The organism is Alteromonas sp. ABH2_165, from assembly GCF_056159945.1.
In genome coordinates this window covers 230,685-288,355 of record NZ_JBSWWF010000007.1, presented here as the reverse complement: position 1 = coordinate 288,355, position 57,671 = coordinate 230,685, and the positions used below count along the sequence as shown (strand labels likewise).

55 protein-coding genes and 1 tRNA gene (2 of these 56 cut by a window edge) are annotated in these 57,671 nt (G+C 48.4%); 35 read left to right on the top strand and 21 right to left on the bottom strand.

Annotation, left to right across the window (positions count from 1 at the left end; all coding sequences use genetic code 11):
- The 5 genes from ACXAFQ_RS15315 to mutM form a co-directional block, all read left to right on the top strand.
- Positions 1 to 639, top strand: the 3' end of a protein-coding gene (locus ACXAFQ_RS15315) for a YjbH domain-containing protein (RefSeq protein WP_474824145.1). It extends 1,467 nt beyond the left edge of the window; 639 of the gene's 2,106 nt are visible here — the last part of the coding sequence; its start codon lies off the left edge, out of view; it ends in the stop codon at positions 637 to 639.
- A gap of 297 nt (positions 640 to 936) precedes the next feature.
- On the top strand, positions 937 to 1,173 hold the full coding sequence (gene rpmB, locus ACXAFQ_RS15310) for a 50S ribosomal protein L28 (RefSeq protein WP_070126092.1): 237 nt from the start codon (positions 937 to 939) through the stop codon (positions 1,171 to 1,173).
- A gap of 11 nt (positions 1,174 to 1,184) precedes the next feature.
- Complete coding sequence (gene rpmG / locus ACXAFQ_RS15305) at positions 1,185 to 1,340, top strand: 50S ribosomal protein L33 (RefSeq protein ID WP_012516577.1); 156 nt, start codon at positions 1,185 to 1,187, stop codon at positions 1,338 to 1,340.
- Between the two features lie 428 nt (positions 1,341 to 1,768).
- A complete protein-coding gene (locus ACXAFQ_RS15300) occupies positions 1,769 to 2,251 on the top strand; it encodes a hypothetical protein (protein ID WP_474824142.1) in 483 nt (160 codons plus the stop codon).
- A 3-nt stretch (positions 2,252 to 2,254) separates the two neighbouring features.
- Positions 2,255 to 3,064 (top strand): bifunctional DNA-formamidopyrimidine glycosylase/DNA-(apurinic or apyrimidinic site) lyase, encoded by an 810-nt coding sequence (gene mutM, locus ACXAFQ_RS15295; RefSeq protein WP_474824140.1) that lies wholly within the window; start codon positions 2,255 to 2,257, stop codon positions 3,062 to 3,064.
- Between the two features lie 171 nt (positions 3,065 to 3,235).
- Here mutM and coaD read toward each other — a convergent pair whose 3' ends face one another.
- The gene (gene coaD, locus ACXAFQ_RS15290; protein ID WP_474824138.1) at positions 3,236 to 3,721 is read right to left on the bottom strand and encodes a pantetheine-phosphate adenylyltransferase; all 486 of its coding nucleotides are present in this window, start codon (positions 3,719 to 3,721) and stop codon (positions 3,236 to 3,238) included.
- 60 nt (positions 3,722 to 3,781) lie between these two features.
- Positions 3,782 to 4,495, bottom strand: a complete 714-nt coding sequence (locus tag ACXAFQ_RS15285) for a 3-deoxy-D-manno-octulosonic acid kinase (protein WP_474824136.1) — start codon at positions 4,493 to 4,495, stop codon at positions 3,782 to 3,784.
- A 93-nt stretch (positions 4,496 to 4,588) separates the two neighbouring features.
- On the opposite strand from ACXAFQ_RS15285, the gene ACXAFQ_RS15280 reads away from it, so the two are divergent.
- From ACXAFQ_RS15280 to glpG, 8 genes are all read left to right on the top strand, one after another.
- Entirely contained in the window at positions 4,589 to 5,602 is a 1,014-nt protein-coding gene (locus ACXAFQ_RS15280) for a glycosyltransferase family 9 protein (RefSeq protein ID WP_474824180.1), read from the top strand.
- A 104-nt stretch (positions 5,603 to 5,706) separates the two neighbouring features.
- Positions 5,707 to 6,171 carry a type 2 periplasmic-binding domain-containing protein gene (locus ACXAFQ_RS15275; RefSeq protein ID WP_474824134.1) on the top strand — a complete coding sequence of 155 codons (465 nt, stop codon included), beginning with the start codon at positions 5,707 to 5,709 and terminating at the stop codon, positions 6,169 to 6,171.
- Positions 6,168 to 7,355, top strand: coding sequence for a TonB-dependent receptor (locus ACXAFQ_RS15270; protein ID WP_474824132.1), 1,188 nt, complete (start codon positions 6,168 to 6,170; stop codon positions 7,353 to 7,355). Before ACXAFQ_RS15275 ends, ACXAFQ_RS15270 begins: the two co-directional genes overlap by 4 nt.
- Positions 7,325 to 9,838 carry a putative bifunctional diguanylate cyclase/phosphodiesterase gene (locus tag ACXAFQ_RS15265; protein ID WP_474824130.1) on the top strand — a complete coding sequence of 838 codons (2,514 nt, stop codon included), beginning with the start codon at positions 7,325 to 7,327 and terminating at the stop codon, positions 9,836 to 9,838. Before ACXAFQ_RS15270 ends, ACXAFQ_RS15265 begins: the two co-directional genes overlap by 31 nt.
- A gap of 144 nt (positions 9,839 to 9,982) precedes the next feature.
- A complete protein-coding gene (locus tag ACXAFQ_RS15260; protein WP_474824128.1) occupies positions 9,983 to 11,176 on the top strand; it encodes a glycine C-acetyltransferase in 1,194 nt (397 codons plus the stop codon).
- The gene (gene tdh / locus ACXAFQ_RS15255; protein ID WP_474824126.1) at positions 11,177 to 12,199 is read left to right on the top strand and encodes an L-threonine 3-dehydrogenase; all 1,023 of its coding nucleotides are present in this window, start codon (positions 11,177 to 11,179) and stop codon (positions 12,197 to 12,199) included.
- Positions 12,200 to 12,204: 5 nt separating this feature from the next.
- A complete protein-coding gene (gene glpE / locus ACXAFQ_RS15250; protein ID WP_474824124.1) occupies positions 12,205 to 12,516 on the top strand; it encodes a thiosulfate sulfurtransferase GlpE in 312 nt (103 codons plus the stop codon).
- 2 nt (positions 12,517 to 12,518) lie between these two features.
- Positions 12,519 to 13,382 carry a rhomboid family intramembrane serine protease GlpG gene (gene glpG, locus ACXAFQ_RS15245; RefSeq protein WP_474824122.1) on the top strand — a complete coding sequence of 288 codons (864 nt, stop codon included), beginning with the start codon at positions 12,519 to 12,521 and terminating at the stop codon, positions 13,380 to 13,382.
- Between the two features lie 19 nt (positions 13,383 to 13,401).
- On the opposite strand, the gene ACXAFQ_RS15240 is transcribed toward glpG, so the two are convergent.
- Positions 13,402 to 13,815 (bottom strand): flagellar basal body-associated protein FliL, encoded by a 414-nt coding sequence (locus tag ACXAFQ_RS15240; protein WP_474824120.1) that lies wholly within the window; start codon positions 13,813 to 13,815, stop codon positions 13,402 to 13,404.
- Positions 13,816 to 13,988: 173 nt separating this feature from the next.
- Between ACXAFQ_RS15240 and ACXAFQ_RS15235 the strand changes: the two genes are divergently transcribed.
- Together ACXAFQ_RS15235 and ubiA are read left to right on the top strand one after the other, a co-directional pair.
- Complete coding sequence (locus tag ACXAFQ_RS15235) at positions 13,989 to 14,528, top strand: chorismate--pyruvate lyase family protein (protein WP_474824118.1); 540 nt, start codon at positions 13,989 to 13,991, stop codon at positions 14,526 to 14,528.
- A 2-nt stretch (positions 14,529 to 14,530) separates the two neighbouring features.
- Positions 14,531 to 15,412: a 4-hydroxybenzoate octaprenyltransferase gene (gene ubiA, locus ACXAFQ_RS15230; protein WP_474824116.1), complete on the top strand. Its 882-nt coding sequence runs from the start codon at positions 14,531 to 14,533 to the stop codon at positions 15,410 to 15,412.
- 69 nt (positions 15,413 to 15,481) lie between these two features.
- On the opposite strand, the gene ubiK is transcribed toward ubiA, so the two are convergent.
- Positions 15,482 to 15,742, bottom strand: coding sequence for a ubiquinone biosynthesis accessory factor UbiK (gene ubiK, locus ACXAFQ_RS15225; RefSeq protein WP_070126080.1), 261 nt, complete (start codon positions 15,740 to 15,742; stop codon positions 15,482 to 15,484).
- 119 nt (positions 15,743 to 15,861) lie between these two features.
- Here ubiK and rep point away from each other — a divergent pair, with 119 nt between their 5' ends.
- On the top strand, positions 15,862 to 17,877 hold the full coding sequence (gene rep, locus ACXAFQ_RS15220) for a DNA helicase Rep (protein WP_474824113.1): 2,016 nt from the start codon (positions 15,862 to 15,864) through the stop codon (positions 17,875 to 17,877).
- Between the two features lie 13 nt (positions 17,878 to 17,890).
- Here the strand turns inward: rep and ACXAFQ_RS15215 are convergent, their stop codons facing one another.
- Entirely contained in the window at positions 17,891 to 20,488 is a 2,598-nt protein-coding gene (locus ACXAFQ_RS15215; protein WP_474824111.1) for a sensor domain-containing phosphodiesterase, read from the bottom strand.
- 177 nt (positions 20,489 to 20,665) lie between these two features.
- Complete coding sequence (locus ACXAFQ_RS15210) at positions 20,666 to 21,064, bottom strand: c-type cytochrome (RefSeq protein ID WP_474824109.1); 399 nt, start codon at positions 21,062 to 21,064, stop codon at positions 20,666 to 20,668.
- 355 nt (positions 21,065 to 21,419) lie between these two features.
- On the opposite strand from ACXAFQ_RS15210, the gene ACXAFQ_RS15205 reads away from it, so the two are divergent.
- Genes ACXAFQ_RS15205 through ACXAFQ_RS15180 form a run of 6 tightly spaced genes read left to right on the top strand, consistent with a single transcriptional unit; the run spans position 21,420 to position 28,006 of the window.
- On the top strand, positions 21,420 to 22,784 hold the full coding sequence (locus ACXAFQ_RS15205) for an O-antigen ligase family protein (protein ID WP_474824107.1): 1,365 nt from the start codon (positions 21,420 to 21,422) through the stop codon (positions 22,782 to 22,784).
- 13 nt (positions 22,785 to 22,797) lie between these two features.
- Complete coding sequence (locus ACXAFQ_RS15200; protein ID WP_474824105.1) at positions 22,798 to 23,727, top strand: glycosyltransferase family 2 protein; 930 nt, start codon at positions 22,798 to 22,800, stop codon at positions 23,725 to 23,727.
- Positions 23,728 to 24,678 (top strand): sulfotransferase family protein, encoded by a 951-nt coding sequence (locus ACXAFQ_RS15195; protein ID WP_474824103.1) that lies wholly within the window; start codon positions 23,728 to 23,730, stop codon positions 24,676 to 24,678. It abuts the gene before it with no gap.
- Positions 24,679 to 24,685: 7 nt separating this feature from the next.
- The gene (locus tag ACXAFQ_RS15190; protein WP_474824101.1) at positions 24,686 to 25,612 is read left to right on the top strand and encodes a glycosyltransferase family 2 protein; all 927 of its coding nucleotides are present in this window, start codon (positions 24,686 to 24,688) and stop codon (positions 25,610 to 25,612) included.
- A 53-nt stretch (positions 25,613 to 25,665) separates the two neighbouring features.
- Positions 25,666 to 26,511 carry a sulfotransferase family protein gene (locus ACXAFQ_RS15185; protein ID WP_474824099.1) on the top strand — a complete coding sequence of 282 codons (846 nt, stop codon included), beginning with the start codon at positions 25,666 to 25,668 and terminating at the stop codon, positions 26,509 to 26,511.
- Between the two features lie 19 nt (positions 26,512 to 26,530).
- Positions 26,531 to 28,006 carry a lipopolysaccharide biosynthesis protein gene (locus ACXAFQ_RS15180; RefSeq protein ID WP_474824097.1) on the top strand — a complete coding sequence of 492 codons (1,476 nt, stop codon included), beginning with the start codon at positions 26,531 to 26,533 and terminating at the stop codon, positions 28,004 to 28,006.
- Positions 28,007 to 28,014: 8 nt separating this feature from the next.
- On the opposite strand, the gene ACXAFQ_RS15175 is transcribed toward ACXAFQ_RS15180, so the two are convergent.
- From ACXAFQ_RS15175 to ACXAFQ_RS15160, 4 genes are all read right to left on the bottom strand, one after another.
- A complete protein-coding gene (locus tag ACXAFQ_RS15175; RefSeq protein ID WP_474824095.1) occupies positions 28,015 to 28,806 on the bottom strand; it encodes a hypothetical protein in 792 nt (263 codons plus the stop codon).
- Positions 28,803 to 29,765: a hypothetical protein gene (locus ACXAFQ_RS15170; RefSeq protein WP_474824093.1), complete on the bottom strand. Its 963-nt coding sequence runs from the start codon at positions 29,763 to 29,765 to the stop codon at positions 28,803 to 28,805. Before ACXAFQ_RS15170 ends, ACXAFQ_RS15175 begins: the two co-directional genes overlap by 4 nt.
- Before the next feature lie 104 nt (positions 29,766 to 29,869).
- The gene (locus tag ACXAFQ_RS15165; protein ID WP_474824091.1) at positions 29,870 to 31,483 is read right to left on the bottom strand and encodes a right-handed parallel beta-helix repeat-containing protein; all 1,614 of its coding nucleotides are present in this window, start codon (positions 31,481 to 31,483) and stop codon (positions 29,870 to 29,872) included.
- Positions 31,484 to 31,561: 78 nt separating this feature from the next.
- Positions 31,562 to 32,098 carry an acyltransferase gene (locus ACXAFQ_RS15160; RefSeq protein ID WP_070126067.1) on the bottom strand — a complete coding sequence of 179 codons (537 nt, stop codon included), beginning with the start codon at positions 32,096 to 32,098 and terminating at the stop codon, positions 31,562 to 31,564.
- Between the two features lie 237 nt (positions 32,099 to 32,335).
- On the opposite strand from ACXAFQ_RS15160, the gene ACXAFQ_RS15155 reads away from it, so the two are divergent.
- Positions 32,336 to 32,412, top strand: a tRNA-Arg gene (locus ACXAFQ_RS15155).
- Positions 32,413 to 32,532: 120 nt separating this feature from the next.
- On the opposite strand, the gene ACXAFQ_RS15150 is transcribed toward ACXAFQ_RS15155, so the two are convergent.
- The 4 genes from ACXAFQ_RS15150 to ACXAFQ_RS15135 form a co-directional block, all read right to left on the bottom strand.
- On the bottom strand, positions 32,533 to 33,519 hold the full coding sequence (locus tag ACXAFQ_RS15150) for a GTP pyrophosphokinase (RefSeq protein WP_474824088.1): 987 nt from the start codon (positions 33,517 to 33,519) through the stop codon (positions 32,533 to 32,535).
- The gene (locus ACXAFQ_RS15145; protein ID WP_474824086.1) at positions 33,516 to 34,604 is read right to left on the bottom strand and encodes a nucleoid-associated protein; all 1,089 of its coding nucleotides are present in this window, start codon (positions 34,602 to 34,604) and stop codon (positions 33,516 to 33,518) included. The genes ACXAFQ_RS15150 and ACXAFQ_RS15145 overlap by 4 nt, the downstream gene beginning before the upstream one ends.
- Position 34,605: 1 nt before the next feature.
- The gene (locus ACXAFQ_RS15140) at positions 34,606 to 35,064 is read right to left on the bottom strand and encodes an SLATT domain-containing protein (RefSeq protein WP_474824084.1); all 459 of its coding nucleotides are present in this window, start codon (positions 35,062 to 35,064) and stop codon (positions 34,606 to 34,608) included.
- 113 nt (positions 35,065 to 35,177) lie between these two features.
- The gene (locus tag ACXAFQ_RS15135) at positions 35,178 to 35,384 is read right to left on the bottom strand and encodes a hypothetical protein (RefSeq protein WP_474824081.1); all 207 of its coding nucleotides are present in this window, start codon (positions 35,382 to 35,384) and stop codon (positions 35,178 to 35,180) included.
- A gap of 199 nt (positions 35,385 to 35,583) precedes the next feature.
- Between ACXAFQ_RS15135 and ACXAFQ_RS15130 the strand changes: the two genes are divergently transcribed.
- Entirely contained in the window at positions 35,584 to 36,714 is a 1,131-nt protein-coding gene (locus ACXAFQ_RS15130; protein WP_474824079.1) for an HNH endonuclease, read from the top strand.
- Here the strand turns inward: ACXAFQ_RS15130 and ACXAFQ_RS15125 are convergent, their stop codons facing one another.
- Positions 36,715 to 37,320: a class I SAM-dependent methyltransferase gene (locus ACXAFQ_RS15125; RefSeq protein WP_474824077.1), complete on the bottom strand. Its 606-nt coding sequence runs from the start codon at positions 37,318 to 37,320 to the stop codon at positions 36,715 to 36,717.
- Positions 37,321 to 37,518: 198 nt separating this feature from the next.
- On the opposite strand from ACXAFQ_RS15125, the gene ACXAFQ_RS15120 reads away from it, so the two are divergent.
- Together ACXAFQ_RS15120 and ACXAFQ_RS15115 are read left to right on the top strand one after the other, a co-directional pair.
- Positions 37,519 to 37,947 (top strand): DUF3010 family protein, encoded by a 429-nt coding sequence (locus tag ACXAFQ_RS15120; protein ID WP_070126060.1) that lies wholly within the window; start codon positions 37,519 to 37,521, stop codon positions 37,945 to 37,947.
- Positions 37,948 to 38,145: 198 nt separating this feature from the next.
- The gene (locus tag ACXAFQ_RS15115) at positions 38,146 to 39,009 is read left to right on the top strand and encodes a DNA ligase (RefSeq protein WP_474824075.1); all 864 of its coding nucleotides are present in this window, start codon (positions 38,146 to 38,148) and stop codon (positions 39,007 to 39,009) included.
- A 21-nt stretch (positions 39,010 to 39,030) separates the two neighbouring features.
- Here ACXAFQ_RS15115 and ACXAFQ_RS15110 read toward each other — a convergent pair whose 3' ends face one another.
- Positions 39,031 to 40,746 carry a SulP family inorganic anion transporter gene (locus ACXAFQ_RS15110; RefSeq protein WP_474824072.1) on the bottom strand — a complete coding sequence of 572 codons (1,716 nt, stop codon included), beginning with the start codon at positions 40,744 to 40,746 and terminating at the stop codon, positions 39,031 to 39,033.
- A gap of 244 nt (positions 40,747 to 40,990) precedes the next feature.
- Here ACXAFQ_RS15110 and ACXAFQ_RS15105 point away from each other — a divergent pair, with 244 nt between their 5' ends.
- The 7 genes from ACXAFQ_RS15105 to ACXAFQ_RS15075 all read left to right on the top strand — a co-directional run bounded on the left by ACXAFQ_RS15105 (position 40,991) and on the right by ACXAFQ_RS15075 (position 47,850).
- A complete protein-coding gene (locus ACXAFQ_RS15105) occupies positions 40,991 to 41,890 on the top strand; it encodes a LysR family transcriptional regulator (RefSeq protein ID WP_474824070.1) in 900 nt (299 codons plus the stop codon).
- Positions 41,891 to 41,981: 91 nt separating this feature from the next.
- Complete coding sequence (locus ACXAFQ_RS15100; protein ID WP_474824068.1) at positions 41,982 to 43,211, top strand: amidohydrolase family protein; 1,230 nt, start codon at positions 41,982 to 41,984, stop codon at positions 43,209 to 43,211.
- Positions 43,212 to 43,233: 22 nt separating this feature from the next.
- A complete protein-coding gene (mhpA, locus tag ACXAFQ_RS15095; RefSeq protein WP_474824066.1) occupies positions 43,234 to 44,811 on the top strand; it encodes a bifunctional 3-(3-hydroxy-phenyl)propionate/3-hydroxycinnamic acid hydroxylase MhpA in 1,578 nt (525 codons plus the stop codon).
- On the top strand, positions 44,808 to 45,236 hold the full coding sequence (locus ACXAFQ_RS15090; protein WP_474824064.1) for a GlcG/HbpS family heme-binding protein: 429 nt from the start codon (positions 44,808 to 44,810) through the stop codon (positions 45,234 to 45,236). The genes mhpA and ACXAFQ_RS15090 overlap by 4 nt, the downstream gene beginning before the upstream one ends.
- Positions 45,237 to 46,124, top strand: coding sequence for a VOC family protein (locus ACXAFQ_RS15085; protein ID WP_474824062.1), 888 nt, complete (start codon positions 45,237 to 45,239; stop codon positions 46,122 to 46,124).
- Between the two features lie 22 nt (positions 46,125 to 46,146).
- Entirely contained in the window at positions 46,147 to 46,971 is an 825-nt protein-coding gene (locus tag ACXAFQ_RS15080; protein WP_474824060.1) for a fumarylacetoacetate hydrolase family protein, read from the top strand.
- Positions 46,972 to 46,989: 18 nt separating this feature from the next.
- Entirely contained in the window at positions 46,990 to 47,850 is an 861-nt protein-coding gene (locus ACXAFQ_RS15075) for an alpha/beta hydrolase (RefSeq protein ID WP_474824059.1), read from the top strand.
- 108 nt (positions 47,851 to 47,958) lie between these two features.
- Here ACXAFQ_RS15075 and ACXAFQ_RS15070 read toward each other — a convergent pair whose 3' ends face one another.
- Both ACXAFQ_RS15070 and ACXAFQ_RS15065 read right to left on the bottom strand, forming a co-directional pair.
- Positions 47,959 to 48,573 (bottom strand): glutathione S-transferase family protein, encoded by a 615-nt coding sequence (locus tag ACXAFQ_RS15070; RefSeq protein ID WP_474824057.1) that lies wholly within the window; start codon positions 48,571 to 48,573, stop codon positions 47,959 to 47,961.
- Between the two features lie 6 nt (positions 48,574 to 48,579).
- Positions 48,580 to 49,896 carry a glycoside hydrolase family 1 protein gene (locus ACXAFQ_RS15065; RefSeq protein WP_474824055.1) on the bottom strand — a complete coding sequence of 439 codons (1,317 nt, stop codon included), beginning with the start codon at positions 49,894 to 49,896 and terminating at the stop codon, positions 48,580 to 48,582.
- Positions 49,897 to 50,155: 259 nt separating this feature from the next.
- Here ACXAFQ_RS15065 and ACXAFQ_RS15060 point away from each other — a divergent pair, with 259 nt between their 5' ends.
- A complete protein-coding gene (locus tag ACXAFQ_RS15060; protein ID WP_474824052.1) occupies positions 50,156 to 50,656 on the top strand; it encodes a hypothetical protein in 501 nt (166 codons plus the stop codon).
- A 172-nt stretch (positions 50,657 to 50,828) separates the two neighbouring features.
- The gene (locus tag ACXAFQ_RS15055) at positions 50,829 to 51,080 is read left to right on the top strand and encodes an Lrp/AsnC ligand binding domain-containing protein (RefSeq protein ID WP_474824050.1); all 252 of its coding nucleotides are present in this window, start codon (positions 50,829 to 50,831) and stop codon (positions 51,078 to 51,080) included.
- 67 nt (positions 51,081 to 51,147) lie between these two features.
- Here ACXAFQ_RS15055 and ACXAFQ_RS15050 read toward each other — a convergent pair whose 3' ends face one another.
- The 3 genes from ACXAFQ_RS15050 to ACXAFQ_RS15040 all read right to left on the bottom strand — a co-directional run.
- Positions 51,148 to 52,767: an alpha-N-arabinofuranosidase gene (locus ACXAFQ_RS15050; RefSeq protein ID WP_474824048.1), complete on the bottom strand. Its 1,620-nt coding sequence runs from the start codon at positions 52,765 to 52,767 to the stop codon at positions 51,148 to 51,150.
- A gap of 73 nt (positions 52,768 to 52,840) precedes the next feature.
- On the bottom strand, positions 52,841 to 56,179 hold the full coding sequence (locus ACXAFQ_RS15045; protein ID WP_474824046.1) for a glycosyl hydrolase: 3,339 nt from the start codon (positions 56,177 to 56,179) through the stop codon (positions 52,841 to 52,843).
- Positions 56,180 to 56,248: 69 nt separating this feature from the next.
- A protein-coding gene (locus ACXAFQ_RS15040; RefSeq protein WP_474824044.1) for a TonB-dependent receptor plug domain-containing protein crosses the window boundary here: on the bottom strand, positions 56,249 to 57,671 show its 3' portion. The gene runs 1,199 nt beyond the window's last position; the window shows 1,423 of its 2,622 coding nt (coding positions 1,200–2,622); its start codon lies off the right edge, out of view; it ends in the stop codon at positions 56,249 to 56,251.

The following is a 57,671-nucleotide window of genomic DNA, read 5'->3' as shown; positions in this document are numbered from 1 at the left end:
GACACCTCCACATTGCCTCGAGTGCGCACCATGGTGCGGGAATACGTGAGCAACGACTTATGGCTAGATACTGCTATTCTGCAGTGGAACGACCGCTTAAGCGATAATGTGTTCGCACAGGCTTATGGCGGCTATCTGGAAACCATGTTCGGTGGTATTGGTGGCGAAGTGTTGTGGCAGCCAGTAGACAGCCGCATTGCGTTTGGGGTTGACGTGAACTACGCCAAGCAGCGTGACTACGATGAACCGTTTGATTTCTTCGATTATGATGTCATTACCGGTCATGTCAGCGCGTATTGGCAGCCTGAGTTCCTGCCTGACACCATGCTCACCGTGAGCGCGGGTCAATTCCTGGCAAAAGATAAGGGTGTGAACATCGATTTCGCGAAGCGTTTCGACAGTGGCATCATTGTAGGCGCTTATGCGGCAATCACAAATGTGTCATCAGAAGAGTATGGTGAAGGTAGCTTTACCAAAGGCTTCTATATTTCAGTGCCCCTCGATCTCTTCACGCTGATGCCGTCGAAAGGACGTGGCTCGTTCCCATGGGTACCAATCTCACGAGATGGTGGGCAGATGCTTAAACGTCCTGGCAGATTGATTGATTTCACCGGGCCGCGATCATCATTCTTTGATTGATCTGATCATTGTTTGAAAGATCTACGATCAGATCGTTACAGGATCGTTTTTAGGTGGTATGATGCGCCCCCAATTGTGCACGATGGATGAGAAATCATGGTGTGTGCACAGCCTGAGAAGGCGAAAAAGTAAAAATATGTGCCGATTGGAAGGTTTTTAGCCTTTTTTATTGAAATGCACATATTTTTGCTGTATAAAATGCGCCCTCTTATTTATCGTAATATCGTCAACTGACCCAGAAGACTTTTAGGTGGGATCGATTGGCGCGACAGTTTTGTAGTTCTGGAGACAAATACAATGTCAAGAGTATGCCAAGTTACTGGTAAGCGTCCAGCGGTTGGTAATAACCGTTCGCACGCACGCAATGCGACTCGTCGTCGCTTTTTGCCAAATCTTCAAACTCACCGTTTTTGGGTTGAGAGCGAAAATCGTTTTGTTAAACTGCGTCTGTCTGCTAAAGGCATGCGTATCATCGATAAAAAGGGTATCGATTCAGTTCTGACTGACATGCGTGCCCGTGGTGAGAAAATCTAAGGAAGCCGACAATGCGTGATAAAATTAAATTAGTTTCTTCAGCAGGTACAGGTTTCTTCTACACCACTGACAAGAACAAGCGTAACATGCCAGGCAAAATGGAGATCAAAAAATACGATCCCGTTGTGCGTAAGCACGTTATGTTCAAAGAGGCAAAAATCAAGTAATAAAACTTGCTTTTGTCTCCACGAAAACCCGGCTCTTGCCGGGTTTTTTGCGTTTGGAGACCAGTCAGTTTATCTTAGGCGGCATAGGTGTTGGACCTACTGAATATGTTTAAGCGGATTGAATTCAGTTTCAGTGTTGTGTGGATGTTCAGAAACGAAATGGCGGTACACAAGAGTTGAAGGGCTTCAGAAACGAAAATGGCGGGACACCGGAGTCAGTGGGTGTTCATAAACCGTCTGCCGCAGGGAAGCGGCAGCCGAGGCCCCATGGATGGGTTTACGCCGTGTTTATGAACACCCGCTGACACAGGTAGCCATTTTCGTTTCTGAACCCCGCTAATGTAGCTTCAGCGTCATTTCGTTTCTGAATAGGCCCTGACAGTTGGTTTGGAATTCTCTTAAGCTAAAACATACAACAGAGTTAAAATATGGCCTTTCTGTCACAGCGCGGTATGAACAATGTGGTGATTTTTGCCATGCTGATTATGATCGCACTGTTTAATTTAGACACGTTTCTACCGTCAGCGAAAGCGCCTGCGGCTATGCCTCTGATCCCGGAAGAGGCTTATGTGCTGAAAATTGAGCAGGGAATGAATCAACTGGTGCGTAACGGCCAGGGCTGGCGACAGATCACTGAAGGTCCTGCGCCGTCTGTGTCGCCGGAGCAGCAAATTTCCGCCTGGCGTGAGGCGATGATGCACAGTCAGGCTGATCCTGTGGATATTGCCGGTGAACCGATAATTGCGGTTGTGTGGCTGGCAGGGCAATCCGATGGTCTGGTTTTCGCGTTTTATCCTGGTGAACTTTCTGCTGATGGAGACGGGGCATTGCTGAAATATCAGAATCAGTGGTTTCGTCTTACCAATGCCTCATTGAACGCTTTGCTACCCTGGCAACAACCGGAGCTGTAACTCATGCCTGAATTACCTGAAGTTGAGGTAAGCCGTCTCGGTATCTCGCCCTGGCTACTTAACCAAACAATCGCCAAAATCATTGTGCGCGACAAACGTCTGCGCTGGCCAGTGCCCGATGAAATCCGTTTGGCAGAGGGCAAAACCATTGTGAACATCCGCCGCCGGGCAAAATATTTGCTCATCGATGTGGGCGACGGTGAAATCATTCTGCATTTGGGCATGTCTGGAAAATTGCGTGTTATCGATGCTGACTTTCCAACTATCAAACATGACCATATTGATATTGTACTCGGTAGCGGTAAATGCCTACGTTTTAACGACCCACGACGCTTTGGCGCGTGTCTGTGGCAGCCGAAGGGGGCAACGCACACGCTACTTAGCAAATTGGGGCCAGAGCCGCTCACAGACGATTTTGATACAGAGAGGCTGGTGGCATTATCGAAAGGCAGAAAAAGCCCGGTTAAAACGTTCATCATGGATAATGATGTGGTGGTTGGTGTCGGGAATATCTATGCGAATGAAGCTTTGTTTATGTCCGGCATCGATCCACGCCGCGCGGCTGGAAGAGTCAGTGCAAAACGTTACGCGATTCTCACCGCCGCGATTAAGGAAGTGCTGGCAAAAGCCATCGAGCAGGGCGGCACCACGCTGAAAGACTTCGCCCAGAGTGATGGCAATCCGGGCTACTTTGCCCAGCACTTAAGAGTATATGGCCGGGCCGGGCAGGAATGCGAAATCTGTAGTACAGAAATTAAAAGCGTGGTGATAGGTCAACGTAACACCTTCTTCTGTCCTAACTGCCAGAAGTAAAACTTCCAAGTTGAGTTTCATCGAGCCGCAATACCTGGTTGAGGTGAGGGAGTGCGTGATAAACCGTCTGCCGCAGGGATGCGGCAGCCGAGGCCCCATGGATGGGTTTACGCCGTGTTTATCACGCTCTTCCTCACCCAACGAAGTTTTGGCGCCCCGATAGCTCTGCCATCACTGACCGTGAAAACGTTCCTGCAGGGCTTTTACTACAACCGGGTGGCAGAAGTCGTCGACTTTCCCCTTGTGTAGCGCGACTTCTTTTACCAGCGTTGATGAGATAAACGAATTTTCTTCTGCCGGGGTAAGAAAGACACTTTCCAACTTGGGATTCAGGCGACGATTCATATTGGCTAACTGAAATTCGTATTCAAAGTCGGAAACCGCGCGTAGTCCACGGATCAAAATGGTGGCATTAATTTCATCGGCAAAACCTGCCAGCAGGCCGGTAAAACCTCTGACTTCCACATTGGGTAAGTCTTTGGTGACTTCTTTAATCATTTCCACCCGTTCTTCCAGCGTGAATAACGGCTTTTTGCTCGGGTTCGAGGCTATCCCTACGATAACGCGGGAAAACATTTGTGATGCACGCTCTATAAGGTCGGCGTGTCCGTTTGTGATCGGATCAAAAGTACCCGGATAAATGGCTCGTGTGTGCATAGTAATTAACTTTTATGTTGTCCCGTTTGAAACATTACCGATTAACGCAAAGACATGCAATCAGGCCGACATCAGGCCATCAATAAACGCATCCCAATCGGTTTTTTGCCAATGAAACTGCTTGTTCTTGTTTTTCTCTTTTTCCAGCGAGCGCAGGAATCGAGCAATATTTTGCGATTTCCAGCTGTCGCCGTCACGACATTCACAGCGGTCAAAATCGATGATCCATACCGTATCAGAGCTATCTACCATCACGTTGCGAACATTCAAGTCGTGATGATACACCCCGGCGCGATGCATCTTGGCTACCGCAACACCGATGTCACGCCATAAATCTTCAGCTATCGGCGCATTGCACAGCATGGCATGTAAATCATTGCTGCCGGGGATCATGGCGGTAATGAGATCGCCGCGATAGACGAGTCCGCTTTGCACCGTTCTAGCGGCAATCGGCTGGGGTACATTTAGCCCCATCTCTCGCATGGCAAAGAGTAATCTGAATTCACAAAATGGCCGGGATTTCTCGACACCGGAAAAGAAATACTGATCCGACAATATTTTGCCTGGCAAGCCGCCTCGTCGGTAATGGCGTAACACCCAATTCTGTTCGTCGGCTTTCAAAAATAACGTGGTACCGCGGCCTTTAGCCTGACCTGTAATGGCATTTCGCTGGCGCCAGAAATCAGCCTCAAAGCTGTCGAAGCTGAGGGCACCTTCATACTGACTGTCGACCAGCATGTGCTGGTGGCCGCTGGAAACGTGTTTTATCGCCATGCTTTATTATTAATATGGTAAATTGGCCATTGTAATGAAAATTCCGCAGTTTTCAGCTGTAGAGGTGATTCCTTGAAGAAAAAGATTTGTTTGATGAGGTTGTCGGCCATTGGAGATGTTTGTCATGCCGCGGCGTTAGTTCATCGGATAAAAACACACTGGCCCGAAGCAGAGCTCACCTGGGTCATTGGGAAAATTGAATACCAGTTGATGAAAACCCTACCCGACGTGCGCTTTATTGTGTTCGATAAAAAGCAGGGCAAGCAGGCGGTGGCTGATCTAAAAGCGGCGGTACAAGGAGAGCAATTCGATGCGCTGCTAATGATGCAGGTGGCGATGCGGGCAAACCTTGCATCGCGGGTGATTAAAGCAAAGCAGCGGATAGGTTTCGACTGGGCCAGAAGTAAAGAGCTGCACTGGCTATTTGCAAATAAGAGGGTCAAAGCGCACGAGCACGCCCATGTGCTAGACGGCTTTATGGATTTCGGTGATGCACTGGGGCTGCCTGAAGCTTCAAAACCCCAGTGGAACATTCCTGTACCTGATTCCTCTCAGCGCTACGCCAGTGCATTGGCTGAAGAAATGGGGCGCTTTGCGGTTATCAGCCCGGCGGCAAGCAAGCAAGAGCGTAACTGGCTGCCAGAGCGCTACGCCGAGGCTGCCGAATATCTTGTAAGCAAAGGCCTGGCGGTGGTGCTTTGCGGTGGACCGGGTCCGGTAGACCGTAAACTGGCAGATGCCATCAAATCGCATACTGATGCCATTAGCAAAGATATCGTGGGTGAAACCTCGCTCCACGATATGCTCATGGTAATCAAGCAGGCTGAACTGGTTATCGCCCCTGATACTGGCCCGGCACACATGGCAACCACGGTGGGCACGCCGGTCATTGGTTTGTATGCACACTCTAACCCTCGCCGCACAGGCCCGTATAACAGCTTAGAGCTTGTGGTGTCGGTATACGACGAGTGCATCAAAGAGCAAACCGGCAAGTCCTGGAAGCAACTTCCTTGGGGCAAAAGGGCAAAAGGAACGTCGCTGATGAGCAGAATCAACACTGATGCGGTAACAGAAATGATTAATCGGGTGCTTACCGCCGCTAAATAACTGCCTTCAGTCAATTAATTCAGTCACGTACGGGCAATCTGGCTAAAACCCTCTACACTTTAAAATAACGTCTGAAGACGTTTTCTTTAAGGATGAGGTGCCAATTGTCCGCGCTTTCCAAAATAGGGTTTCGCTTTTGTAATAAGTGCTTTTCTATACGGGTTATTGCCGTATGCCTTTTGCTGTGTGTTTGTTTACCCGTCAAAGCCATTGGATCGACTGTCATCATCAATAACGGTGTGGAAAAACGGCAATTTTCACGCACCGATATCCGCAATATCTTCTCCGCTCGAACCCAATACTGGTCTGATGGCGCAAAAATAACAGTTTATGTGCTTGATGCGCAGACTGAGGCACATAAAGATTTCTGCAGAGAAATGCTGAAGATGTTCCCGTATCAGCTTGAACGTATGTGGAACCAGATCACTTACTCCGGTCAGGGCGAACGTCCGCAAACGGTAGCAACCGAGGCCGAACTTATTGAGGCGGTAAAGAATACTCCTGGAGCAATTGGGTATGCCTACCACACCTCAGCATTGGAAAATGTCACGGAGGTAGCCATTCCATGAAATTCCATACACGGCGGTTGCTCGGGATATCGCTGTTAGGGGGGCTTCAGGGTTTCCCGGCTTCGGCTGAGTCAGCCTTTAGCTGGCATGGGTTTTTATCTCAAGGGGTGAGCCAGTCGGTGCACAGTGATTTTGTTTCCGATAACGAAGACGTGAGTTTTAGTCTCACCGAGTTGGGTATCAACATGCGTTACGATGTGAATGCGTCTTTGGCGTTTGTGGGCCAGGCGGTGTATCTCGACGGCGGTAATCGGTACGAACAGGGTGGCAGACTCGACTATCTATATCTTGACTGGCGTTTGCCAGAGTTCAGCAATGCTACGCTTAATGTCAATGTGGGTAGATTCAAAAATCCACACTGGCTCTATTCTGCAACCCGCGATGTGCCACAAACCCGCGCTACCATCATACTTCCGCAATCTTTGTACTTCGATAATTTTCGCGACGTGGCGTTAGGTAGCGATGGCGTGCTGCTGCGCTATTACCACGCGGCTGAAGAAGGCAGTTTCAGAGTGAACTGGAGCTATGGAAAGTCACCATTGAGTACTTTTCAGACCAAAGCGTTGCTCGGTGAATTTGCTCAAGGTGAACTGGAGCAAGATTTTGCCCATCAATTCAGTGCTTATTGGCAGTCTGCCTCTCTCAGTTGGCAGATTGGGGCGAGCTATCTCGACTCCGATTTTACTTACAACCCCGCAGCCGTTGACTTTTACGTAGCCGCTGAAAGGGAAGTGCAGCTTTACACAATTTCCGTTGCGTACTTTGCTGAGAATTGGGAGTTTGCGACGGAACTGCAACGCAACCATAGAATAGACCAAGGCGGATACGCACCTGACTACATGGTGAACCAGCAGGGAGAAGGCGGTTATGTACAACTGCGTTACCGGATTGCGCCTTCGTACACCGTAACAACCAGCTACGACATGTATATCTCTGACCGGGAAGACCGGGATGGTGAAGTCCTCGAGGCGATGACAGGAGGCATGGTACCCGCGTACTACGGGTTTGAAAAAACCATCGCGGTTGGACTTCAGTGGGACCCAGCACCACATTGGCGAGTTCAGGCTGAGCATCATTGGGTGCACGGCGCCGGGCGACTTACCAGCCTGCCATCGTCGCAGAATACCCCTGAAACCAAAGAGCATTGGCGTATGTGGGCAATGCAAGTGATGTACTGGTTCTGAATATGAAGGTACGCGTTTCCGTTACAACGAAGTTGCTGAGCATCGTCGTGGCGATGATGCTTACTGTACTGGTTTCCATTTCAGCGATGCTCATTGCTCAGTCTCATGCCGAGGTTGAACAGCAGCACCGGGCTTTTCAGCTGAAAAACCAGAAACAACTGGCGCTGATTGACGAGCTGTTCGCTTTGCGCCTACTCGTTTGGATCGAAACCTTCTCGCAATGGGGGCAAACAGAAACGTTACTCGAAGACCAATTGGCGAAAGTGCTGGCCGATTCCTCCGATGCGCTTAGTGTCAGTTTGCACGTTAATGAACTATGGCTGTTTAATCCGCAAAATACCCTCTTACTCGGCAATGAAGCGATGATGCCTGTGAGTATATTCACCATGGTCCGCAACACCCGCGACCAGATGCGACCTCAGAATGCCTTTCTCTGCCGTGAATCCTGCTACCGGTTTGTCTCAGCACCCATAATGATTAAGAACGAACAAGTGGCGGTTATCGTTATGAATGCCAGTTTCAGTGAAATGCTGGCCACGCTATCGCAGTTCACCAGCGCATATAAAATTGCAGTAGTGAAACAGGCCAACCAGGAAAATGATTCGTCCTCGCTTTTAAATCCGGTAAGTCGCCTTTCTGCGTTTAACTTGAAGGTCATTCAGGATGTTATTAGCACCCTTCCAGCAGACACTACAATTCAAAACATGGAAGAGAGCGGGGTGATGGTAACCGCGGATAACAAACGCTTACTGGTGTCTCTGCTACCGCTTACTGACTCCGACTATTTCATTTTGTTTGTGCGCGATATATCGGCCATGATCAGCGCAGTAAACGACTACCAGAACCGGGTTATTGGCACCGCCGTGTTGTTGTTTTTCGTGTTCACCGCCATTTTGCTGATGATGATTCAGCAGTACCGGATTAAATTGCTCAAACTGGCAGACCGGCTACCACTGCTAGCAGATCGTCGGTACCAAGAGTTTGCGATACGCAGCAGTCACCAAAAGCAATGGGAAAAAAAAATACTTCCTGATGAACTGGATTTACTGGAAGCCACGGCAAGTAATCTCGCCAGGCAGCTTGAAGAACAAGAGTCTAAGCTCGCGGCGTCATCCCAACAGCTGGAAAATATGGCTATGTTCGATAGCCTCACCGGCTTGCCTAACCGCACAATGATGACCTTTCAGATTGAAAAGCAGATTGTTACCGCGACTCGCGAACTCAAAATGGCAGTCTTGCTGTTTCTTGATTTGGACGACTTCAAAAAAGTAAATGATAGCCACGGTCACAATGTGGGTGATCAGTTAATTATTGCTGCTGCTGAAAGGATTGTGGAGGCAGTAGACGATGCGGGCTTTGTCGGACGGTTCGGCGGTGACGAATTTGTTATTTTGTTAAACGGCGTTACCGCAAAGTCGAAGGTGGAATCTTTCGCGCATACGGTGCTGGAAAAATTCGAGACGCCTATTCAGGTAAACGAGCTACAGTTCTATGTTTCCGCTAGTATTGGTGCTGCTACTACCACGCAGTCAGACATGTCGGCGATGGAATTATTCCGGCACGCAGACATTGCCATGTATGAAGCGAAGGCAAAGAATGGTGGTGGCTTTAAGCTTTATGATTCGTCGATGAACGCTAAAGTCATGCGCAAAGTCGAACTGGAACGGGAAGCCCGGGAGGCTCTGCGAGAGCATCATTTCAGTTTGGCTTTACAGCCAAAAATCGACATCGAAACCCATCGGCTGAGAGGATTTGAAGCACTGATCCGCTGGTCTCACCCCATTAAAGGTGCCATTTCTCCTGGCGAATTTATTCCGATGCTGGAGAGTACGCCGTTTATGCTGGAACTCGATTATTGGGTGCTCAACCGTTCTTTGCGTATTCTAAGTGAGTTGCGTATGGCGGGATATCCCGACCTTAAAATAGCCATCAATATGTCTGCGGCCCAGTTTACCGATAACTCCTTGCCAGCGTATCTCAAAGAACAATTAGACACCTTCGAGATCCCACCAGATATGGTGGAATTGGAACTCACAGAAACAGCGTTAGTCTCCGATATGGACCTAGCGGTTAACGTGTGCCAGGCGCTGCAGGAAATGGGCTGTCTTGTGGCCATGGATGATTTTGGTACCGGCTACTCCTCACTGAGCTACCTCAAAGAACTGCCTGTGAATGTGGTAAAAATTGACCAGGGTTTCATACGTGGCATGTTGGATAACCCCGAAGATGCCAATATCGTCGAATCGACTATTGCATTAGTGCGAAGTTTAGGTAGAACGGTCATCGCTGAAGGGGTGGAAACACATGAGCAGTTTTCCATGCTTGGGCAGTTCCGGTGTCATCAGGCGCAAGGTTACCTGATTAGCCGACCCATTCCCGAAAATCAGCTGTGGGAACGGTTGAATGAAGCTGTAAGCGATGGGGTTTGGATTGGCGCATTAGATAGCCAAACACTGACGCCACAGCATCAGTTTGTGTTTTGATATTCAGCAGATAAATTTCATTCCCGCCTAGGTGTGGCGATATCTTTACATTGCCAAGTAAAGCCGGTGAACCCCTATAAACCAAAGGCTGTACCCAACATATCCCATTCATTAGAATACGTGTTTTCGACGACGGAGAGAAACATGACACAGGCGTTTATCACGCATTTGCAACAGCAGATCGAAGAAGTAAAACAAGAAGGTTTGTATAAAAGTGAGCGAGTAATCACTTCGCAGCAACAGGCCGATATTGCTGTAGATGATGGCAGTGAAGTTATCAACTTCTGTGCGAACAATTACCTCGGACTGGCGAATCATGACGACCTGATCGCAGCGGCGAAAGAAGGCCTAGACAGTCACGGTTTTGGCATGGCCTCAGTGCGCTTTATCTGTGGTACCCAAGATATTCACAAACAACTTGAAACTAAAATCAGTGATTTTCTCGGTACCGAAGACACTATTTTGTATCCGTCGTGCTTCGACGCCAATGGCGGTTTGTTTGAAACCTTATTAGGCCCGGAAGATGCCATCATTTCTGATGCATTGAACCATGCCAGCATCATCGACGGTGTTCGACTGTCAAAAGCGAAGCGCTATCGGTATGCCAATAACGACATGGAAGCGCTGGAAGAACAGCTTAAGCAAGCCGTAGCCGATGGTGCACGATTCAAAATTATCGCCACCGACGGTGTGTTTTCCATGGATGGCGTAATCGCAAACCTCAAAGATGTGTGTGATCTGGCTGACAAATATGACGCCATGGTGATGGTGGATGACTGCCACGCCACCGGCTTCCTGGGTGAAAATGGCCGTGGTAGTCATGAGTACTGCGATGTAATGGGTCGTGTAGACATCATCACTGGTACTTTAGGTAAAGCCCTGGGCGGTGCTTCAGGCGGCTACACCTCAGGTAAAAAAGAAATTGTTGAGTGGCTGCGTCAGCGTTCGCGCCCTTATCTGTTCTCTAATTCCGTTGCGCCACCCATTGTGTCTGCCTCGCTGAAAGTGTTCGACATGATGGCCGATGGTCACGCGTTACGTGAACAACTGTGGAAAAACGCCGTACATTTCCGCACTCGCATGGAAGAAGCCGGATTTACCCTGGCAGGGAAAGATCACGCGATTATTCCTGTGATGCTAGGCGATGCCCGTTTGGCGAGCGAAATGGCCGATAAGATGTTGAAGAAAGGCATTTATGTGGTTGGTTTTTCTTATCCGGTGGTGCCGAAAGGACAAGCGCGTATTCGAACGCAGATGTCTGCCGGTCACACCATTGCGCATGTAGATAAAGCGGTAGATGCCTTTATCGAAGTGGGCAAAGAGCTTGGAGTTATTTAAATGAAGTCACTGGTTAAAGCGCACCGCGAACCGGGGATCTGGCTGCAGGACACCCCTGAGCCGGAAGTGGGTCATAACGACCTGCTGATTAAAATTCGTAAAACCGCTATTTGCGGTACCGACATGCACATCTACAACTGGGACGAATGGTCGCAAAAAACCATTCCCGTTCCTATGGTGGTTGGCCATGAGTACGTAGGCGAAGTCGTGGGTATGGGACAGGAAGTGGCCGGTTTTAAAATTGGCGACCGTGTATCTGGTGAAGGTCATATTACTTGTGGGCATTGCCGTAACTGTCGTGCCGGTCGTCGTCACCTGTGTCGCAACACCGAAGGCGTAGGCGTAAACCGCGCGGGTGCATTTGCTGACTATCTGGTGATCCCGGCGTTCAATGCGTTTCGTATTCCAGATAATATCAGCGATGATATGGCGTCTATCTTCGACCCGTTTGGTAATGCCGTACACACTGCGCTGTCTTTTGATTTGGTTGGTGAAGATGTGCTGATCACCGGTGCTGGCCCTATTGGTATTATGGCCGCTGCGGTCGCGAAGCATGTGGGTGCACGTCACGTGGTGATTACCGATCTCAACCCGTACCGTCTGGCGCTGGCTGAGAAAATGGGGGCAACTCGCGCGGTGAACGTCGGCACAACGTCATTGTCTGATGTTATGAAAGAGCTGGGCATGACCGAGGGCTTCGATGTGGGTCTGGAGATGTCTGGTGTACCGGTGGCCTTCCGCGACATGCTCGACAAGATGAATAATGGTGGAAAGGTTGCTATGCTGGGCATTCCGCCAACCGATGTGGCGGTAGACTGGAACCAGGTTATTTTTAAAGGTCTGACGATCAAGGGTATTTATGGTCGTGAGATGTTCGAAACCTGGTACAAAATGGCCAGTCTGTTACAAAGTGGCCTGGATATTTCGCCCATTATTACACATCAGTTTGGTATCGATGAATTCCAGCAAGGATTCGACACCATGGGTTCCGGGCAATCAGGAAAAGTTATTCTTAATTGGTAATCAGCATGTCAGATTTTCAGCATATCAGTATTCAGGATGCGGCGGACAAACTCGAAGAGTTTGCTGTCGTTGATATTCGCGACCCGCAATCTTTCTCTATGGGCCATATGCCCGGTGCGTTGCATCTGAGTAACGATAACTTCGCTGAATTTCTGAATAACACCGCCGAAGAAAAGTCGGTGCTGGTGGTGTGCTATCACGGTGTAAGTAGCCAGCAGGCGGCCACCGTGATCGCCCAGCAGGGTTTTAAAAATGTTTACAGCATGGACGGTGGCTTCGAAAGCTGGAAACTGTCTCAACAGGTGGTGACAGAATAAGCGTGAGCACTCCATTAATCGCCATCAACAACGAAAGTTATGCTCACCTTCTTGCCAATTACCTTAATAGTCAGCAATTAATTGCCCACGTAGTGCCCTCTCAAAAAGAGGGGGAGTACGTGATCGTGTTAGAAGACGATGCAAAGGTGGAAGACGCAAAGGCAATTTGCGAGGAATTCCTTCTTCAGCCGCGTCATCCGAAGTACCAACAGGCGGCCTGGGAAAGTGGCGAGCAAGTCGCACTGCATCCATCCCGCACGAATAATCTTAAAATTGGCAACTTGATGAACTGGGCAAAAGAAGCGCCCTTCGCGGCTTCCGTTCTGTTTATCTGTACTCTGGTTTACGCCCTTTCCTGGCTTGGCTTTTTTGGTTACGTCGAGCAATATCTTAAGATGCAGCCATTCGGCCAGTTGCAACAAACCCATGAATACTGGCGGTTAATTACCCCCGCGTTTATTCACTTTTCCGCGATACATTTTATTTTTAATGTGCTGTGGTGGAGCATGATAGGCAGCCAGATAGAGCGTATATTTGGCTTTACTATGTTGCTGGTGGTTTTCCTGGTATCGGCCGTGGCATCCAACCTCGCTCAGGCGATTGTAAGTGGTCCTGCATTTGGTGGGTTGTCGGGAGTGGTGTATGCCGTGTTGGGATTTGCCTGGTGGATTGGCTGGCTGAAACCGAACTGGGGGTTGTACATTCCCAAATCCATCGTGATTTTCATGCTGATTTGGTTAGTGCTGGGTTATACCGATGTGCTGTGGGTAAACATGGCGAACACGGCGCACACCGTGGGGCTAATAAGTGGTTGCTTAATTGCCGCTGTTTTAGCGCTTGGCGCAGGCAGACGCAAATCTGCCTGAGCCGTTGCTCATAGTCGTATTAGCTGTGATACAGATACTTGGTGAAGATAACGTCTTTCACAATGGGCGCGCCAGTTTCTTTACGCATGTGATCTTGTAATGCTTTTAAAATTGCCTGCCGGATATCTTCACGTCCGGTAAGCGATTTCACTTTATCTTCAGGCTGCTGACCAAAAATTTCTATGGTGGTGGCGCGCAATAGCGGCAAGTGATGTTCAGCTATTTCCAGTACATCAACATTGTCTATCATCAGTTCTACGGTTACACGAACAAAGCCCAGTTTCTTCGACGATGTGCCAATGTAATTGGTAATGATATCCGGCTCCAGGCTCAGGTAACCAAAGTTTGGTGCGTCTTGTGCGTGAGAAGAAAAACTGAGCAGGCTACACAGAAGTGATATCGTAGCTAACAATCGCAGTGATAATTTTTTCATAAGATTCAATATCGTACCGATAGATGGCGTTGTTTAAGTCTTATTTAGTGTAGCAAAAGGCGGAAAATAAACACTCAATAAAAAGGCTAGAATAAGTATCTTTGTGAGAGGTTTTGGGCTATCGGATATACCAATGCTAAGATACGGCCTTCCGATTTTCAGGTGAACATGCATTGCAACAGGATTTTTCGTTTCCAATTGGGCTGGATGTAGTCTGGGAACCACTTTCACGTTATCCCCACTTACCCAGTCATATTCGCAGCTGGCTTCAGGATAGCGGTTCACTGACTGATCGCATTGAAAGTGCGTGCAGCGTTTTTAATTTAACGCTAATTGGTGAAGGTGAGGCGAAATTACATGCTTGTGAACGTCAAAGTCTTCACATTAACGGCACCGACAATCACACCGTTCGCGAGGTATTGCTGTGTGGCGATGAACGTCCGTGGGTGTTCGCGCGCTCGGTTATTCCTCCTGAGCTCATGTCTTCTGAGTTTAACCAACTGGGTGAAGAGCCCCTTGGGCGCCGACTGTTTAACGATGCCCGATTCAGACGTGGCGAGTTCGAGGTTTGCCGCATTCGACATACTGCCTTCACACCTGAAATAGAATTGCCGCTGTGGGGGCGTCGGTCAGTTTTCTATTTTCAGCAGCACGCTTTATTGGTGGCAGAGTTGTTTCTTCCTGCATCGCCTTTGTATCAAACGGATAGTTAATTATGTCACTCGAGTTGTCATTCAGTAACTGGCGCGCCTACATGCAGCTTACCCGCCTGGATAAACCTATCGGCATTTATCTGCTGCTGTGGCCGACGATCTGGGCTTTAGTCATCGCCGCAGACGGCTTACCCAGTTTGGGTATTACGCTGATATTTATTGCCGGTGTGGTGCTAATGCGCTCTGCCGGATGCGTTATTAACGATTACGCCGACAGAAAAGTGGATGGCAGCGTAAAGCGCACAAACGCACGGCCATTGGTGGCGGGCACGGTAACTGAACGGGAGGCGCTGCAATTGTTCGCCTTGCTGGTGGGCTTATCGTCTATTCTGGTGCTCATGCTGAATTGGCAGACCATTGCCTTGTCGGTTGTGGCGCTATTTCTGGCGGCCAGTTATCCGTTTATGAAGCGATATACGCACATGCCGCAAGCGGTATTGGGAGCTGCATTTGGCTGGGCAATCCCCATGGCGTTTGCCGCCATTCAGGGCTCAGTGCCGCTGGAAGGTTGGTTGCTGTTTATTGCAAATCTTACCTGGACCATTGCGTACGACACGTATTACGCCATGGTCGACCGCGATGACGACCTAATCGTAGGCATAAAATCTTCGGCTATCTTGTTTGGTCAGTACGACAGATTGATCATTGGCGTGCTACAAGGGATCACACTGATATTGCTGTTCACCATTGCCCAGTGTTTAGCATACGGGTGGCCGGTGTACTTTGCGCTGGTGGCGTGCGCGCTGCTGTTTGCCTTTCAGTCTTACGAAACCCGTGAACGGGAGCGCAAGGCCTGTTTCAAAGCCTTCTTAGATAACCATTACGTAGGATTGGTTTTTGCGGTGGGGTTATTAATGGACAGAATTGCATTGGCAGTAATGTAAGCCAAAACGCTGAAGAACATTGATAGCGCTGTTACCGGTTTGTCCGTTTCGGCAACAGCGCTCGGAGTCTTATTCTTTCGGCAACGCGCTTTGCTTTTCTTCCAAGGCCGCTAATCGCGCTTCCATCGCTTCTAGCTTTTCTCGAGTACGGATCAGCACCTGGCTTTGAATGTCGAACTCTTCCCGGGTTACCAGGTCCAGTTTGCTCAGTTGCGCCTGCAAAACCTGCTTAACACGGGCCTCGGCACCTTCTGCCATATTGCGTACGCCCGGCGGCACAGCATCAGAAATTTGTTTGGCGATTTCTTCGAGTTTTTTCGGATCAAGCATAGTATTTCCTTTATAATGCGCATCATCGCGACTTTGTGTTTCATATTCTAAATAGATGCGACACACATGCAATTAAAAAACCGTCATTCTCTCAACCCCATAGCTCGCTCCCACTGAATATGAAGTTAAACGACGCTCAACAATCTGCCGTGACGTATGTTTCCGGACCTTGTCTGGTTCTGGCTGGTGCCGGTAGTGGTAAAACCCGCGTAATCACCAATAAAATTGCCCATCTGGTGCGCGAGTGCGACTTGCCCGCACGGCAAATTGCAGCGGTAACTTTTACCAACAAAGCTGCCCGGGAAATGAAGGAGCGGGTGGGGCAAACCTTGGGTAAGCAGGAAGCCCGCGGTTTGAAAGTGTGTACGTTTCACACCCTCGGTCTGACCATTATTAAAGCGCACGTGAAAGAACTTGGCCTGAAACCAGGCTTCTCGCTTTTCGATGATAAAGACTCCACTGCGCTGCTGAACGACCTGACCGAAGATACGATTGACGGCGATAAAGACCAGTTGAGCATGCTGCAAAGCTGCATTTCCAACTGGAAAAACGACCTGCTTCTGCCCGATGCGCTGGCGAAGAAAGCCACCAGTGCGGGTGAGCGGGAATTTGCCGAAGCATACCGCCACTATCAGAATCACTTGCGGGCCTATAACGCATTAGATTTTGATGATCTCATTTTGCTGCCAACCTTGTTGCTGAAAACAAACGAGAGTGTGCGACTGAAATGGCAGAGCAAAATTCGCTATTTGCTGGTAGACGAATATCAAGATACCAACACCAGCCAGTATGAGCTTGTGAAGCTGCTTGTTGGCGAACGGGCACGGTTTACTGTGGTTGGCGACGACGACCAGTCGATTTATTCCTGGCGCGGAGCTCGCCCGCAAAACCTGCATTTACTTCAAGAAGACTTCCCCAAACTGAATGTGATTAAGCTGCAGCAAAACTACCGTTCATCCGGCCGTATTCTGCATTGCGCCAACATACTCATTCAGAACAATCCCCATTTATTCGATAAAACTCTGTTTTCAGAAATGGGGTACGGTGAACCGCTCCGCGTGTTGTCGGCAAAGAACGAAGAACACGAAGCCGAGCGAGTTGTGGCTGAGCTTATCGCACATAAATTCATGAACCGTACGTCGTTCAAAGACTACGCCATTCTATATCGGGGTAATCACCAGAGCCGCTTGTTTGAGAAGCTGCTGATGAGTAACCGCATTCCTTACCGCATCAACGGCGGGATGTCGTTCTTTGGCCGCACCGAAGTAAAAGACATCATGGCGTACCTGCGCTTGCTGGTAAATCAGGACGACGACAATGCCTTTTTGCGCGTGGTAAATACGCCTAATCGGGGTATTGGTCGTGCTACGTTAGAAAAGCTGGGTAACTTTGCTAATCAAGTGGGCATTTCGTTGTTCGCCGCTACCACCCATTCCGGGCTATCTGGTGTGTTAGGTGAGTCTGCCTATCAGCGCGTTGCCGGTTTTGGACGCTGGGTTGTGGAAACCTCTGATAACGTTGTGCGCGGCGACAGTAAAGCCGTATTGCGAGACATGATTCGCTCTATGCAGTACGAAGAGTTCCTTTACGAACACAGCCCTAGCCCGAAAGCCGCTGAAATGGCCATGGCCAACGTAAGTACCTTATTTGGCTGGGTTACAGATATGCTGGAAGGAAACGACCTCGATGCGCCTATGACTATGCAGGAAGTGGTGAACCGCCTTATCTTGCGTGACATGATGGAGCGAGGGGAAGAAGACAGCGAAACCGATCAGGTTCAGCTTATGACGCTGCATGCCTCGAAAGGTCTGGAGTTTCCGATTGTGTTTCTGGTGGGTATGGAAGAAGGTTTACTGCCGCACCAAAGTAGCATTGATGAAGATAACGTGGAAGAGGAGCGTCGCCTCGCTTACGTAGGTATTACCCGTGCACAGCGCGAACTGATTTTCAGTCTAGCTAAAGAGCGCCGACAATTTGGCGAAGTGATCAACCCTGAGCCAAGCCGTTTTCTCTATGAATTACCCGTAGACGACGTGGTATGGGAAGAGAAAAAGGCGAAACCCACCGCCGATCAGCAAAAGAAAACCAACGAAGCCGGACTGGCCAGTTTAAAAGCGATGTTGGGGAAGAAATAGTTCCCCACTCTACTTACGCACTTTTTTGTCGTGTTACCTGTTGTGGCGAAGACAGGATCTTACCTTGCGCATAGTGACATTCAATTTCATTGAGTGCGTTGAGCTGCGCTTTGGCATTCACACCTTCAGCAATAACTTCGAACTTAAGGTGTTCTGATATCAGCATAACCGACTGAATTAACTTGAGGTTGCGCTGAGAGCGGGGCAGAGACTTAACGAAACGGTGATCTATTTTGATAAAGTCGAAGGGATAGGCAAACAAATAACTTAGCGACGCTAAACCGCTGCCGAAGTTATCCAATACGAGTGTTACACCTGCACGTTTGAGCTTCTTGATTGCAGGCAGGATATATTGCGAGCGGCGATTCAAATCATTTTCGTCGAATTCAAAAACCAAGCGGCCGGGCTCAATACCCCATTGTGTTACCAGATCTAAGATTTTATTCACCAGTGAAGCCTGAAGCAGATGATTTATCGATACATTCACCGCAATCTTTCCAATTTCACCGGCCTGTTTTGCATCGTGTCTGATAAGCGAGCAGGCCTTATTCAACTGGTATAAATCGAGATCCAGGGTTAATCCACTGTGCTCAGCAACCCGTCTGAAGTTTTCTCTGTCTACCTTTCCATGTGCCGGATGCACCCAGCGAACATACATTTCGTGGTACAGCACGGAATTGGCGCGAAGATCGATGACAGGCTGCATATAACATTCGAATTCTTCATCGCGTAATGCACGACGAAACTCGTTTTCGAGTTCAAGCTCTTCTATTAGCCGGTCGCGCATAGACTTATCAAACATCACAAAGCGACCGCGACCAATGGTTTTCGCTTGATACATAGCTGCATCGGCATCGCGAAGTACTTCATCGGCGGTGCGATAGTAGGTTTCCAGGTGGGCAATACCGATACTGGCCCCGCTGTACATCTCTTTACCATCAAGCACAAAGGGTTGAGAAATGGCTTCGATTATCCGCGAAGCAACATCTTCAACGACCTCGGCTTCCTCAAAGTTATCCAGCAGCACAACAAACTCATCGCCGCCCAGGCGAGCAAGCAGATCATGGCCCCGAATACACAGAGAAATACGGTGCGCTACTTCTATGAGGAATTCATCACCTGCGTGGTGGCCTAATGTGTCGTTGATGGTTTTAAAACGGTCGAGGTCGATAAACAACACCGCGAACAAATTATCCGGATAGCGCTGTTTGTTGGCAACAGCAAGCTCTAAACGACTGGCAAACATGGCGCGGTTTGGCAGGTCGGTAAGGCTATCGTGGTGCGCATCGTGAATTAGCTTTAACTCAATAACCTTACGCTCTTCAATCTGCTGCTTCAGATAAGAGTTTGTGGCGTCTAACTCTCTTGTGCGCTCGGCTACTTTTTCTTCTAGTAACGCATTGTATTGCTGAATCGCGTCGGTACTGCGTTTTCGACCTATTGCCGCTGCAATGTGGTGAGAAACGAAGCGCAATAGCTCGAGATCTTTGCCTGTGTATTTGGCCAACTTACCGTAGGTCTGGATACCAATTACACCCGAAATTTTGCCATCGACAATGAGCGGTGAACCCAGCCAGGAGTTGGCACTTTTTAGCATTTTCTGAGCAGTGGATACATCCAACTCGCCACTTTCAGCCAGTTCAAGTACCCGGGGCGGGTTAATCAGTTCAGTTTGACCACTACGCAGTACAAATTCAGTAAGACCTAATCCTAACGGACGACGAGACACCGATTCGTTCATGGTATCACTGAAATACGGGAAGTCGAGGTGGTTGCCCGATTCATCAAGGATCGCGATATAGCAGTTCGGTGCGCTAATCAAACGCGCCAGAATATTATGAATGCTGGCGTAGAAGGCATCCATATCGCCTTCAAGGTTGGCCGCAAGTTCAGATATCTCGTACAGCGCCTGTTGCAGTGTTTCTACTCGTTGGCGCTCTAATATTTCTTCTTGGAGCTCATCGTTGATTGTACGAAGCTGTCGGGTTCTTTCGCGAATGGTGCGCTCTGTGAGCTCGCGGTTTTTCACCCGGTCTACCGTCGTCACAATGTGTTGCGACACAAACAAGAGTACTTCGAGATCTTCATCAGAGTAACTCACAGAACTATCGTAGGTTTGTACCACCATGGCACCAATAACCTGTGAACCCCGTTTCAGTGGCACACCGAGGAATTGATGAGGCGTAGCGCCTACCATGGAAACGCCAGTTTCGGCGGCGAAAGCATCTTGATTTTCACTTTCAAGGAATACGTGTCTGCCGGTGCGAAGAATATGGCCGGTAATCCCGTCCATCAGAGACTCAGCAGGAATTTGTTTGATTGTTTGTTCGTCGAACTCGTCAACAAAGTAAGCAAAATCAATGAGGTTTGCTTCTTTTTCGTAAAACGCAACGAAGAAGTTATCTGCGATCATGAAGTCGCCGATAATTTCGTGAATGGCTGGATAAAGGCGACTAAGATTACTTACCGAACTGGCTAGTTCAGCAATATCGAATAGTGCTTTTTGTACTCGTTCCGCACGTTTGTACTTATCAGTGAGTTGCTGTAACTGCGGAATAAGTTCCCGAAGCTCCTCTTCTGACAACTCATACTGCGTTGACTTTGAAGACATCAGATTTGTGTCGCTTTATTATAGGTTTTTATTTTCGACAATAAATTAACCGATCTGTATTAAAAACGCTACTTAATGAGACAAAATTGCGGTGAACGGGCTAGAAATACCTTGTTCAGGTATGGTAGGGAATACCCGACAGCCTGTGGTGAAAACTGTCGGGGGTTTTAGCAGGTGTTAAATGCCTTCAATCATGTATTCGATGGTCGCTTTGATGTCGTCATCGCTACAATCTGTACACGTGCCTCTTGGCGGCATGGCGTTAATGCCATTAAGTGCATTTTGCCAAACACCGTCCAGACCACGCTCGTCTAAACGAGGCTGCCAGTCTGCGGCGTTATTAGCGCGCGGCGCACCCATCAAACCCGATGCGTGACACATTGCACAAGCGCCGTTGAAAATTTCTTCCGGAGTACGTGACTTTGCTGTGGTTGCTGCTGCAGTTTGTGCACCCGCAACATTTAATTCGCCATAGGGTTTTGTTCTTTCTTTAATCGCTTCGTCTGACATTTCCTGTGCATGAGCAACGCTCAAACCCAGCGAAACAGCCATAGCTATCAATGCTTTAACTTTCACTTTTGTCTCCAGGCAACGGTCTTAAAGTCTGTAATTGACTGATTATAGCGGTTAAAAAGTCTCCGACAACATTTTGAACATAAATACCTACAAAAACTGTGTGAAATAGCGTTAATAATGATTGATGTCATAAATTATCGCGATCTTTATGCTACAGATATCGTATAGCATACGATGGTGTTAATAAGGGCGCGAGCTTTAGTTGAATACGGTGTGAATACTGTTTATTCTGCCTGCTTTAAGCGCTAAATGTAGTATAACCCGGTACTGGAAGTGATGAATTATTGTTCGAATTGCATGGATGCTGAATGCAGCTCTACCTTGGCGCGTGTTAGTGCAATAAGGGGTTGTTGTTGTGAGTGAACAGCAAATAGCGCCCAACCGGCCTACCGCACACAAGTTTAAGCCCACTAATACCGAAGCTACTTCGCCATTTGGCTTCTTCTTGCTTTGTGTTTATACCGCGCTGGTATTTATTCGCCCCCATGAATGGCCGATATTTGAAACGGAACTGCCCATCCTGCGTACGTTCCTCATCATTACGTTTATCTTCTACGTCACAACGCTAAGTCCGAAGAAGTGGAACTGGCAAGCCACCATAATGGTGGTGATGTTCTTCTTCATGCTGTTGTCGGAAATGAGGGCGAGGCGATTCTTCAGTGATCTTACCTTCGTTACCGAGTGGGTAACCTCAGACATACTGCCGTTTATTCTGTTTCTAGGCTTTCTTGTGTCGCTCAGAAGGCAACGGATTATTCTGTTTATCTCGTTAATGGCCTGCGTCATCATGGTCCATCAGGCGTGGTTCCAGATTGGCGATCCGTTGGGTATGGGATGGGCGGAGAATGCGATATTCCGGGGTTCTGGTGATGACGCCATGATGCAGGTGCGTTACGTGGGTATTTTCCACGACCCTAACGATATGGGCATGTTCTTGGTGATGAACATTCCTATTGCCATGTATTTTCTGGTTAACACCAAAAGCTTTATGATTCGCATGCTGTCGTTGGGCATCATGGCGGCGCTATTTGTTGGTATATACTGGACCGGAAGTCGAGGCTCTTTGGTTGGGTCGTTAGCGGTGATTGCCGCGTACATTTTTGTGCGCTTCGGCCGGGTGAAGTTCATGATCCTCACGGCGCTTTCACTGCCGATAGTTGGGGTGGCATTAGCCTCGTTCCGTACCATCGGTTTAGAAGATAAAAGTGTACAAGACCGTCTGACAGCCTGGTATGAAGGTATTCAAATGGTGAAATACCGCCCACTATTTGGCTTCGGTAAAGATCGGTTTTTGGAATATCACTCCAAAGTAGCCCATAACAGTTTCGTTACGGTGATGTCAGAACTCGGGGCCATCGGTTATACCTTGTGGATGACGTTTATCCTGCTGATTTTTGTGATGGCGTACCGCATCGCAAAATTGCCCGCCATCGAAGGGCCAAAAGGTGACGCTTTACGCCAAGAGCAATCGTTAAATATCTACCTTTCTATTGCAATGATTGGCTATTGTTCCACCGCCTTCTTTATTAGTCGAAGCTATATTCTCTATTTCTACGTATTCGCCGCATTCGTAGCTGCGTCGTACATGCGGGTGCAAAAATCTTACCCTCAGTTCGACCTTAAAATTACAGCGGCAACAGTGGCCCGGGTTGCGGTGTGCAGCGCCGGAAGTCTGATCGTTCTGTATCTGATCATCAGATTCCTGCTCACAATTCGGTAAGAGGTTATTAAGTTTGAGTAATTTAAAAGCAAGCATCATTGTTGCCGTTTATAACGGCGCTAAAACGCTGGAGGCGTGCATCAATAGTTTGCTTGCGCAGACCTACAGCAACTTTGAAATCTTGCTAGTAGACGACGGCTCTTCCGATAATTCTTATGAAGTAATTCAGGCGTTTGAAAGCGACCCGCGAGTCCGTTACTTCAAAAAGGAAAACGGTGGGGTGGCCTCTGCCCGAAATTACGGTATCGGTGTTTCTGAGGGCGATGTCATTGGGTTCTGCGATCAGGACGACCAATGGAAGCCAACAAAGCTAGAAAAGCAACTTCCTCGATTCGACGACCCTGACGTTGGCCTGGTGTACAGCTGGGTTGAAATTCAGCGCATGGGCGAAACCGATTACAGCAAACCGGAAATAGAAGGGCGCTGCTTTCACGAATTGTTAGATGTGAATTTCATTTCCTGCTGCACAGCACTGGTTAGAAAGTCCATTTTAGAAGATATCGGCGGTTTCGATGATAGCCGCGAACTGCACGGTGTAGACGACCGACATGTATGGCTGCGCGTAGCGCGTATCTCAAAACTGGCGGTGGTAAAAGAACCATTGGCGGTGTACTACATTCATGGCGAAAACTACTCCATGAATCAAATGAAAATGTTGATAGCCGATTTGGTCTGCGTGAGAAAAATTGCCGCAATGCCAGAGGTGAGCGAAGCTGAGCGCGAAGAATGTCGCCTAGCAGAACACAAAATCTACCTGCACTATGCCGGAAACCTTTTTTATCAGAACAAGCCGGACCTTGCCGGGCAGTGCTATCTCGATGCCTGGAAAATCAAACCGTTAAAAGTTCAGCTACTGATCAAAGGGATTGGTCTGAAACTTATGCCTGCGTCATTGCTGAAAAAAGCAAAAGCCGCTCGTAAATCAGTAAAAAGAGCAGCCTGAATGCAACAGAAAGCCATTATCGTTATAGGAATGCATCGCAGCGGCACGTCGGCCATTTCGGGCCTATTAGCTGAACTGGGTGTATTTATGGGGTCGTCGTTGTTCGCGCCGCAAAAAGGCGTGAATGAAAAAGGGTTTTACGAAAATTCCCTGGTTGTCGAAATGAACGAGCGCCTGTTCGATGAGAAATGCTGGTCGTGGGATGATCCACTCGCCCATGCGTTTGCCGACAACAACGACAGCGCCATTCAAAAAGCACTTCCTCATGCGGCAGATATGCTGAAAACCGACTATGGCAATAAGCCGTTATGGGGCATGAAAGATCCGCGCACCACATTGCTCATGCCATTCTGGAAACAGGTTTTTAATAAGCTTAATGTTAAAACTACATACGTGTTAATGGTGCGTCCGCCGGTAGAAGTGTGTGGCTCTCTGACTAAGCGAAATGGCTTTTCGTTAGATAAATCGCTAATGCTGTGGCTGAACCACACATTTACGGGTTACTTCTGCAGTGACGAGCAGGAACGCTGCATTGTGACTTATCCTGACTTACTCGAGCAGCCCAAAGCCATCGCGCGCAGAATTGCAGAGTGCGCCGCGCTTGATATCGATATAGACAGTATGGATCTGAATTTTGTAGATAAAAGCATGCAAAATCAGAAGCAGAAAACCATGCCCGCTGGCGAGTTGTCTGATATTGCAGTCGACCTCTATACCGCGCTTTCACAGCCTGAAGTGAGCGACGAAGATGTACGCGCAGTAAAAGCGCGCTACGAACAATACTTAAGTCGCATGAACCCTGTGTTGGTAGAGCATTTACGCTCAGTAAAGCAGGAAGAAGTCTATTTCCGTCACCTCTTTGTAAACGCATACCGTTCTTTATGGTGGAAACTAAGCTGGCCACTGAAGAAAATAGAAATGTCGTTGCGCAAAAAGAAATGGCAATGGTAAGCGTGCTATGAAAAACGTATTCATTTGTGTCATTACCTGCAGAAGGCCGCAATGGTTGGCTCGTTTACTCGATGGCCTGCTGGCCCAGCAAATTGATGAGCACATCAAGGCCAGTGTGCTGGTGGTAGATAACGCACAAGATGCGGCTACCAAACAAGTAGTTGAAGACAAAGCGGCAACCAGTGTGATACCGGTTATTTATGATGTAGAACCCCAGCCAGGCATCGTGTTTGCCCGCAACCGCTGTGCGCAGCGATTCTTGGAAGAGCAGGGCGATTATCTAGTATTTATCGACGACGATGAATGGCCGCAGTCACCAGATTGGCTGAATCGATTATGCGAAGGTTCTGATAAATATCAGGCCGATGTAGTAACCAGTCATGTGATTTCTGTCGGCGAGCCGGGTACGCCTGAATGGTCTGTCGATTTAATCTACGGCAATAATCCGTTTACGGAAGGGCAGTTCATTGATGTGTTTTACACCAATAATGTGCTTATTAGCCGAAACGTTATCGCCTCGCTTAACCCCTGCTTCGATGAGCGTTTCGCCATGACCGGCGCCAGCGATTATCATTTTGCTTTGCGCGCAAAGCACGCCGGCTACCGTTGTGTGTATATCGATGCACCGGTAGTGGAAGAATTCCCCAAGAGTCGCGCAACTATAAAGTGGTTCTGCCGTCGGGGCTATCGTTCAGGCATTGGTTATACCCGTTCGCACATATTCGAAGAATCATTTGGCAAGGCCCTGGCACGTTGTGCGGTGTTAAGTGGTGTCAGAGTGCTGCGTGGTTTAGGCAAACTTATCGTAGGCGCAGTAACTGGAAATAAAACCAAATACGTTGATGGTCTGTTTCGACTGTGTTCTGCCTGGGGAACCATTGTAGGATTCTTTGGCGTGAAGCACGAAGAGTACAAAGTCATTCACGGAAAATAGCGTTCACATTAAGCAACGAGCGCGTAAACAGTTAATTAAAGAGACAAATTCAGATGCAAAACACACCCCAGCAATACGCCTTTCTGGTAGGTTCGGCGAAGTCAGGTACGACTAAACTGGCTGACTTGCTCGATTTGCATCCTGAAATCAGTGTGTCGTCGGACAAAGAGCCAGACACATTCGCCCGCAACGATGTTTCAGCGGCGGTGATGGCAGAATACGATGCGCTCTTTGAACCGAATAGCACCATTCGTATTGACGCGTCCACGTCGTATTCTGAAGGCACCGATAGCCTGCAGATTGCTAAGCGGCTGGCAGAGGTCGACCCTAACGCAAAAATTCTGTATCTGGTGAGAAACCCGGCTAAGCGCGCTTGGTCGTCCTATTGGCACTATGTACGAAACGGTACTGAAAAACGCGAACCAATGGCCGCCATTACCAACCAGACATCACCACATTTCGTCGGTTCTTGCTTTAACTTGCATGTGGCGAACTATGTGTCTGTGTTTGGTCGCGACAATGTGCGGGTGATCCAGTTCGAAGACTTCATCAAACAAGCCGATGATATTTATCAGCAGATCATCACTTTCCTCGGGCTGGAAAACGTAACGTTAGAGCAAGATGAGTCAACAAAAACTAAGAATAAATCTTATCAGTGGCGCGGTCCGGCCGCATTTTTAAAGCACGTGAATCCCAAATACATTCAGAAAACCACTAAAGTGCTGAAAAGCCTGCTGCCTGAATCGGCGCTGGAAAAGCTCAGAAACTCAGCCACCAAGCCCGTACCGGATTTAAACGATACAGACTACGCCACATTGGCTGCGCTTTTTGAAGCTGACCACCAGTCGCTTCAACAAGATTACGCTGACCTGTTTATCAAACCTACATCGTCTAAATAAGCAGAAGTTAGCCTAAAAAATGAAGAAAAAACTCGCCAGCGCGGCGCTCTTTTCACTGGTTTCAAAAGGGCTCAACATTGTTTCGATGTTGCTGCTCACGCCTGTCATCCTGGATGTGATTGGCAAAGAACAATACGGTCTTTGGATCCTCATTCTTTCCATTATTGCCTGGTTTAACGTATTTGAACTGGGCTTCCCTGCTGCGATTTATCGCTTTGCCACCCTTTTTCTTGAGCAGAAAAAGTATGATCAGTTAAATCGCTATCTGGCTACTTTCCTGGTGGTGTTTGGTGGGCTAGGGCTTATTGCCGTTTTGGTGCTGGTGTTGTTCGGGTTTTTCCCTCATTGGTTCGATGTGGGCGACGACAACGCCGGGTTGTTCTCTTTCACCATATTCCTGTTCACCATCAAGGTAATCGTCGACTTTCTCTCGCACATTCCGAACAGTATCTTCGTGGCCAACCTGCGCATTGATATCGACGAGAAGGTCACCGCGTTTAGCCTGCTCATTAAGTTAATAGCGATTTACTTGCTGATCGACGACTTCGGTATTCTTACCTTAATCGGGGTAACGCTGGTAACCGAAATTGGCGCAAACCTGCTTAAAGTCGTTCTGGCTTACCGGTTGCTACCATCACTTAAGTTAGATTTGCGTTTCTTCTCGATGGACGTTTTCAAAGAGATTTTTTCTTTCTCTAAACACGTGTTTATTCTGGGGATTGCGCGGGTACTTAACGACCGTATCGACCCGTTTATTATCGTAAAATTCCTCGACCTGAAAAGCGTTGCCATCTTCAACATCGCGAATAACCTGATCACTCAGCTTAATCTGCTGATCATTTCATTCTTTAAGTTTCAGGGGGCGATTTTCACCAAAAAAATAGCCGCTAAGCAGTCAGCTGAAAACCTCTACAATACCATTTGTACCGCCAATACCTATGTGGGGCTGGTGTTTGCAAGCTGTGTTGTCATTCTTGCCGACCCGTTCGTGCATTTGTGGTTAGGCGAAGAGTTTGAAGCCTCGGTAGGTCTGCTGTACGTGCTGGCGTTTGGTGTAGTTATTCGCCCCATCACTGCCACATCTAATCAGCTGTTGTTGGCGATGGCCACCCATAAATTGTTGGCCGTGGTGCAGTTCGTCTGTGCCCTGGTAAACATTGGGCTTTCCATCGTGTTAATTGGTGATTACGGGCTGGTGGGTGTTGCCTTCTCTACAGTGTTCTCAAACCTGCTGTCGAACGTTATTTTGGTAAACGTGTTGCTACCCCGTTATACCGATTACAAGCTTACCGCGCTGCGTATGCGCATGATTTATTCGGTGGCGAATCTCGGCGTGGTAACGTATTTCTTTGCCGGTACTAACGTAATGGCGTTCGTAGACTCGTGGCTGATGCTGTTTGTGGCTGCTGCCGGCGTGTTTGCGGTATTAAGTGTGCTAAACCTGACTATCTTTGTTGGTCAGTTCGGTGCATTGCGAAGCATAATTAAACGCTGAGAATTTTCTCAGCGTTCAGTCATACTGGCTTTCGACAGTTCAATCATCTTGTTACGAACATCGGTGTAATAGGCCGCAAGTTCTGCCATCCCATCTTCTGGAATGTCGATATCTGAATAGTTTGATTTCTGCTTGGTGATCACGCCTTTATTCAGGTTCCCTGAGTGATCGCCGCCTGAGCCAGAACCCGTGAGTGTTTGCTTCTTAAATTCCGGTTTTAATGGCTCTGAAAGCCCCAATTCTGTTTGTAGGAACACTAATGACGCTTCGGTGTTATCACGCAGAGCATCGGCATCTAAGTACAGAAATTTGCCCGGCAGCGCGCTAGCGTAGCTAAGTAGAGTATTCAAACGTTGAATGTAGTAATCGCGGGCACCTTCAAAAGTAGCGCGTTCATGATTGTCAACCCGTTTGCCAACTTGGCTCATAATACTGGGAATGGTGTTTTGCGGTGAGCGCAGCGAAATAATGAACTGGCAGTCGTCTCGCTTGAGAATAGCAGGGTGCACTTCGTATTCGTTGTGCAGTAACTTATCGAAAATGAAGCGGCTGCCTGGCTTGAAACGGTGATGGTTCGCATGTTCAATTCGCTGATTCAGAAAAGCAAACTGTTTGCTGCCGTAGCCGATGTGCTTTTCGTAGTAGCCGTTAATCTCGTCGCTAGAACCAAAAATATGGCCCAATAAGCTCGTATTCGCGCGCATATGACTTAATAGAAAGATATGGCGATAGCTGTCTTTGGCATGTTTATCGAGAGCGAACTTCGCGAGCTTTTTTATCAGCGGGGTTTTCTTTTTCACTGCTGCTTCCTCGCTTTATAAATTTTTGCCAGGCGCTCAACGTTCTCTTTGCTCATTTCCAGCTCTTTTGGCATTTTCTTCTTTTTGAAAATGTTGCGCTTCACTTCCAGTTTTTCTTCAATCACTTTCGGACGGCTATAAATGCCTGCCCAACAATCAATTAAGGCGCCGACATCCAAGGCGATGCCGCCTTTAGCTTTAATCACTTCACAATAACCTTTACCAATTAAACCGGCACCAACAATAAATGGCATACCCGGATAATCTACCTGTATGGCATCGCAGATCTCGTTGTATGCTTCAGGGAAATGGGCAGCTTTTTGTTTGCCTTGTCGCGCACTTTTGTCTGGTACCTGATACAGCGAAACCGGCTTGCCGGTGGCCTTCTCTATATTTTTCGCGACACTCGCACGGGCCGTTACTAAGCCAACCTTATCGGCGTTCAGCATCAGTTGCGTCATGCCACCATTTAAGAAGTAATCGAAGGAAATCCACTGGCTGCAAAGGGTTTGCTTTGCCATTTGCATTTCATTGAATTGCTTGTACAACTTCGCTACGCGAATGGCGTCGAACGCCGAAATGTCCTGCTCGGTTTTGCGCAGGTGAAACTGCTTTCTGAACGTTTCCAAAAACCTGTCGCTGTAGCGTTCATTCATCAATGCGCAATCGAAATCCACATTCACGATATCATTACGAACGCCCAGAATATCGGCATTACGCGTGGCGCTAATCAGGTTTTGTTTGGCCTGATAAAGCTGTTCAATTGAAACCGTGCGGCCAAAATGCTCATTCAAATAAAGAATGTCATCAATCAGAGATTGTTCATCGAAATCGAGCAGGGCGCCTTCGCCGTCGCCCAATCGCAAAAACATAAACGGTTTACCGTCTTGTTGCGCTTGCTCTAGCTGCGTTTCAAACTGGATTTCGTCAATTAAAGTAATGTTGTCTCGGGTGTCCATTTACTGCCTACTATGGTAATTGCCCACGTTCCCGGAATGCGTATGATTATTAAGAGATAACGTGCGAATTTTCCAGTTTTTTATAGATACATGCCTATGCTTTCTTATAAGTCTGGCCAATCAGGTAACTGAATATAGCCGTCTTGTTCCGGGCGCATCTGATCTAGCGTGTCGCGCTGCAGGCGGCCGAAGCCTGAGGTGTCGTTGTCTTTTACGGTGATTTGCGGCTTTCCGCTCATAACGGCACCTTGCGCCGTGCGCTCCAGTAGCTTTGTGGTGCCAGTTACACGATTACCTGAAACCGTAATCACAGGCGTACCTTGTTCCCAGCCTGCATCTTTCACTTCGTCGGTTACCAGCGTGGTCTTTGTTGGCGACGCTAAATAGACTAACCGGTTATCTGTTACCTCCAGGCTATTTAAGCCCTGAAAAGTACGCACCATAGAGCGATTGTAATTACCGTCTATCACAAAGTAATTGCGCGCGAATACCGCATCGCCCCGTGACGGGCTTTTGCCATCACCACCGGCCCGCGAACCTAATCCCGGCATACGATGCACCAGCATATTGTCGGTTACTTCATGGTGCTGACCATCAAAATCGTATTGACCGTCGTAACCAATCACTTCGACCAAATAACGGGATTGTTTCTCAGCACCGTTTTCAATCCAATTGTGGCGAATTACCGAATTCTCAAAACGGGATTTAACCGCATTGCCGCGCAAATCGTGCAGGTAGCTGTTCTCAAGGGTGAACGTTGCGCCGGGAAAGGTGTGCTGATCGCTTGCCACGTAGATGCCGTGATTCCACGGGCGGCCTTTTTCTTTTCCGCCGGCATCATATATTTCAACAGCATCGAGAGTTAGGTCGCCCGAATCATAGTCGGTAGACAGTACCCCGGTTTTACAGTGTCTAATGAGTACATTGCGCAACGTGGTATTGTCGGAAGCGTGACGAAAACACAAGCCGCCGCCCTGCAAAATGACGTTTTCTACAACCCAGTTGTGCGAGCTGGTAAGCCCCATTGTCCAGTTGAATCGTTTAGTGCCTCCTTCAATAACAGCCCGTTTAGACGCATCAGTGGCATTGCTTTTAAGCGTTATTGGCTGCGCGCGGGTGCCGGATATTTCTTTTGCTTCGAATGCCTGATAAGTGGCACCGGGCTCAAGAATAATGGTGTCGCCGGCTGAAAGCAGCTTAAACACATCCTTCACTTCGCGATAGGTGGGAGACGACGGGCCGACATGCCAGGTTTTCGGTGCGCGACTATCGTTACGGGTTTGCACCGGCCAGCGCAAGCGGAATACATCGCGACGTCTGTCAGGGTCGGTTTCGTTGAAAACCAAGCGATAGGTTTTGCCAACGCCATTGCCTACCGGGGCTTGCACGCGCAGGCGAAGCGTATCGCCTTCTTTTACGATGAATTCTCCGCCCGCTTTAAAGCTGTCGCCGTTGTGAGCAATCTCAATATCGCGGGAGGTTAATTTAAGTGGGTGAGGACCAACACCTTTCAGGCGTATACATTGTTCAAGCAGCGCGCCTGGCTCCTGTTCAATTTGAGCCGGCAAACCACCACGATGACGCAGCTTCCACTGGTAGTCTGAAATGTCGCGCTCCATACAACTATCGTTGGCCGACGCGATACCAGAAAAAGAAATCAATACACCGAAAAGTAGCGTTTCAACATACATCGCGACAATCGCGTACCCTTTCTTCATTACAATCCTTCATAGTTAGAAATACACTGCGCCGGCAGAATAATGCGCACGTTAACCCGCATGATCATGCTCGGCGGTTTACACCACGTATCCTACGCCCTTATCCATTTTTGCGTTCATTTCCACTTTCATTTCCTCTGAAATGCCGTGGTCGACAGAGTAGGATTCATCGAATACCGGGCTGTTTTCCATTTCTTCCCGGCGCTTATCAATGTATTCATCATACGAGCAGATAAAGCGGGCCGGTATGCCGCCATAAACGCTGCCCGAAGGAATGTCAGACGTAACAACGCTCCCCGCGCCTACAATTACTTTATCGCCAATGGTTACACCTGGCAGCACAATGGTTCCTGCACCCAGAAATACGCGATCGCCAATGGCTACCTTCGCAAGACGCGTATAGCCAAGCGCATGTTTGGTGCTGGCATCGTGAGCAAGAATATGAACGCGAGGGGCAAGGGTAACGTAGTTGCCAATGGTAATGTGCCAGGCGTGATCGGGGTCGATAATGGCACCGCTCAGCATATTAAAGTTAGTACCAATTGTTGCGCCATTCTCACGCGCCTGAGCTGCCGGGCTCTTACGATTGAGTCGACGTAAAATCCGTTTAATCATGCCTGCACCACTGAAATTCTCACCGTTTATTTACTGCCGGTATTTGTACCACGATTACGCACGCATATACACTGTGCTCACGCAGTAAACAGCCCCAGCAGCCAATAAACGACAAGACAAACAATTCAACGGCCGAACACGCCGATTTTGAAAAGAAAACGGTTGAAGCAGGACGACGGCAACAGTATCATTGCGCCCCTATTCTCGATTCGTGCACTTCTTCGCACATCGACGAATGCACCCGTAGCTCAGCTGGATAGAGCGTTGCCCTCCGGAGGCAAAGGTCATAGGTTCGAATCCTATCGGGTGCGCCATTTTTAAAGGGCTGTAGTCCGATTCATTTCTTCTAAAAATTCCCTTTTTGAAATATGTAGCAAATGTGTAGCACTTGGAAGTAGTTCAATCTTGTAGCTAGGGGAAAGTTGTGAAGCTGGCTACACAATATCTAATGAATGTCCGATATCAGTAGCAATCGATGACAAGACGTTTTGTTCAATAGGCCAGTTGGTGATGGCTTTAAGTTTATACCTGCTAATCAACCAAATTATAAAAAGAACAATTGATTGAGAGTACCAAGGTAAACGCTCCCTCTTGTGATTAATGAGACTTCTGATGTCATTTTTTCCTTTGAAGAAAACTGTAATTCTCTCTCTAGTTTCATCGGATAGAAGTTCGCTAAATTGATCAAGAATGGTGATGGATGATTTCTGAGCAACTGTGCAAGGTTGACCTGTAAAGTTAAGATAGAGCTCGTCAAGAAAGCTCTGAAATTGAAGTTGTTCGAAGGGTGTTGAATTTAAATCACTATTAACTTTAGAAAAAAACTCATCTGTTGTCTCTATAAGAGCCATGCTTCTAGCGACAGTTCTTTGAATCGAGGGATTTATTATCGTTTTGGCTTTATATATCGCATCGTGGGTAAGCTCAGCATATGCATGCTGTAAAAGTGTGCGAATCTGAACTTCACATGGTGTATCAGCTGAAACAGCCGTACCATTTATACTCGAATCTTCCTTAGGTCTAATGACGTAGTGAACAGATTGATATGTAAAGAGTAGTGGTGCTTTCTCTCTTTCCAAACCAAAGTTCCTACATTGCACCGCTTTCCAGCTTTGATTATGTTCGATGGCATCAGTGATGTAATATATATCACGTTCGAGAAGAACAACAAATCTGCATCCAACTTTGTCATGAATTTCTGCGTATGGGTCATTATATCTTTTGTCTTCTCTATAGAATGCTTTATCAATCAATGAAATATCATCTTTAATGCGAGTTTCACAAGGCAGTTTTAAAAAATTCTTAAAGTCAGGAACCGTAATCTTTAACGAGTCACAAATAGAAGACGAAACGAATTCGCCCCACGCCTGATATGAAGCTTTATCTTCTTGCCACTGCTCTAAAAACTCTTGTTCGGTCATTCTTGAGTGGTTATTTGATCTTTAATTAAAACCCTTGTCCATGTTGGAGAATCCTCATTTTTAGAATCACTTTGAAACTCTTCGAAGCTGATTAGTTCACCAAAATCCTTTGCGGGCGCAATTATTTTGACTTTTTTCTTAAACTCCAGTTTTCTCTCTTTTAGCTTACTTTCAATATGAAGGGTGTCTTTTGCAAACGAGGTGATCTGTACCTTTTTTGCCTCTAAAGTTTCCACATAAGAAGCACTTTCATCGCTTTGAAAGTATCTAGTTGAAAAGTCGATGGGGTCAACAGTATTAGTGTTCTCATATTTTAAGTAAGAGTTTAAAGCATTTATTAACGAACTCTTTCTCTCCTGATCGATTTCAAGAGATTTTATAAAGTTGTGAGTTACATCAAAGAACTTTTTAGTTGTCTTAGCGCTACTACTAGGATAACCACAACCTAAAAACCCTGAATAAAAGTACTGCGCAGCAACCTTACCGTCTATTGGCGTTATTTGTGTATCACAAATTAGTACTTCAAACTGCTCTTTCAGCGGTAAGCTTTCGTCTACATCACTTCTTTTGAAAAAACCAGCTGTCTTATAAAGTTTAGTCGCTGGTGTCAACAGGGCTTCAGTTACAAAAGAGAGAGTTATCTGGCGTGTCAATTCGTCAAGCTTCTTCTCATAAGCACTATGTAAATCAGCTTTCATAATACCGATAAAAGGTTTGTTTTCCATTGAATATGTTCCTTTGAAAACAACCACTATTCCTCCGGTGTATCGCACTTGATTTTGTGCATCAGCGAGCATATGTGCAATTTTAAAGGACTCGTCAATAAAGTTGCTGTCGTTTGCTGTAAGAAGTAGGTCAACCGTTTTTACTAGTGAAGTTGGACCATCATCAACGATCGCCATCGGAACAGCTTTAGAGTCCGTACCGAGCGCGGAAGATACTCTGTCTTTGAATGTTGAAAGAGCCAAATCATCAAATCTTATAAGCTCTTCACCTTTTACTGGATCTACTTTTTCAGCCATATTGTTACGACGAAAGATTTGATGAATTGCTATTTTTGAAATTTCTAAGTTAATAAGGTTCATCTTAATGATTACCTGTTTTAGTTGTTTTTATTTTCTCGCGTACAACTTTTAGCCATTCTGAACTATCTTGATCCCAAATCTCTTGATACTTTTCGAAAATATCATCTAAATTTGGATTTGAGTTTTTAGAAGATAAATAATTTATCTCATTTTTTAATTGATAAAGAGAGAGAAGAGTTGTTTTTTGTCTAATCCATAGTCCCTTAAGATTAAAAGCTGAATCATAGCCCGTAACAAATGTAAGCAATGCACCTAATGCTAAAGCTATATTTTTCTGGCATGTTTGATATTCAATTGGAACATTTAGCCCTAAAGAAAGTGTGACGAGAGCACCAGTTGCAATAATCAGAATTCTAGCGATCGATGTATGTTTTTTTCGACTACTTACTTTTTTCTTAAGCTTTTGGATTTTTTCGTCAATCTCATTTTTGAGAAATAGTAATTCTTGCTGTTCTTTCATCGTCCATAATATTTTCTTGCTTGCAGTAAAGCTATGATAGCACTTGAAATAACTTTTTTGAAAACTAATCAGTACACTTATTTACAGAACTCCAAGTAAAAGCAGAAGAGTCGTTATGCGGCTCTTTTGGCCTGATGTTCAATGCGCCATTCGTGAACGCGGGTGATGATTTCTCTATCTGCATGTTGCACACCTTTTAATACGAACGTGATCACGCCGTCAAAGTAACTTTGCTTTATTTCACCGGTTTCTTGGTTAACCTTCTCTTGATAAAGCGGTCTGATTGGCTGTTCGTCGCGTTTGCAAAATACGCCGCCCATAAGCTCCACAAACTTCGCCCAGTCGCCACTGTCGGCTGCTTCGTATATTGCGTCAAATACCCAACAACTCGCCCAAGCATCTACTCGCTTAGATACGTTTCATCGCGTAGAGATAAGAGATCATCATGTTATTTCTTGATTAATAGTAAAAAAACTTAGAGTCTGGGTATGAAGTTGTTAAACAAGGATGAGTTGTAAAATGTTTGAAGTATATCTGGATGAATTTAAGAAATTGAACGTGGACAGGTCGTCTGGTCGGGCTAAACCTCATAAAGTTTGCTTGCTATTCGCAGTGTTTGACCTGATTGAAGACAAGCATATCGTTAACAATGAAATTTTTTACGATCAAGCCCTAAAGGAACGATTCACTTATCATTTTGAGAAGTTCCGTGCTGATGCCGACAAAAATAGTCCTTTTCTACCTTTTTATCATCTTCGAAGCGCTAGCTTTTGGCATCATAAGCTGAAGTCTGGATCTACAAATAAGAAATTTTCAGTTAGTGATAAATCAATAGGTACGTATATCGAATATGCTTATTTAAACGATGACCTTTTTGCACTTCTTCAGGATGAAAAAAACCGGAATACTCTGCGTCAGTGCTTGAGTCAAAATTTTTCTGAATTAGGCAAACAGTTCCAACGCTGGGCGGTTGAAATTGGAAAAAGCAACGAAACTGCACAAAACTTTACCACGGCATTAAAAACTACGATGCCAAATTGGTTGAATACGTTAGGCCGAGGAGCAAATTCGCTATTTGAAATAAGCTCTGTTCGAGAACTGAAGCGTATGGAACTGATTTTGTGCGAAACCGAGATATTTAAGAAGCGTGATTTCATAGAGCAAAAAATGTACTCATCTGCTCTCAAAGCCTATGAAGACTTTTTGCTCGATACCACTCAAGTGCAGCTACAGGATGACATTGAAAATATACTTCAAGACGATACCAAAACTCCGACAGAGAAAGCTGTTTTGGTAAAGACCCGAATCGGGCAGGGTAAGTACAGACAAGACCTCATTGATTTGTGGGGGAAATGTGCACTAACAGGAATTGAAAATAGAGATTTCTTAATTGCCTCTCACATAAAACCTTGGCGTGACTCATCTGAAGAAGAAAAGCTTGATAAGTACAATGGCCTTTTGTTAGTGGCTAATGTCGACAAAGCCTTTGATAAGGCCTACATAACGTTCGCTGACAGCGGAGAAATAATGATCTCTGATGAGTTGGAGGAATATACAAGACTGGGTATAGAGGCAACGGCCAAACTCAAAATTAATGCAAACAGTCGCGAGTACCTTGCGTACCACCGAGAAATATTATTCCGAGGCTAATTAAGCATGTTTACTAATTTTTATAGTTTGCCAGGTGATCGTATTTCGCCCAAGATCATCTTGAACATTAGTTCCTGTTATGGATTTAGCTACAGTATCAGTGGCGCCAGATAAACGGTGAATTTCATCAATACTTACCTCATACATAGGTCTTTGAGGATCATCAGGGCCGTAGCGTAGGCTTATAATTATAAGACCATCTCTGGAAAGTAACTCCACCAACCGGGTAAAAGTTTTACACCGTAAAGATGGTGGAATATGCATCCACACGGCAGAAAGAAGTATGAGATCGTACGAAGTAGCTCCGTATGGCAGCTCTACAAGATCGGGTAAACATGCTGGACTCCATTCAATGTTATGACAAGCAGCCATGCTTGCCCGATTTCGTAACTCTTCCGCCGGCTCAACTGCCACAACCTTCCAGCCTAGCGATGCAAGCCATCTTGCGTCACGTCCACTTCCGGCACCTACATCCAATGCAACTCCGGGTTCTTTTTCTTTAAGAATGTGGCTCCAGCTCGCATGCACGCTCTCGGCTTCAACAGAATCATAAAGTTGTTGAAAGTGCTCTGCGTTCTGGCTGTAGTAAGAAATCGTTTCGTCCATGAATAGAAATAGCGTAATGCTTTAACCTTCATACTAAAGCATTTCTTCATTGCTGTTTATGCTATTCACCCTGTCTACAATCATTACTAGCCCAGCCGGTTAAACGAGGTAAAAAGTCAGGCCCCAAAGCAGAAAAACCAGCCCCAAACCAGCAAATCCGATATACTCTAAGCTCTAATTTAATAGCGGAGCTTTTTAATGCGTGTATGTGGTGTAGAACTGTCGGCAAATGATGCAAATATCGTCCTGCTGAATCTGGATAATGGCATGTTTCGCCTGCCTGAATGCCGCACCCGTAAAGTGAGCCTGCAAAAAGCGGCTACCGCCCACGAGCTGAAGTATTTTCAGAAAACTTTCGCGCAGTTGGTGCAGGATTATAAAATCGAAATCATCGTTATCCGTCAGCGCCCGATGAAGGGTAAGTTTGCTGGTGGCGCCATCGGTTTCAAATTAGAGGCTGCGCTTGAGCTATTAACGGGTGTAGAAGTTATCGTGATGCCGCCAACTGAGATAAAAACGGCATTAAAAGAGAGTCGCACCTATATCGATTTTAACGATACCGGGTTAAAGGTTTTCCAAAAACCGGCTTTTGAGACTGCGCTAGCCTACATCAATCAACACATGTAACGCTTGGTCGTCGTTCTTATCATGAGGCCATTCTCTGGCCTCATTTAGTTAATTGCCACACTCAAAAGAGACCGCATAAAAGACTTCCAGCAACTGGAAGAATGGTGATAAAAACCCTTCAAACCCGCCGCAAGCACAGTATCTTAACCTAGCACTATCCCTTACCGTGAATGCCTGATTCTTCACGGAAATTCATAAATGAAATACCAGACCATTTTACGCGGGGCAATGTTACTGCTTCTTCTTGCTAGCGATGCGGTGAAATCGCAAACCATTACCGCCCCCCTCCAACTCCCCAAAACCTATAACCAACACGACAATCTAAACGTCACAAACTACCTCATAAGCGAAAAACTCGACGGCATTCGTGCTCGCTGGACGGGCTCAGAACTGCTCACCCGAAATGGCAACCGTATTCACGCACCTGCGTGGTTCACTCAGAACTGGCCTGCTGAACCGCTCGATGGTGAGTTGTGGACGAAGCGGAACGACTTTCAGCGCATAGCATCCATTGTGCTGAGTGAAACGCCGGATGAACGCTGGCGGGAGGTGCGGCTGATGGTGTTTGATTTACCGGCATCGGGGGCACCGTTTGCGAAGCGTGTGGAGCAAATGAAGCGGATCATCAAGACAACAGAATCCCAAACGCTGCAGCTAATTCCACAATTCCCGGTGTCGTCGGAAGCGGAGTTTGAGCAGCGGCTAGATGAGGTGGTTAGAGCGGGCGGGGAAGGGCTGATGTTACATCATCGTGACGCACGTTATCAGGATGGCCGCAGCGAATACCTGCTGAAGGCAAAGCGCTTTGACGATAATGAGGCACGGGTGATTAAGCATCTGCCGGGCAACGGCAAATACGCGGGCATGATGGGTTCGCTGCTGGTGGAGGCACGCGATGGTTTACGGTTTAAAATCGGCAGTGGCTTTACCGATGCTGAACGGTTGAATCCACCCCCCATTGGCAGTTGGGTAACTTACAAATTTTATGGCAAAACGAAGAAGGGATTACCCCGTTTCGCCAGTTTTCTGCATGTACGGCCAGAGGCCGATCGTCCAAAATAATAGGTAAGACTCTGCGGCAGTCTACGCGGAATGTTCTTTGGCTTTAAGCACCGCCATGGCCTCATCTGCAGTATAGAACATCTGTCCGGGCTTAAGCTTTTCCTCTATATCCGTGAACTTCAATCTGTCTTGTACCATGCCCTTCACATCGGATAGGTGCAGCGTAATGCCAGCATTTTTCAGGTTAATCAACAGCCGCTCCAGGCTTTCCAGTGCACTTTCATCCACAAAGCTAACCGAGCTGAAAATCAGTACCAGGTGCTCAATATTGTCGCTTTTCGCGCAGCGTTTCATTATCGCACTCTCAACGTATTGCACGTTGGCAAAGTACAGGCTCTCATCAATGCGAAGAAAAATGGTGTTTGGCAGGGTTTCAACATCTAGCCGGTTAATGTTTCTAAAATACCCGTTTTTGGCCCTGCCTACCTCGGCAATATGTGGCTGACTGGCCCGTTGTAACAGCAGAATAATCGAGCAGGCGATACCGGCCCAGATGCCCAACTCTACACCCAGCAATAACGTGGCGAAAAAGGTAACCAGCAAACTGATGGCATCAGCTTTATTAAATTGCCAGCGCTGACGCAGATTATTCAGCGCAATCATTGGCAGTACCGACATGATCACAATAGCGCCAAGCACCGCTTGCGGAAGGTAGTAGAACCACGGCGTAAGAAACAAAATGGTAATAAGCACTACGAAGGCTGAAACCACATTGGCAATTTGCGTGGCGGCGCCGGCGGAGTAGTTCACCATGGAACGACTCACGCTACCGGCCAGGGCAAAACTGCCGGTAAGTGCAGAACTCAGGTTCGTTACGCCGAGGGCCAGCAGCTCCTGATTTGCATTTACCCGTTCATGATCTTTACTGGCCAGGGTAGAGCCGGTGGAAATGCTGGTGAGAAAGCAAATTAGCGCAATGGAAAATGCCGGCAGTGCGAGCTCTCGCCACAGGCTAAACTCAATTAATGCCCAGCTCAGTGACGGCAGACTGTCTGGAATGGCACCGAGCACGGCAACGCTTTGCGTGGTATTGAGTGACCACAACGCTACCACCAGAGTACCGGCAATCACGGCGAAAATGGGTCCAGATTTATTCAGGGCAATCGCGGCTGTATCGGGCAGGTTAAGCTTATTGGCGAGCACCGGTAACAGCGACTTTCCCGCCCACAATATGACAAACGCCATTGCGCTTAATAACACAACAGAAAGGTTCGCAGAAGCCAGCGAAGCGGGCATTCGGGAAATGGTATCGATAAACGTTGCGCCTTTTTCACCTTCAATACCAAGCACCAAATTAAGTTGGCTGGCAGCAATGATTAGCGCCGACGCACTGGTGAAACCGGTGATCACAGGGCTACTGATCAATTTGGCAAAACTCCCCAACCGCAGGGCGCTCATGGCCATCAGAATAAGCCCAACGAGCATGGCCAGGTTCACGGAAATTTGTATGTAGGCTTCTGGCGAAGCGGGGGCAATCTGACCAATGGCGGAAGCAATCATCAGACTAATTAACGCAGCGGGGCCAACCACCAACGTTCGGCTGCTACCGAACAGCGCATAGCAAATCAGTGGTAATAGCGAGCTGTAAAGGCCATATTCGGCGGGCAATCCGGCGAGTTGCGCGTAGGCCATGGTTTGCGGTACGGCAATGAAAGCGGTCACGCAGCCGGCCACCAAGTCACTCACGAAATGGGAACGGCTATAACCTTTCAGCGCTTGAACAAGAGGTACTGGCAACACATCTTCCTTATTGCTTGCGAGTAGGAACGCCGGGTAATTCACAGCATTATTCAGAAAATTCAGTATACACCATTCGCTTTACGAGTGAGCCTTACGGTGCAAGGCCGTCTTTACGCAACTTATACGCTGTGCAACTAACGTTGATGTTGTATTTTTTTAATAATTATTTAACACTTTGGCCATTCAAATATTTGTGTATCTTTTTAAGAAGCATAAGCAGAGTTAATGGTAGGAGTGATAAATGCGCATCGATCCCCGAACGCTTCGTTTATTTCTCGCGGTTTGTCGCGAGGGAACCATCAGTGGTGCTGCCAGAGCAGAACACCTTTCTCAGCCATCGGTTTCCGTGGCGATTAATCAGCTTGAACGGGTACTGGCAACCAAACTGTTTGAGCGAAACCGGCAAGGTATCCAGCTCACGCCCGCCGGCGAAGCATTGAAAATTAAAGCCCAGGCTGTCGACAGCTTGCTGCTCTCTGCTCAGGAAGAAATTAAGCTGCTGGAAGATGATGTCGGTGGGCCGCTGAATATCGGTGGTACGCCAGGCGCGCTGGCATCGGTGATGGGCAAGGTGATTAGCAGTTTCAGCAAAGAATATCCTCGCTTTAATCTGCGGATAACCGAATGTCATGATGCAAAAGCGCATCAAATGCTGAAAAATTACGAGCTCGACCTGGCTATTCTCACCTCAGGCATGACAAGCTCTTCCGACAGTTTCTGCGAGTTACCGGTGTTCAGCGACCCGTTCTCCATTGTGGTGGGTGAAACTAACTATCACTTACCTGAAAAGCTAAATTTGCGACAGCTGGCCAGCGCCCGTTGGGTACTGCCCGATAAAGTGGGTGGGTTTCGTCGTCAAATCGATGCGCTTTTTATCAGTAGTGACGCAGCCATTCCCAACAACGTGATTTCTTCTGACTCATTATTGAGCACAAAGTACATTGTGCGCGCGTCGGATTACATCACAATCTTGCCTCGAGAAGTGGTGAAATCAGAACTGGAAAATGGCAGTTTGCGCGCCATCGAGATTGATGGAATTAACTTTAAACGCAAGGTGGGTCTGCTCTGGCTGGCCGAACGTAAATTGCCAGCAATCGCGCAGGCGTTCATCGACCACACGGTGCAATGTCTCGATGTATAGTTTTTACCTATATTTAACAAAAAAATAAATATTTGAACAAATATAGGATGATGCCAACATAAGCTAAAACCAAGAACAACAGGTGGCGCTTATGCGTACAATTATTAACAATGCCAATATTTTCGACGGAACCGGTAGTGCCTTAACGTCCGGTTCAGTCGCTGTTGAAGATAAACATATTGTTCTCATCAGCGAGCAACCTATTGAAGCCCAACCGGGCGATCGGGTTATTGATGCCGATGGAAAAACGCTGATGCCGGGGATGGTTGAAGCCCATGCGCATCTTACCTGGCCTACGTCGGTAGAAAAATTCGTTCCTGGCATGTCTCTGCCACCTGAGGAGTTGGCATTAACCGCTGCTCGCAATGCCCGTATTCTGCTCGACCACGGATTCACCAGTGCCTATTCAGCTGGCGCGTTGAGCAAAACGCTGGAAATCTCGCTGAATGCGCATCTTAAAGATGGCGGCATGCCAGGGCCTCGCCTTATTCCTTCTTCTGTTGAACGTGAGCCGCCCAACGATTCCGAGCTCGATCCCGGTCACGTAGAGCTGCACGCACGCGGCCCGGAAGGTGTGAAAGAGTTTGTAAAAGAGTGCGCCGATATTGGTGCCAAAGCCATTAAGTTTCTGATCTCGGGCGAAAGTGCGCTGAAGCCAGGTGCATCGCTGGAGCTGCTTTATACCGAAGAAGAATTGTTGGCGGCAGGCGAGCAAGCCCGCGAAAGCGATGTGTGGCTAACCGGCCATGCCCACGCTTGCGATGCCGTTAAGTTCGGCATTAAAGCCGGCTTCCGTATTCTTTATCACTGTACCTACGCCGACGACGAAGCCATCGATATGCTGGTGGCGAAGAAAGACGAAATGTTCGTCGCGCCCACTATCGGCATTATTCAGGCCACGCTGGATGCAAACCCGCCTCCGCATATGGACATGACCCATATGAAAGAAGATGCGGCCATTGTGATGTCACGACTAAAAGCACTGGTACCTAAGCTCAAAGAGAAAGGGGTACGCATTCTCCCCGGTGGCGATTACGGATTTCCATTCAACCCTAACGGACGCAATGCCCGCGATTTAGAACTGTGGGTTGAGCACTTTGGCTACACCCCTGCTGAAACCCTGCACGCTGCCACGCAACTTGGTGGTCAACTAATGGGTATGGGTGAAGAGCTTGGTTTGGTGAAAGAGGGTTATCTGGCCGATCTGTTGTTGATAGACGGCGATCCCACACAGAATGTTTCCATTATTCAAAATAAGCAGAAAATCACCATGATTATGCAGGAAGGACGCCTCTATAAAGCGCCTTTAAGCATGAGCTAGCCCGCCAGAAGGAATACCCAAGATGTTTGATATTGCAATTATTGGCTGCGGGCCGGTAGGGGCGCTTGCGGCCAATTTACTGGGAAAACGGGGCTTAAGCGTGGTGGTTTTAGAGAAAGAAGCCAACCCATATCCGCTTCCCCGCGCCGTACACCTCGATCACGAAATGGTGCGTTTGTTTCAGTCTATCGGTCTGCACGACACCATTTTAAAAGACATGCGTGACACCGACGGACACCTGCACATTGGTGCCGATCATGGCGTTATTCGCTATATGGGCACGGTGGGCAAACCGCGTCCATACGGTTGGTCTAACGATTACTTCTTTTATCAGCCCGAGCTGGAAGAGCACCTTCGTGATGCACTTACACGTTTCGACAATGTCTCTCTGCGCTTAGGCACTCAGTGCACGGCGCTAACTCAACAAGACAACGGGGTAGACATTGCCACGTTTTGTAACGGCGAAACTGACAACGTGCGTGCCCGCTGGGTCATTGCCTGTGATGGTGCCCGTAGCGTGATCAGAAAGTCGCTGGGCGTGAAGCTCGATGATCTGCAATTTGAAGAGCCCTGGCTGGTGGTGGATGCTGAAGTGGACGGTGCCATTCGATTCCCTGATTTGAGTGGTTTGCCAGATGATGCTGATGTTCAGCAATTATCGGTAATGATGTGCGATCCGAAACGTCCCGCCACTGTGGTACCGGGAAGAGGCAATCACCGCCGCTGGGAGCTGATGTTGCTGCCGGGCGAAGACGATCAGGAAATGATGAAACCGGAGAACGTGGCAGCGTTGCTCGCGCCCTATCTCGAAGGTGTGCCGCATAACATCGTGCGCGCCGCAACTTATCGTTTCCACGGCTTGGTAGCCGAGCAGTGGAAAGTGGGCAATGTGTTTCTGGCCGGTGATGCCGCGCACCAGACACCGCCGTTCTTTGGTCAGGGTATGTGTCATGGCTTCCGTGATGTGGCAAACCTGGCGTGGAAACTCGACCTGATTGCCAATGGCAAAGCGAATGAATCCTTGCTGGACACTTACCAGCCAGAGCGAGACCCCCATGTACGGGCCGTCATTTCAGCAGCGGTAGGCGCAGGACGTTATATCTGCATGCTTGACCAAGAAAAAGCGGCTGCCCGTGATGAAGAAATTCGTGAAAAAGTCCGCAACGGTGAATTGCCCGCCACCGCGGCGCATCTTATTCCGCCGGTCACGGCTGGCATTGTTGCCAACAACACGGCTGAAGCAGGGCGTCGTTTCATTCAGCCTCGCATTACCGTAGATGGCAAAGCCCAACTGCTAGACGAACTGGCAACGGGCGACTGGCGCTTGTTGGTGACCAGCGCATCGCTGGCTACGGAAGTAACACAACTTATCGCCAGTATTCTACCTTCACTGAATATTGAAGTGACCAATATTGCTGCCTGGCAAGACCCACAGCTGAACGCGTGGATCGAAGAGGCGGGGGTAGACGCGGTACTGCTGCGCCCAGATTTCTATGTCTATGGCACGGCAAACAACCAGGTAGCGCCATTGCTCGAACAGCTGAAAGCCCAGTTAGGCGACGCCACGAGCAAGCCGCACCAACAGGAGCAAATAGCATGACACTCACACTCGCATTAGCTGAAAAAATTATCGACGGCACGCGACTTTACGCAGCCGAAAACAACATTAAGCCTTTGGCAGTGGTGGTGCTGGACGCCGGCGCGCATCCGATGGCATTCAAGCGAGAAGACAAGGCAAGCTTGTACCGTTTCGACATTGCCATGGCGAAAGCCAAAGGGGCGCTGGGTATGGGTTTTAATACCCGTGGCATTGCTGAGAAAGCAAAGAACAACCCGGTATTTTTCGCCAGCGTAACGGCCATCAGTGGTATTGAGCTGGCGCTGTCGCCGGGTGGAAACCTGATCAAAGACGCCAACGGTAACATTCTCGGTGCTATCGGCATTAGTGGCGACACCGGTGATAACGATGAATTATGTGCGCAGGCAGGTATCGATGCCGTTGCCGCGCAGTTGGAGAATCTGTAAATGAAATTACGTAGTATCGAAATGGTGCTGCCCGATGCCGCCGACGCCGCCGATTTTCTGGTGAACGTTTGGAAAACCAACCTGGCAGCGGTACAAAACAACACCCATTACATTCGTGGTTCTGGCGCATTCCCGTACCTTGTGGCACTGGAAGAAGGCGACAGCAAATACGTGCGCAGCGTCACCTTTGTTTGTGACAACGACGAGCTTTCTGCCCTAAAAGACCGTGTGACTATGTCCGGCTTCCCTTGTCGGCCTGAAGTCTGCACGGATCTGGGTGGCGGTGAAGGCATTGTTGTTGAACTGCCAGAAGGCGAGTTGCTGCGTTTTCTGGTTAACGCCGAAGAAGCGCAAACCATCGACGATGATGACTTGCCGGTAAAACTCACCCACGTTGTGTTCAATGCCACCGACGCTGAGCGTACCGCTGACATCGTGGAAAAAGTGCTGAATTTCCGTGTGTCCGATCGCACCAAAGGCATGGTGTTCGTGCGTTGTAACGATTCCCATCACAGCACGGCGTTTGCCCGTGCCGGCTTCAGTTCACTGAATCACATTGCCTTTGAAATGAAAGATACCGATGCCGTTATGCGTGGTGTTGGCCGTTTGCGCGATCACGAGCGCACGCCTGCCTGGGGTCCTGGCCGTCATGGCCCGGGCGATAACGTGTTTGCTTACTACATTTCGCCATTCGGTGCTGTAGTGGAGTTTTCAACGGCAGTAGAAAAAGTGCCAGAAGATTACAAAGTGGGCGCACCGGAAGACTGGACCTGGCCAGAAAACCGCATCGACCAATGGGGCATGTCAGACAAAGATTTTGCCGGCCTGAAAATGGCTGAAGAAACGTTTCGTTTTCATCGCACCTGGCAACCCGAGCCTCTGAATTAATCGTTTTTAGGAAGAACAAATTATGAAATACGTAAGCTTTACGACTGCCGATGGCAAAGCGGGTTTCGGTCGACTGAATGGCGAAATCATTACCGACTTAACGGCCACCGCTGCCGATTTAAAAACGGCTATCAACGACGGCACCCTGGCGTCGCTGGAAAGCGATGCAACGCTGGCTCTGAATGATGTCACATTAGCCCCGGTGATCCCTAGTCCGGGCAAAGTATTCTGTGTGGGTCACAATTACGAAAGTCACCGTCAGGAAACCGGGCGTGCGGCTACCGAGCATCCTTCTATTTTCGTGCGTTTTGCCGATTCTCTGTCTGCCCATGAACAACCGATTGTGATGCCGAAAGTGTCTACCCAACTCGACTTCGAAGGCGAACTGGCGGTAATTATTGGCAAAGGCGGGCGTTATATATCAGAAGAGGATGCCATGTCTCACGTAGCTGGTTATGCCTGCTTCAACGATGCGTCGGTACGCGACTGGCAGTGGCACAGCCGCCAATTTACGCCGGGTAAAAACTTCCCAACCACCGGCCCGTTCGGTCCTTACATGGTAACGCCGGACGAGGCAGGTGATCTTTCAGAAGTGAACGTAACGACTCGCCTGAACGATAATATCGTGCAACAGCAACCTATTGGTGACATGATTTTCCCTATCGCCACGGTGATTGCGTATATTTCCAGCTTCACTCCGCTGAAACCGGGTGACGTGATTGCCAGTGGTACGCCGGGCGGCGTTGGCGCAAAACGTAACCCACCTCTGTGGATGAAACCTGGCGACACGGTAACGGTAGAAATCGGCCCCATGGGCACACTGGTAAATACCATTACTGCAGAATAATCAGAACAGGAGCTCACCATGCAGGACCCGGTTGTGCGACAACAAATTGCAGCCCTTGGACGGGAGCTTGGCCCCGCTATGATGCAGGGCATGCAACAGGCTTTCGATAAAGAGCAGCGCGCACTGGTGCAGCGCCAGCCCGCTACGGCCCACGATGTACCCTACGGCGAGCACGAAAGGCAAGTACTGGATATTTACGGGGGCGAGCCCGACGCGGCAACTTGCAAACCAGTATTTGTTTTCGTGCATGGTGGCGGCTTTCTGAAAGGTGACAAAGGCGACGACGAACGCTGGTATAACGCCTGCGTAGGCCGCATGGCTGCAGAGCAAGGTTGGCTGGGCGTAGTCATAAACTACCGTTTGGCTCCGGAATTCGTATGGCCAACCGGCGGTGAAGATCTTGGGTTGGTGGTGCAATGGCTGAAAAGCAATGTTGCTGCACACGGAGGCGATGCAGACAAAATGGTATTATGCGGTACGTCTGCAGGCGCCTGCCACGTTGCCACCTATCTGCAACTTCATGCCGATAAGTCGGATGTACGCGGTGCTGTGTTACTGTCGGGCCTATATGGTGCTACGCCACTGGACGAACGGGATACCCAATATTACGGTGAACCTGCATTGTATTCAGCGCGCATGCCGTTACCGGCTTTAACCGCTTCACCGGTACCTTTGATGGTTGTGTGCAGCGAGTTCGATCCGCCCCGATTCCAACAGGAGTATCTGGGCTTGTTACAGTTCCGTCTGGAAGCCAACCAGCAACTCGATCAGAGCATGGTGCTTTCTGGCCATAATCACTATTCAGTGGCTGGGCACTTAGGAACATCTGATACCCGTTTGCGGGATGAAATTGCGGTATTTGTTTCGAAAGTGATTTAACCGCATGCGCTCAATATGAGCACTGCGCCGGTTCGCAAAACCCAAAAAAGCAGCCTTTCAGCATTAGCTGATTGGCTGCTTTTTTTATGTCGTGCTTTTTAAAACGGCTCACAAAGCCCTTTCTTTATTCAGCGCCCGTTTAATCACGGGGTCAGAGAGCAAACGTTGATAATGTTGTATTACCATATCGGTGTAGGCGAAAGAAAATCCGGCGCGTTTGAGTCGGTTTACTGTCCAGAACAGGTAAATATCCAGGGCATCCCAGCTGTTGCCATACCAGAATGGTTGGGTAGAAAGGCGTTCCTCAATGCTTCGGTAGGCGGCCAACAGTTGCTTCTCAGCATTGGCTTTCACTGCGGCAATATCATGACTCACACCCAATAGCTCGGGCTTACAATAGCGGGTAATAAGCGGGTGAATGGTGCTGGCAAACCAGCTCAGATCGCTTACCGCTTCAACGGTGCTTACCTGGGAAGACAATATTCCCGCATGTTGAAACTGACCGTTCAGAAAAAGCAAAATCGCCGGGGTTTCTGTAATCACGCCAGTATCTGTCAGCAGAGCCGGCACTTTCCCTTTGGGATTTACAGACAAATATTCCGTGGTTTTGTGTTCGCTCTTAACAAGGTGCACGGCGCGCAGGGCATAATTTACCTGCGCTTTTTCCAGCATAATAATTGAAATTTGCGAACAGGCGCCTGGCGAGGCGCACAAAGTTAACATTATGAACTACACACGGTTTTGTTTGAGAATTTTCGAATAAGCCAACGCGCTGGGCTTGGGCTTCCGCTCGAAGGTTTTTCTGTCTACGGTGTGTAAACCAAACTTCGGCTCATAGCCTGATATCCACTCGAAGTTGTCCAGCAGCGTCCAGTGAATATAACCTTTCACCGGCACGCCTTTATCAATCACACTCTGTAAATGCTTCAGCGAGTTTTTGATGAAGCGCTCACGCTGGCTGTCGTCTTCAGTGCCAATACCGTGCTCTGTCACAAGAATTGGCTTGCCGGTTTCTGCGTAGGTGTAGGTTACGCAGTTTGCCAGCGAGGAAGCCTCTATCCAGCTGCCTGAGTGGTTTTTCTCTGCATCTTCTGGCGTGGGAACATGACCATTCTTATCCCACACCACTTTTTCGTAATTTTGTACGCCGATAAAATCGGTTTCTGTAACCTTCAACCAGTCGCCATAATTGTATTGGCGCTTTTCGTTGCGAACAGAACCCGGCCCGGCCTCCTGATCATCCAGCATTGCCAGTGTGAAACCGACATCCAGATTACTGCGCTCGGCTTTAATGGCCTGACGGGCCGCTTTATGGCCTTCTATCAGAATGGGGTTCATTACATCTAAATCCTGCATGCGTGCGGCATTCAAGCCGGTAAAGTGTTCTGATTGCGTGGCTCGGCCTGCGGCTGCCAGCATTTTCTCCTGCATGTCCCACACAAACGGCGGTACGCCGAGCACTTTAAGCAGGCGAAGTAAGTTAGGTTCATTGAAGGTAACCGCGTAGCCAATACCATCAGCCAGTTGTGCGGCAACTTTACTGCAATAGTTTGCGAACAACGCAGGCGCTTCCGGGTTGGTCCAGCCACCACGGGCAGCAAACCATACCGGGCTGGCAAAATGATTAAAGCTGACCAGAGGCACCATGTTGCGCTTGTGACAACCGTCGATAATACGCTTGTAATGATCAATCATGGCCTGGCTGAATAAGCCCGGCTCTGGCTCAATACGTGCCCATTCAATAGAAAAACGATACGCGCTGAATCCCAGATTGCTACACAAATCCAGATCGGTTTCCCACAATTCAAAACTGTTACAGGCATCGCCAGACTGCTCCTTAAAGAGCGTGGGCTTTACGTTCTCTAACAGCCAAATGTCTGAATTAACGTTATTGCCCTCAACCTGATGCCCGGCGCTGGCTGCACCCCAAAGAAAATTATCGGGAAACTCACCGCCAGCAGGTAAAGAAGAAGAGGCGGCTTTGGCAAAAAGCGGTGCGCTCATAGTGGCGGAGGCCATAGCAAGGAATTGTCTGCGGTTGATCATGGTACGTCCTGATGTCAAAAATTAATTTCTTAACTGTAAAAATAACGTGAATTAACCGTCAGGAATAATAATCATTTTTGGCGGTTGTATAGTCTGAGTTAATGGTTAATTTTCGTCATCGAGAAGGGGCGGTGCAGAAACGACTGGGTGTTTTATCCATAGTTTTTATCAATACATGCTATCAAATAAACGATTTGTTCGAATTGCAGAAATTTCGTAAGTTACATTTTGTTAAAAACTTGAAAAGGAAAATAACAAAATGAGCACTATGACCCTAAGCCGCTATAAAAGCATTGAAACCGTGGTAGGTGCGGTCATCAATGGCTTATTCAGCTTATTTTTTGTTTTCCTGATCTTCGGTGGGTTAGACGTAGTGCCCATGCAAGGCGACAGTGGGCTGTTTATCGACAGCATTCCCCAGGGGCTGGCAATCGGCTTTATGGGTGCGTTTTTTCCGTCTTTTCTAACCCGGAAGCGCATCCGCAGCGGGCAGCTTCATGTGGATGAACATTCGGCTCAAGCGTCGTGGCTACCTTCTCATCCTCTTCTTCGCGCGCTCATTTTTGCAGTATTTGGTGCTGTATTGTCAGTTGCCTTTTTTGCGGTACTCACCTTCGCGATAAACATCGACGCCTTAGCTTTCAACAACGCAGCGATGTTGAAAACACTGTGGGGAATTTGTCTGGGTGGGCTGGTTGCCGCCATTACCATCCGTCTCGCGCTGAACGATTACGCACAACAAGAAGAAGCATCAATATGACTTTGCACCCGTGTGTCAGTGGTGTTGCCCTGGTGAAGACCGGGGCTTTTTAACTGCTTCGATTTTTCCACTTATCCGGAACTGCCTGCGCAATGGCCAGATCCTGCGTGGCAACACCGGTTACGCCGCCAAGGTCGACCTCTCCGCACTCGGACATAGTGTTTCTGCTGTTGTGAGAATAAAACCTTTCGTGGGTTGTGAGCCCAAGGTCATCCGGTTTATTCAGTCACAGCAGTGCGTGGTTTCTGCGTACAACGTAACCGGTGAATATGCCTTTGTGATGGAAGTGTCGTTGGAGTCAACGAAAAGTCTGGATGCCTTGCTGGAATCAATGAGCGAGTTCAGTCATACCGACACCTCTGTGATCCTCTCGGCCATAGATTGCGGGAGGGGCTGTTTAATTCATTATTTTTCAAAGGTTTAAGAAGGCTTGCGAGCTATGCGAGTTGCATGCGGCATGCAACTCTTTCTACATTCGAATGATGTAAATATTATTCGTCCAGCATCACAACAGTAACGGATTTAGGCGGCAAGGTAATTAACATCCTGCCGTTTTGCTTACGTTTGAAAGCAACCGGCTTGGCCACCACGGTATTCGGCTCGTCAAAATTGTTAACGGCGTTCACTTGCGGCGCTGTTAACACTGAACCAGTCGCCTCTCTATAACTCTCCGCTTCTGCAAGAGGTTCAATTTCAACAGAGTTTACCGGATCAATGTTGATCAACGCCATCCAAAGCTGACCGTCGTTGTTTTTTACGGTAACAACATCGAACTGCGGCAATGTTTCATTGTTTACCGTTATTGTTTCCGCTTGGAAAGTTGAAGGCAGTAATGTGCTGTCCTGGAATGGAACATACATCTTATAAAGATGATAAGTGGGGGTAAGCACCATCTCATCGCCTTTCGTCAGGATCATGCTCTGAATAACGTTAACCATTTGCGCAATGTTGGCCATTTTTACCCTGTCTGCATGACGCATGAAGGTATTCAGGGTGAGCCCGGCTGTAATGGCATCCCTAAGACTGTTTTGCTGCTTCAAAAACATCGGGTTTTCGCTGATGTCGGGTTTCAGCCAGTTGCCCCATTCATCAACAACAAGTGCCACACGTTTCTCCGGATCATATTTGTCCATAACGGCAATGTGTTGATTCAGTACATCTTCCATCTCCATCGCCATAGAAACAAAGCGTACATACTCCGCCTGACCAAAGTTAACGGACGAGTCTGACATCGGCCCTCTGGACATGGTGTAATGATGAATAGACATGGCATCGAATATGGGAAGGTAGCCGGGTGCCGATGCCCAACTTTTCATCAGGCTTTCAGTAAAGGCAGTATCGTCGTCATTTGGACCGGCAGCTACTCTTACCATGGCGTCGGGATTGCTGGCACCGTGATCAAATAACAAATCAATTCCCGAAAAACGCTGCTGCGGATTGTGATTCAAAGCAAATACACTGAAAGGTTTCAGTTTAGCAAAGTACTCGCTAGCAGACATCGCGCCGCCACAACCCCATGCTTCATTGCCAAAACCGATGTATTTAACCCGGTAAGGTTCGGGGTGCCCGTTCTCAGCCCGCAATGAAGCCAGCGAGGTAGCATTATAAGACGTGAGATACTCAAGCCAGTCAGCGGCTTCTTTTACCGTGCCGGACCCCACATTAACCGTGAGATAAGCTTCACTGCCAATCTGCTCAGCCAGTTCCATAAACTCGTCTGAACCGAACTGGTTCGGCTCAATCACATTACCCCACGCATTACTACGGGAGACACGGGTTGTCTGCGGGCCAATGCCTTCCCGCCAGTGATACTGATCGGCAAAGCAGCCGCCTGGCCATCTCACCACCGGCACATGTAACTGTTTTAATGCGCTGATGACATCATTTCGTAATCCGTTTGTGTTCGGTATATCAGAGTCTTTACCTACCCAGAGGCCGCCATATACACCTTCACCGATGTGTTCGACAAATTGGCCGAATATATCTTTATTTACCACCGGACCGGGCTGATTAACCGCTATTTGCACCTGTTCTGCCGCTGTGACCGGGAAAAAGCATGGTGGCAGTGCAAGTAATACGCTGACGAAGGATAACGCTGTAAATTTTTCCATGGAGCGACCTTTGGATAAAAGATAGGTTTATAAGGAAAAAAGGCAATCTGCGGTAACAGATTGCCCGGTTTTCTTACCACTTCAGCGACACATCGCCCAACAGACCAGAAGGTCGAAGCGGTGCGTCCGGCACATAGGCGGGCAGGGTGGTGAAGGTATACTTCTGCTTCACATCCGGCTGCGCGTCACCGATTAGGCGGTTCACCCACAGGTTTGTGATATTCAGCGTTACCGTATTCTCACCGGCTTTCAGGTAGTCCGATACGTCGGCTTCGAACGGTGGCTTCCACAGTGTGTTCACCACTTTTCCGTTCACGACCACTTCCACCACATCCCGCACATCTTCAATATGCAGCTGCACAGGTTTGCCTTGCATCGTCTTATCGATGTTGAAAGATTGGGTGTAGCTGGCGGTGCCGGAGAAATAACGGATACCGGTATCGTCCGACTCTGCCCAGTTACCGGCTGATAAGGTCGCTTTGGCTGGCGCGCCACGGTCTTGCTGGAAGGTTACCTGCCATTGGTCTTTCAGCGTTTTTGATTTGCTGAACGTGGAAGCAACCTTACTCACTTTTGCCGGTGAATCACCGAATACCACATAACCCGATTCGTAAGGTGCCAGGGTCTTTTCAATCACGGTGATCCCGTCTTTTACTTTGCTGTTTAAGGCAGTCACGGCACCGGTAACCGCGTTGTAGTGATATGGCTTCTTGCCCGACACATTGAACGACAAGGTGACCGGTTCTTCACGGTTTTTACGGTTGGTGTAGTAATAAATCTCTTCGCTGTCTGTCTGACGGTGAACGAAGTACAGGGTGGTATCGTTATGCTTTCCAGCATAGCGGAAATCCGGTGTGACACCGGCTTCTTTAATACCGCTCTCTACGTTGTCGGCGTTGATAACACGGCCTTTACCGGTTTTGCCGCTCCACAGCTTATTGGCAAGATAGGTAAATCGGGCGGCATCGTCTGCCAGCGACGGGCTGGCAAGAGGCTGCTTGCCAATCACCGTTGCACCGTTCGTCACCAGTTCAGCAATCCGCTCAAGCACCGGTAACGTCATGTATTGCGAGGTACCGCCAAGATACAACACGGCATAGCGCTGGCCGGAATCTGTGCATAAATCCTTGCCGCAGTTTTCGAGCAGCTCAGTAATGATGTCGTTGTTCACATAGTCATACGCATTTTCCAGCGGCACATCTTCTGAGGGCTTGTCGTTGTAAAGCGCGGTAGGCGGCGTGTCTTCACCGTAAAAGTAAGCCACATCCGCTTTAAAGTGACCCTGCTGCAGCATGTAAGCGTTACGGCTGATGTAGGTTACCCAGGGTTTGGCATATTCTGCCCAGGTTTCCAGACGGTTAAAGTACTGTCCAAACACAAATAAACTCAGGCCGGGGCCTTCGTCGTTGGGCTGGTGAACCGATGTATGAATGATGGGGCGATTAACTCCCAGCGCAAACTCCATGTCGATCATGGGCTGCAAATCCCGAGGCGAGAAGGCCCAGGGCGAAGACGCCGACGTCAGCGATTCTGCCGCTACCAAGTTTTGCCCGTAGATGTGCGCCACAGATGCCGCTTCGCGGATATCTGCCCAATACTGCGGCTGCGGCCCAACCTGATTTTCGGTATCGAAGGCCCACATGGCGGCCATGGGCACATCGGCATTACTGCGAATACGCATGCCGTCACCCAGAGTCGGACGACCATTCTCTAGCGCTTCGGAGTAGTGTTTCAGGCCAGCTTTTTTTACCCGCTTGCTGATCACGGCGTAGTGGTTGTCTGCCAGCATTTCGCCTAAGGTTAAGCGGTAGTCGTAGAGAAATTTATCGGTTTGTACCGCATCACCAATGATCACGCCAACCAGGGCCGGTAACCAGGGCGTTAAGTCGTAACCTCGACGCCGCTTGAATTCCGCAAACATGTTCGGCGTCCAGTTCGATGCGCCCACTTCAATACTGTCGTTGAGTAACGCTTTTACGCCTTCACCTAAGGCGTACTCGCCGCTGGCGTCTTTGTATATGTTGAGATAGTGGTCGATGTATGCATTAACAGCGTCTGCATCGTATTTATCGACTTCCAGCCCGGTGGCTGCCACTGTCGCCGGATGGTTTTCTTTGCCTGTTAAGCTGTAACCCAGGCGGATAATTTTCCATTGCCCTTTTTCGGGGTGCCAGTTCAGTGAGCCATCTGCGTTGAGCTTGTCGGTAATATCAATAACGGCGTCTTGGGCGATGCCTTGTTCATCGTGTTGATACGACAGTGGATAGTAGTCTTCAACAATGCCGAAACCGGCTTTATCTTCGAAGCGATGCACTTTTGCCTGCGGGTAAAAGGCCACTTCCAGCAGGTTTACCGGCTCTTGTTTCTTCTCACCGGTAGGTAACTGAAAGCCCGGCGGTGGCGCAGCGCCCGGCGCGGCAGAAGACGGTAACGCAAACTTACCGTTCGGGTTTGCGGTCATCACAATTCGCATATACTGCGCGTTAACCGCAGGAAAACTGATGGTGGTTTGAGTGGTTGAACCTACCGGAATGGTGGTGACATTTTCAAAGTTTTTACCATCAACACTGGCTTGCAGGGTGGGTAAAAAGGCCGCCGGGATAAACATGCCCGGTGGTGGCATGGCAAAAGATAAACTGCTGACGGTTTTGCTTTCACCGAAATCGAAGGTGATTTCCAGCGGGGTATCCGGGTGTGACGTACTGTTTGTGGATGCGCTGAAAGAACTGTCACTTAATACCGCTAAATCCAGCTTATCATCATTGTTGGTGCTTACCGAAACTGGCTGAATGCGTTGGTCGTGTACCGGTACCGCCAGCACGGCGATGTCTTCGTAATGTACCGGCAAAGTTTTGTGACCATGGGCCGGATCAGCAAAGATTTCGTCCGAACCATAAAAATCCTGAAAAACGCCGGTATTGGTGGGCGGTTGCGGTACCCGAACGGCTTTTTTCTGTCTAGCGTCGATGGTAATTTCGCTCCACGCCAGCTTTTTCATGCCTTGTTCCGGCTTCACCCAGGGGCCACCAGTTTCACTCCAGCCCGGCGACGCGGCGATACCGAATTCAAAATTGTGTTTATTCGCTTCGCCCAGCGCATATTCAAAGGTGTCTTTCCAGGCCGGTGTCATGTATTCCAGTGTGGTATCAACAATCTTCGGTGTCATTAACTGGGCATCAAAGTTCTGCACGCCGCCAATGCCCACACGGTTCATCCAGTCTAAATCTTTGCGGATACCCTCTTGCGTAATATTCCCGCTCATCCAGTGCCACCACACTAAAGGTTTGGCAGATTGAGGCGGGGTGAGGAAGTCGTCTTCGAGGGTGCTTGCAGCGCTGTAAAATGAAAGCAGAGAAAGGCCCAGCGCCACTTTGGATAATGTGAATAGAAACGGTTTTACGGGTTTGGTCATAAACTTGCCCCTTAAAAATGATAATGAGGGCTGGCACTTTCGTGGCAGCCCTCAGCGTAGGAAGATTAATTAAAAACGGGTTCTGAAGCCAACGGATAAGAAGCGGCCCATGCTCTTATAAGCCACACCCTCATCGATGTTGCGGAACGGAGGATCTTCGTCCGTTACGTTATCAATGTTGAACGTCACCTGCGTATCCATGCTGAAGTCGTAACTGGCGAACAGCGACAAGGTGGTGTAGGAATCGATATGTTCCTCTGCCACATCAGCACTGCCACGGTAGTAAACCGTACCGGAGAAGTACCAGTCGTCACGACGTAAGCCCAGCGTGGCCACACTGTTGAAGGCTGAAATGGCTTCGTTGAAGTCACCTAGCGCCAGCGTGTCGTTAAAGCCCGCGCCTTTTACGTTCTCTTTGTCACGGTTCATGATGTAGGTACCGCTTAACGAGAAGTCCAGCTCGCCTAAGTCGATATCGCCAAACCATTGCACTGAGTAGTCCAGACCATCAACTTCGTAAGCGCCCATGTTCGATTTACGCTGGTCGCTTACCACATAAGGTAAGCCGTAAATGTCGACCATTGTTTGCAGGCTGTCATAACCCTGAGTAGGGAAGTCGCCGAATTTCGCGATGATTTCTTCCACCGATGACGGGTTCACAATGTAGTAGTCTTCATTCACTGCCGCATCGTAATACGCCGGGCCGAAGTAGAAACCTGCGTTTTGATCGAGACGGTCTTCGTAAGCAATGCTCCAATATGTCAGTGACACCTTCGTGGAGTCAGTCACGTACCAGTCGGTCCCTAACGACATGGTTTCTGCAGTTTCAGGCTTAATGCCTTCTGACGCACCGCCCAAAGTGAATGACGGTTTAAAGAAATCCGGGAAGAATGGACTGTCTGATGAACGCAGCGGACTGATTGGCAGGAACAGTTCATACTGCAGCGGTGCCGCTAAGTCAGCCAGTGCCGGCGCGTGGAATGATGTGCCCCAGGTACCGCGAACGGTAACGTCTTCTGTTGGGTTCCAGGTCACCGCAATTTTCGGGTTTGAACTTGAGCCTACATCGTTATACTTGTCGTAACGGCCGGAGATCGACACGTCCAGATGCTGGATACCCGGCATCATGTTGCTATCACCGATAATCGGGATATAAATTTCACCGAAAACCGATTTTACATTGCGGTCTATGTCGCGTGTTGAAGAGGTCGACGGGTTACCTACTTCACCAGCCGTGACTTTCTGATAAAACGATTCTTCACGGTACTCAGACCCAACAGCTGCTCGCATCATGCCACCGGCAATTTCGAACAAATCACCATTGGCGATGACTTTGAATTCCGTTAAATCCTGATCGGTACTGGTATCGTCCAGCCAGTTATTGATGCCTGCCAGCACTGAGGCACTGGTTTGCGACACATCATAAGGGTTTAGTGCCGTTTCTGTGGTGCTGGCAGAAAGCGCAGCTAGTTGCGCATTCGCGTTAATAGAG

Coding starts and splice junctions, on each gene's coding strand:
- rpmB (WP_070126092.1), top strand. CDS start 937: ATGTCAAGAGTATGCCAAGTTACTGGTAAGCGTCCAGCGGTTGGTAAT.
- rpmG (WP_012516577.1), top strand. CDS start 1,185: ATGCGTGATAAAATTAAATTAGTTTCTTCAGCAGGTACAGGTTTCTTC.
- ACXAFQ_RS15300 (WP_474824142.1), top strand. CDS start 1,769: ATGGCCTTTCTGTCACAGCGCGGTATGAACAATGTGGTGATTTTTGCC.
- mutM (WP_474824140.1), top strand. CDS start 2,255: ATGCCTGAATTACCTGAAGTTGAGGTAAGCCGTCTCGGTATCTCGCCC.
- coaD (WP_474824138.1), bottom strand. CDS start 3,721: ATGCACACACGAGCCATTTATCCGGGTACTTTTGATCCGATCACAAAC.
- ACXAFQ_RS15285 (WP_474824136.1), bottom strand. CDS start 4,495: ATGGCGATAAAACACGTTTCCAGCGGCCACCAGCACATGCTGGTCGAC.
- ACXAFQ_RS15280 (WP_474824180.1), top strand. CDS start 4,589: ATGAGGTTGTCGGCCATTGGAGATGTTTGTCATGCCGCGGCGTTAGTT.
- ACXAFQ_RS15270 (WP_474824132.1), top strand. CDS start 6,168: ATGAAATTCCATACACGGCGGTTGCTCGGGATATCGCTGTTAGGGGGG.
- ACXAFQ_RS15260 (WP_474824128.1), top strand. CDS start 9,983: ATGACACAGGCGTTTATCACGCATTTGCAACAGCAGATCGAAGAAGTA.
- tdh (WP_474824126.1), top strand. CDS start 11,177: ATGAAGTCACTGGTTAAAGCGCACCGCGAACCGGGGATCTGGCTGCAG.
- glpE (WP_474824124.1), top strand. CDS start 12,205: ATGTCAGATTTTCAGCATATCAGTATTCAGGATGCGGCGGACAAACTC.
- ACXAFQ_RS15240 (WP_474824120.1), bottom strand. CDS start 13,815: ATGAAAAAATTATCACTGCGATTGTTAGCTACGATATCACTTCTGTGT.
- ubiA (WP_474824116.1), top strand. CDS start 14,531: ATGTCACTCGAGTTGTCATTCAGTAACTGGCGCGCCTACATGCAGCTT.
- ubiK (WP_070126080.1), bottom strand. CDS start 15,742: ATGCTTGATCCGAAAAAACTCGAAGAAATCGCCAAACAAATTTCTGAT.
- rep (WP_474824113.1), top strand. CDS start 15,862: ATGAAGTTAAACGACGCTCAACAATCTGCCGTGACGTATGTTTCCGGA.
- ACXAFQ_RS15215 (WP_474824111.1), bottom strand. CDS start 20,488: ATGTCTTCAAAGTCAACGCAGTATGAGTTGTCAGAAGAGGAGCTTCGG.
- ACXAFQ_RS15195 (WP_474824103.1), top strand. CDS start 23,728: ATGCAACAGAAAGCCATTATCGTTATAGGAATGCATCGCAGCGGCACG.
- ACXAFQ_RS15190 (WP_474824101.1), top strand. CDS start 24,686: ATGAAAAACGTATTCATTTGTGTCATTACCTGCAGAAGGCCGCAATGG.
- ACXAFQ_RS15185 (WP_474824099.1), top strand. CDS start 25,666: ATGCAAAACACACCCCAGCAATACGCCTTTCTGGTAGGTTCGGCGAAG.
- ACXAFQ_RS15180 (WP_474824097.1), top strand. CDS start 26,531: ATGAAGAAAAAACTCGCCAGCGCGGCGCTCTTTTCACTGGTTTCAAAA.
- ACXAFQ_RS15170 (WP_474824093.1), bottom strand. CDS start 29,765: ATGGACACCCGAGACAACATTACTTTAATTGACGAAATCCAGTTTGAA.
- ACXAFQ_RS15165 (WP_474824091.1), bottom strand. CDS start 31,483: ATGAAGAAAGGGTACGCGATTGTCGCGATGTATGTTGAAACGCTACTT.
- ACXAFQ_RS15160 (WP_070126067.1), bottom strand. CDS start 32,098: ATGATTAAACGGATTTTACGTCGACTCAATCGTAAGAGCCCGGCAGCT.
- ACXAFQ_RS15150 (WP_474824088.1), bottom strand. CDS start 33,519: ATGACCGAACAAGAGTTTTTAGAGCAGTGGCAAGAAGATAAAGCTTCA.
- ACXAFQ_RS15145 (WP_474824086.1), bottom strand. CDS start 34,604: ATGAACCTTATTAACTTAGAAATTTCAAAAATAGCAATTCATCAAATC.
- ACXAFQ_RS15140 (WP_474824084.1), bottom strand. CDS start 35,064: ATGAAAGAACAGCAAGAATTACTATTTCTCAAAAATGAGATTGACGAA.
- ACXAFQ_RS15135 (WP_474824081.1), bottom strand. CDS start 35,384: ATGGGCGGCGTATTTTGCAAACGCGACGAACAGCCAATCAGACCGCTT.
- ACXAFQ_RS15130 (WP_474824079.1), top strand. CDS start 35,584: ATGTTTGAAGTATATCTGGATGAATTTAAGAAATTGAACGTGGACAGG.
- ACXAFQ_RS15125 (WP_474824077.1), bottom strand. CDS start 37,320: ATGGACGAAACGATTTCTTACTACAGCCAGAACGCAGAGCACTTTCAA.
- ACXAFQ_RS15120 (WP_070126060.1), top strand. CDS start 37,519: ATGCGTGTATGTGGTGTAGAACTGTCGGCAAATGATGCAAATATCGTC.
- ACXAFQ_RS15115 (WP_474824075.1), top strand. CDS start 38,146: ATGAAATACCAGACCATTTTACGCGGGGCAATGTTACTGCTTCTTCTT.
- ACXAFQ_RS15105 (WP_474824070.1), top strand. CDS start 40,991: ATGCGCATCGATCCCCGAACGCTTCGTTTATTTCTCGCGGTTTGTCGC.
- ACXAFQ_RS15100 (WP_474824068.1), top strand. CDS start 41,982: ATGCGTACAATTATTAACAATGCCAATATTTTCGACGGAACCGGTAGT.
- mhpA (WP_474824066.1), top strand. CDS start 43,234: ATGTTTGATATTGCAATTATTGGCTGCGGGCCGGTAGGGGCGCTTGCG.
- ACXAFQ_RS15090 (WP_474824064.1), top strand. CDS start 44,808: ATGACACTCACACTCGCATTAGCTGAAAAAATTATCGACGGCACGCGA.
- ACXAFQ_RS15085 (WP_474824062.1), top strand. CDS start 45,237: ATGAAATTACGTAGTATCGAAATGGTGCTGCCCGATGCCGCCGACGCC.
- ACXAFQ_RS15080 (WP_474824060.1), top strand. CDS start 46,147: ATGAAATACGTAAGCTTTACGACTGCCGATGGCAAAGCGGGTTTCGGT.
- ACXAFQ_RS15075 (WP_474824059.1), top strand. CDS start 46,990: ATGCAGGACCCGGTTGTGCGACAACAAATTGCAGCCCTTGGACGGGAG.
- ACXAFQ_RS15070 (WP_474824057.1), bottom strand. CDS start 48,573: ATGTTAACTTTGTGCGCCTCGCCAGGCGCCTGTTCGCAAATTTCAATT.
- ACXAFQ_RS15065 (WP_474824055.1), bottom strand. CDS start 49,896: ATGATCAACCGCAGACAATTCCTTGCTATGGCCTCCGCCACTATGAGC.
- ACXAFQ_RS15060 (WP_474824052.1), top strand. CDS start 50,156: ATGAGCACTATGACCCTAAGCCGCTATAAAAGCATTGAAACCGTGGTA.
- ACXAFQ_RS15050 (WP_474824048.1), bottom strand. CDS start 52,767: ATGGAAAAATTTACAGCGTTATCCTTCGTCAGCGTATTACTTGCACTG.
- ACXAFQ_RS15045 (WP_474824046.1), bottom strand. CDS start 56,179: ATGACCAAACCCGTAAAACCGTTTCTATTCACATTATCCAAAGTGGCG.